Here is a 46,008-nt window from a genome sequence, read left to right on the forward strand (position 1 = left end):
CACCGGCACCGCCGCCGCCTCCGCGAACGACCACCCCTCGGGGATGGGCGCGAGCAGGCGCTGGTCGGTGACGCCGGAGGGGCCGAACGCGCCGTCCATCAGGCCCAGCACCCGATCGCCCACGGCCAGGCCCGCCACGCCGGGACCCACCTCGCTCACCACGCCTGCGCCCTCGCCGCCCATCGGCGTGCCGCGTTCCGGGACCATGCCCAGGGCCACGACGAGGTCGCGGAAGTTCAGTCCCGCGGCCCGTACGGCGACCCGGACCTCGCCCTCCTCCAGGGGGCGAGATTGGACGGGAACCAGGGACAGGGCGGAGAGGCTGCCCTTGGCGGGGGCGTCCAGGCGCCAGTCGCCGGTGGGCGGGATGAGGGTGGGCGTGGTGGCGGCGCGGGCCAGCCTGGGCGCGCGCAGCGTGCCCGTGGCGGCCGTGGGGTCGGGCGCGGGGCGTACGGCGAGCTGCGGTTCACCGCCGGCCAGCGCGGCCAGCACCGCCTGGGCGGGCACGCCGCTGCCGTCGGGGTCGAGGTCGAGCAGCGCGAACCGGCCGGGGTGCTCGGACTGGGCCGACCTGATCAGGCCCCACACGGGCGCGGCGGCCAGGTCGGGAACGTCACCGTCCGTCCCGGCGGGCACGGCGCCTCGCGTGACGATGACGAGCCGCGTGTCGGCCAGCCGCTCCTCGGCCAGCCATGCTTGTACGAGCGCCAGCGCCTCCTCGGCGACCTCACCACCGAGCCGCGCGACGTTCCCACCCGGGTACGCCACCGTGGAGGGCGCCGGGGATTCGGCGGCACCCTCGACGGAGTGCCCGGCAGGGGGTTCAGGCGGGAGGGCGGCCGTGGACGGGTGGTTGTCGGTTGCGGGGTCGCGCAAGGTGACGAAGACCGTGCCGGGGAGTTGGTCGGCGGCGATCAGGTCGGTCAGGCCCGTGTAGGCGTGCGCGGCCAGGCCGTACCGCACGAGGGTGTCGGCACCCGTGCCCAGGGCGGCGGCGGGGCGGCCGGCTGGGGCGGGGAGGTCCGGCAGGGCGCTCCACTCGACCCGGTACAGGGAGTCGTGGCGGGCAAGTGCGAGCGCGCTCGCCGAGGTCGGCCGCGAGACGAGGGATTCGACCGCGATCAGCGGCGCCCCGGCCGGGTCGGCGGCGACCAACTGGATGGTGTCGCGGCCGGTGCGGCGGAGGCGGACGCGGGCCGCCGCCGCGCCGGTGGCGTGCAGGGTGACGTCGGTCCAGGCGAACGGCAGGGTGACGCCCTGCTCGTCCTGGCCGAGCAGGGCGTCGGCGTGCAGGGCGGCGTCCAGCAGCGCGGGGTGCAGGCCGTAGCGGTCGGCGCCGGCGCCTTCGGGGAGCGCCACCTCGGCGAAGACCTCGCCGTCGCGCAGCCAGGCGGCCTTCACCCCCTGGAACGTCGGGCCGTACCCGTAGCCGGCCGCGGCGAGCCGCTCGTACAGGCCGTCCACCGGCACGGGGACGGCACCGGGAGGCGGCCACGCCGTGAGACCGATGCCAGAGGAGTTGATACTCACGGAGTCGGCATCTGCGGGGGCGCCGTGCGGTGTGAGGAGGCCGCTGGCGTGGCGGGTCCAGGGGCCTTCGCCGATTCTGGAGTGCACGGTGATCGTACGGGCGCCGTCCGTCTCGGGGCCGACGGCGATCTGCACCTGCACGGCGCCGCGCTCAGGCAGCGGCAGCGGGGCCTCCAGGGTCAGCTCGGCCAGGTGACCGCAGCCGACGTGGTCGCCGGCCGCGATGGCCAGCTCCACGAACGCGGTGCCGGGCAGCAGCACCGTGCCCGAGGCGGCGTGGTCGGCCAGCCACGCCTGCGTGTGCAGGGCCAGGCGGCCGGTCAGCACGATCCCGCCGGACTCGGCGAGCACCACGGCCGCGCCCAGCAGCGGGTGTCCCGCCGCCGACAGCCCGGCGGCGGTGACGTCCTCGCCTCCCGCCGAGGCGTCGAGCCAGAAGCGGCGCCGCTGGAACGCGTACGTGGGCAGCTCCACCCTGGTCGGCGAAGCGACGCCTCCGACGGCGGTGGTCAGGTCGGCGGGGACGCCGTTCGCGTACGCCTCGGCCGCCGAGGTGAGGAAGCGCGCGGGCCCGCCCTCGTCGCGGCGCAGCGTGCCGGTGGCGTAGGCGTCCGCGCCCGCGGCCTCGATGGTGTCGCGGACGCTCATGACGAGCACCGGGTGCGCGCTGCACTCGATGAACGCCCCGCGCCCGTCCCGCAGCAGCGCGGTGACGACGTCGTGGAAGGCGACGGGACGGCGGGCGTTGCCGAACCAGTACTCGGGGGTGAGCTCGGCCGTGTCCAGCGCGTCGCCGGTGACCGTCGAGTAGAAGGGCACGTGGCCGGTGCGCGGGCGGATCGGCGCCAGCAGGTCGAGCAGGCGGTCGTGCAGCGGGTCCACCTGCTCGCTGTGGGAGGCGACGGTGCTGGCCAGGTGCCGGGCCCTGATCCCCTCCGCCTCGCACTGCGCCACCAGCTCCGCCAGCGCCGCCTCGTCGCCGACGACGGTGGAGTGGGAGGGGCCGTTCCGCGCGCCCACCGACAGACGGCCGTCCCACTGGGTCAGGCGCCGCTCCAGGTCGGACGCGGGCAGCGCGATGGCGGCGATGGCGCCCTTGCCGACCAGCGTCTCGGCGAACAGCCGGCTGCGCAGCACGATCACGCGTACGGCGTCCTCCAGCGACAGGCCGCCGGCCACGTACGCGGCGGCCACCTCGCCCTGGGAGTGGCCCACGACGGCGGACGGGCGCACGCCCATCGACTCCCACAGGGCGGCCAGCGACACCATCACCGCGAACAGCACCGGCTGCACGACCTCCAGCCGGTCCAGCGCGGCGGGGTCGTGCAGGGCTTCGAGTACGTGCCAGTCCACGTGCCGGTCGATCTCGGCGGCCACTTCGGCCATGCTTGCGGCGAAGACGGGGCTGGTCCGCAGGAGTTCGGCGGCCATGCCGGGCCACTGGGAGCCCTGGCCGGGGAAGATGAACACGGCCTGTGCGCGGGCTTCGGCGCTGCCATGGGTGGTGCCGAGGACGAGGTTGGGCGCGGGTTCGCCGTCGGCCAGCGCCGTGAGCGCGGACGTCAGGGCGTCCGGATCGCCTCCGCCTGCGATGACGACGGCGCGGTGCTCCCATGGGGTGCGGGTGGTGAGCAGCGATCGGGCCACATCAGGCAGGGCTACGGCGGGTTGCCCGGCGAGACGTTCGGAAAGATGATCCGCCAGGGCCGCCGCCTGTGCGCGCAGTGCTGCCTCGCTTCTGCCCGACACGGCGAACGGCAGCACGTCAGGCGTGCCGTCGCCGTGGAGCACCGACGCGTCGCGCCCGCCGGCCGCTTCGTGAACGGTGGCCGCCTCGAGCCCGTCCCCCGGCACCGAGCCCGGTGGGGACGCGAGCCCCGGCCCGGTCGCGGGGGGTTCCTCGATGACGACGTGGGCGTTCGTGCCCGAGACGCCGAAGGACGACACCCCGGCCCGCCTGGGCAGCCCGTTCGCGGGCCACGGCGTGTCGTTCAGCAGCAGCTCCACCCCGCCCGACGACCAGTCCACGTACGGCGAGGGCTCGTCCACGTGCAGGGTGCGCGGCAGCATCGAGTGCCGCATGGCCATCACCATCTTGATCACCCCGGCGACGCCGGCGGCGGCCTGGGTGTGGCCGAGGTTGGACTTGACGGAGCCGAGGCGGAGCGGGCCGCGGCCGTTGCGGTCGCGGCCGTACGTGGCGAGCAGGGCGTGCGCCTCGATCGGGTCGCCCAGTTTGGTGCCCGTGCCGTGTGCCTCGACCGCGTCCACCTGGTCGGGCGTGATGCCGGCGTTGGCCAGGGCCTGGCGGATCACCCGTTCCTGCGACGGCCCGTTGGGCGCGGTGAGGCCGCTGCTGGCGCCGTCCTGATTGATGGCCGAGCCGCGGATCACGGCGAGCACGGGGTGGCCGTGGCGCAGCGCGTCGGAGAGGCGTTCGACGGCGAGGATGCCGGCGCCCTCGGAGAAGGCGGCCCCGTCGGCGGAGGCGGCGAACGCCTTGCACCGGCCGTCGCGCGACATCACCCGCTGGCGGCTGAACGCGGTGAACGTGCCGGGGGTGGACATGACGGTGACGCCGCCGGCCAGGGCGAGGTCGGTCTCACCCGCACGCAGCGACCGGCAGGCCAGGTGGAGGGCGACGAGGGAGGCCGAGCAGGCGGTGTCGACGGTGAAGGTGGGGCCCTCGAAGCCGAAGGTGTAGGCGACGCGGCCGGAGACGACACTGGTGGCGTTGCCGGTGACGAGGTAGCCCTCGACGTCGGCGGGCGCCTTGTCCAGGCGAGGTCCGTAGTCCTGGGGTTCGGCGCCGATGAAGACGCCGGTGCCGCTGCCCCGGAGGGTGGCGGGGTCGATGCCGGCGTGTTCGAGCGCCTCCCAGGCGGTCTCCAGGACGATCCGCTGCTGCGGGTCCATGGCCAGGGCCTCGCGCGGGTTGATGCCGAAGAAGGCGGGGTCGAACGCGTCGGCGTCGTGCAGGAAGTGCGCCTGGCGCAGGTAGGAGGTGTTGGGTGTCTCGGGGTTGTCGTCGAACAGCCGTTCCAGGTCCCAGCCGCGGTTGGTGGGGAAGCCGGTGACGCTCTCGCGGCCCTCGGCCACGAACCGCCACAGCTCGTCGGGCGTGGTGACGCCGCCGGGGTAGCGGCAGCCGATGCCGATGATCGCCAGTGGATCGTCGGAGGCGGTGGCGGAGGCGGTGGCGGCCCTGACCTCGTCGCGGCCGGCGGTGTCGCCGTACAGGTGGGCGTGCAGGAAGTCGGCCACGGCCTGCGGCGTGGGGTGGTCGAACGCGAGCGTCATGGGCAGGTCGGCGCCGACGGCCTCGGCGAGCCGGTCGTGCAGCTCCACCGCGCCGAGCGAGTCCAGGCCGAGCTCGCGGAAGCCGCGGGCGGGGTCCACCGTGTCCGGCGGGTCGGGGTGCGTGGTCCGCAGGATGCCGGCGGTGATGTCTCGTACCAGCTTGACCAGGAAGCTACGCTGCTCGCTCACTTTTCCGTACTCCGTCGCTCGCTCATGCGTACGTGCGCGTGGGGTCTGGCGGGTGGTCCTGCGGGGTGGTCCGGTGGGGCCTACTCGTACTTGCGGTGGAACTCGACGCGGGAGATCGACACGACCTCGCCGCCGTGGACGACGACCTCGGCGGGGGCGGGCCGGCCGAGGAACATGACGAGGCTGGCGGTCATCCCGTAGGCGCCGGCGTTCGGGATCGTCACGACGTCGCCGGGGCGCAGGCGGGGGACGTCCACGTTCCTGCCGAGGATGTCGCCGGGGGTGCAGAGGGGGCCGGCGAGCGTGGCGGGCTCCATCGGCTCGCCAGGTTCGCCCGGATCGGTGTCGACCTCGACGGTGATGGGCAGCAGGCGGCCGAGCCCGGACATGCCGCCGAGCACGTTGATGCCGGCGTCGAGGATGACGAACCGCCGGCCGCGGCTCTCCTTGACGTTCACCACGGTGCAGACGAGCTCGCCGCAGTCGCCGACCAGGTAGCGGCCGGACTCGACGGCCACCCGTGGCTCCCCGTCGCGCCAGCCGGGGAAGTGCTCGTCGAGCACCTCCTCCAGCGCGGCCCGCAGCCCGGAGTAGACGGTGCGCTCCCCGTGGGCGAGGTACGGCGCCGCGAAGCCGCCGCCCAGGTCCAGCAGGCCGATGGGCATGCCGGTCTCCTTCCGCAGCCGGGCGGCGGTGGCGGCGGTGTGGCGGAACTCGGCGATGAGGCTGTCCTCGTCCTTGGCGTTGCTGAGCGAGAACAGGTGCACCCCGGCCAGCCGGGTGCCGGGCACGGTGCTCAGCTCGGGCATGAGCGCGGGCAGCGTCTCGCTGTCGATGCCGAACTGGGACGGCGCGCCGGTCATCCTGATGCTGGTGGTGCCGCCTGACTCGACGCTGTTGATGCGCAGCAGGCAGTCGGCGACGACACCGCGCACGGTGGCGGCGGCGCCGACGTGGCGCAGGTCCGACGGCGACTCGACGGAGAACGTGCGCACCCCGGCGTCGAGGGCGACGGCGAGCTCGTCATGCGTCTTGCCGGGACCCGTGTAGAGGATCTCCGCGGCGTCGAACCCGGCCGCGAACGCCGCGTCGAGCTCCCCGGCCGAGCTGATCTCGGCGCGCGCGCCGCGCTCGCGCAGGGTGCGGCCGATCTCGGGGTGGGGGTTGGCCTTGAGCGAGAAGTAGCGGGTGACCCCGTCGGGCAGCGCGGCCATGAGGTCGTCATGGGCGGCGGCGACCCGGTCCAGGTCGTAGACGTAGAGAGGGCTTCCGAAGCGGGCCGCGAGGTCGTCGCGGCTGATCGAACGGCTCATCCGAGGGTTTCCTTCAGCAGCTGGGCCAGGCGCCGGCGCTCGTTCTTGCCGTTGAGCGTCAGCGGGAAGGCGGGCAGGACGTGACAGGCGGCGGGGGTCTTGGCGGGTTCGAGGCGTTCGCGCAGGCCCCGCAGCACGTCCTGCGGCCGCAGGTCGCTCTCGACGAAGATCACCAGGTCGTGGCCGTCGCCGGGCGTCAGAGCGGCGGCGGCGCGCACGCCGGGCACGTCCATGGCGGCGGCCTCGATCTCGACGGTGCTCATGCGGGCGCCGCGGCGCTTGAACATGTCGTCGCGGCGGCCTTCGAAGTAGAGGAAGCCGTCCTCGTCGAGGTGGCCGTGGTCGCCGGTGTGCAGGCGGGTCTCGCCCGTCTCGGGGTCGGGGCGGTAGACGGCGGCGGTGAGCTCGGGGGCGCGCCAGTAGCCGGCCATGACGTTCGGTCCGGCGACGACGATCTCGCCGCTGACGCCGGGGGGCACGGGGCGGCCGTCGGCGCCGAGGACGACGACGGTGGTGCCGGGCAGCGGTCTGCCTGACGAGCCCGGGCGCTCGTCGCCGAGCTCCGGGTCCATGATGGTGACGCGCTTGCACTCGGTGATGCCGTACATGCGCACCACCGCGGCGCCGGGAAAGCCGGCGCGCAGGGCCTGGATGGTGGTCTCGGGCAGGGCGGCGCCGGTGTTGGTGAACATGCGCACGCGGCCGGGGTCGTGCCCGCCGCGTCCGGCCAGGGAGGCGATCATGCTGCCGAGCGAGGGCACGATGGGCACCACGGTGGCGCCGCACTCCTCGATGGCTCTGAGCAGGCCGAGGTCGGGTTCGTCGTCGGCGAGCACCAGCTCCGCGCCGCCGAGCGCGGCCAGCATGATCTGGTAGAGACCGTAGTCGAAGGAGAGCGGCAGCCGGCAGTAGACGACGTCGTCGGCGCGGTAGCCGAGCACCGCGTTGATCGCGGAGGCCGCGAACGACACCCGCGCGTGCGGGCACACCACGCCTTTCGGGGCGGCGGTGCTGCCGGAGGTGTAGATGAGCAGCGCCACGTCGTCGGGCCCGACTTTCACCGGGTCGGGCCTGGCGGCCAGTCCGGCCAGGACCTCGATGTCCGGCCAGAGCTCGTCGAGCGACACGACGGGGACGGCGCTCCCGTCGAGCGGGTCCCCGCTCCCGTCGGGTGCCGGGCCCGAGCGGGCGGTCCCGTCGGGGGTGGCCGCGCGGGCGGTGCCCGGGGCGGCCGGGCCGCCGCCGTCGTCGGTGATCAGCAGCGCGGGTTCGGCGTCCGCCAGGACCGAGCGCAGGTGGAACGGCTTCATGCCGGGGTTGATCGGCACCGCGGCCGCGCCGGCGCGCCAGATGCCGTACAGGAGAGGGACGATCTCGCGCCGGTTGCGGGTCCTGACGAGGACCCGGTCACCCGGCCGCACCCCGCCGGCGGCCAGCCATCCGGCGACGGCGTCGCTGAGCCGCGTCACCTGCTGGTACGTCAGCGCGCCCCGGGCGTCACGCACCGCCCGGCCCAGCGGGTGGCGGGCCGCGGCCTCGTCCAGCAGGTCGTGGACGAGGCCCGAGCGGAGGGACGGCGTCGTGGCCATGGTCGTTCCTCCATCCATGTCTGGCTTCCATGTCCGGGCCCCACGTCCGGCCTGCGGACCTCGCGCGTGGCTTTCCTTATCCCCTGGAGAAAGTAGTCCCGGCGCTTCCGAAGCCACACCCCTAACGGCCCCCTAAGCCTTATGCCTCGCCCCTTAGCACCGCTCCGGCCAGATTCCGCAGATAAGCCCGGTCCGTTTTCCTGTTGCCGTTCATCGGCAATGCGGCAAAATGCCGATAATGCCGTGGCACGATCCCGTCAGGAAGCGTCTCGCGCAATCCACGTGCCATTTCGGCCGGGGCCTGTTGAAGACCGGTGTAGAAGACGACGAGTTCGGCGGTGTCGCCGTTGTCGACGCCGACGGTGACCGCGTCCTCGACGCCGCGCAGGCCGCGTACGGCGTGGTCGATCTCGGCCGTCTCCACGCGCCAGCCGCGCACCTGCACCTGGGCGTCGGCCCGGCCGAGGTAGACCAGCTCACCGCTCGCCGTCCTGCGGGCCCTGTCCCCGGTGTTGTACCAGAGGCGGCCGTCGCGTTCGACGAAGCGGCCGTGGCCGTGGGCCGGGTCGAGGTAGCCGGGGGTGAGCTGGGGGCCGGTGATCCACAGCTCGCCCTCGGCGCCGGCGGGCCGGCCGTGCTCGTCGAGGAGCAGGTGGTCGTGGCCGTCGTTGACGGCGCCGATGGGGGCCAGGCCGTTCACACCGAGCGCGGGCGAGCCGGGGGTCCAGCGGTGCGCGCTGATCGTGATGGTCAGCTCGGTCGGGCCGTAGAGGTTCTCCAGCGTGGCGGCGGGCGCGGCGGCCTGCCAGGCGGCGGCGTCGGCGCACTTCAGCGCCTCCCCGGCGAACAGGCTCCAGCGCAGGCCCGGCATCGAGCCGGGGATCAGGCCGCCGGCCCTGCGGACGGCGCCGATCGCTCCGGGCGTGGAGAACCAGACGGTGACGCCGTGCGCGGCGAGGTAGCCGGGCAGGTCGCGGTAGGCGTGCGGGGGCACGTCGCGCACGTGCGCGCCCGCGCCCCAGGCGCAGAACAGGTCGAACATGGCGCAGTCGAAGGTCAGGTCGAACGTCTGCGAGAAGACGTCGTCCTGGGCGAAGCCGAAGCGCCGCTCCGCCCACGAGAAGTAGGAGCTCAGGTTGCCGTGGGTGATCGGCACCCCCTTGGGCGTGCCGGTTGAGCCCGAGGTGAACAGCACGTACAGCACGTCCCCCGCCCGTACGGGCAGCCGCTCGGCCAGCGGCGGGCCTCCGCCGGCGGCGGGCAGGCCCAGCTCGTCCGCGGGCCCGTCGGCGACCAGCACGGACACGCCGGCCGCGCGCGCCATCGCCAGCGTGCGCGCCCGGGGGAAGCCGGGGTTGAGCGGCACGACGGTCAGCCCCGCGTACAGCCCGGCCAGGATGCCCACGTACGCGGTCCGGCCGCGCGGGGCCAGCACGCCCACGGCGGTGTGCCCGCGCCCGGCCAGGCCGCCCGCCAGCCGCAGGGCCGCCGCGTCCGTCTCGGCGTACGTGGCGCTGTCGCCGCCGATCGTGAACGCGCGCCCGCCGGGATTCCTGGCGAGCCCCTTCCTGAATATCGAATAAAGAGGCTGATTGATTTTCGTGATGGACATCTCCGGGCTCCACCTATACCGTCGATTACGTGAGTCCTACCGAAAGCGAGGAAATCATGACTTCCCCCTGGGACGACAAGTTCGAGACGCTCGTCCGCGGCGCGCTTCCTTTTCTCGGGCCCGGCGAAGAACTGCGCGCCGACACCGATCTGACCGACGCCGGGCTCGACTCGATGGCCATTGTCGAGCTGCTGACGTCCCTGGAGCAGGCGTACGGCGTGCGCCTGGCCGCCGAGGCGCTGACGCGGGAGACGTTCGGGACGCCCGCCACGCTGTGGCGGGCGCTGTCCCTGGCGAGCTGAGCGCGGGCGGGGCCGCCACGGCTCCGCCGCCGTCCCTTGAGCCGCCGTCCCTTCAGCACCGCGTCTCCCAGAACCGGCCCCCTCAGAACCGGCCCTTCAGCGCTTGTCCTTCAGCGCCTGCCCTTCAGCGCCTGCCCTTCAGCGCCTGCCCTTCAGGGCCGACCTCGGGTTCACGGCGACCACGGTGAAGTTCCGCGTCGTGACCGGCACCCGGCCGAACAGGCTGTCCTGGCCCGTCACGCAGAGCCGGGTCATCCCGCGCCGCAGCATCGACTCGACCACGGACGGCCAGGACGGCGCCCGGACGAAGGCGTCGAGCAGCAGCGTGCGCACCTGCTCCCCCGTCGTGAGCGCCGCGCCGCCGGCGTCGTCCAGCACCGGCAGCTTGGGGTCGGCGAACTCCAGCCCCGCCAGCACCTCCCGCTCGACCGTGCGGCGCAGCGGCGCGAACGCGGCGGCGTGCATGGGCGGGCGCATCGTGTAGAGCGACAGGCCGCCGGCCTTCCTGATCCGCCCGTCCAGCCAGTCCAGCTCGGCGCCGGGTAGCGACAGCATGACGAAGTCGTGGTCCACGCGGCACGACAGCTCGTGCCAGATCCCGCGCCGCTCCAGGTCGTGCATGATCTCCGCCTGCGCGGGGCCGGGCACGCGGACGAAGGAGTGGGTGACGACGCCGGGGTGGGCCGTGGCGAAGTAGTCCCGCGTGTGGCGGGCGATCTCGGCCGTCATGCGCACGGCCGGCTCGAAGCCGAGCGCCTGCGCGTACGCGGCGGCGGCCTTCCCGCCGAAGCTGGGCCCCACGCACAGCTCGGGGGTGAGGCCGAGCTCGCGCTCGGCCCAGGAGGCCAGCGCCAGGCAGTTCACCAGGAACGCCACCTGCGCGGCCTCGCTGTAGTCGTCGTCCGCCTCGGCGTACCGTTCGGCCACGGGGTAGCCGACGGTGTCGGAGGCGCGGCCGAACAGCTCGCGGGCCACGGGGTCGCGTTCGAGGAAGGCGGCCGCCTCCCCCGCGTCCGTGGGCCCCATGCCGGGGAAGACGAAAGCGGTGCCGCCGCTCATCCGCACTCCTTCAGGTGGTCGAGCAGGACCTGCGTGAACCGCTCCGGCTCCTCCAGGTGGGGGGTGTGGCTGGAGTTCTCGAAGATCTCCCACCGCACGTCGGGGATGAGCTCGAAGTACGGCCGCACGGTCTCCGGGGTGGCCTCGTCGTGCCGCCCCGAGATGAGCAGGGTGGGCACCTCGATGTCGGCGACCCGGTCCTCCACGCCCCAGTCGCGCAAGGACCCGATCACGTGGAACTCACTGGGCCCGTTCATCGCGTAGTAGACGGTCGGATCGTTGTAGATCTCCATGAAGGTGGCCTGAAACTCCTGAGGCCAAGGGGACAGCCGGCAGACGTGGCGGTTGTAGAAGACCATCATCGCCTCGAAGTACTCCCGCGAGTCGGTCGTACCAGCCTCCTCATGAGCCCGCAGCACGTCGTCCACACCGGGTGGCAGCCGGCCGCGCAACACCGCCATCTCCTTGAGCCACAGCGGGTACGACGCGGGGGCGTTCGCGATCACCAGCCCGCGCAGCCCCGGCGGCCGGGCGGCGGCGTGGGCGGCGCCCAGCATCCCGCCCCACGACTGCCCGACCAGCACGTAGCCGTCACGCAGCCCGAGCCGGTCGAGCAGGTTGTCCAGCTCGTCCAGGAACAGGCGCGGCGTCCAGAAGCCGGGAGGCGCGTCGGGCAGGTGGGTGGAGCCGCCGTTGCCGAGCTGGTCGTAGTGGATGACGGGGTAGCCGTGATCGGCCAGGGCGGCCAGGCCGACGAGGTAGTCGTGGGTGCTGCCGGGGCCGCCGTGCAGCGCGACGACGGCGGGCCCGGCGCCGGGCAGCTCGCCGGTGCGGCGGTACCAGGTCCGGTACGGCCCGAACGGCAGGTGACCCTTCACGGTGGCGGTGCGGGACATCGTTCACCAGCCCCGCTTGATCGTGTCGGCGATGTGCCGGCGCTGCTCGTCGCTCACCCACCACCCCACCGGCACGCACACGACGCGCGGGGCGACGGCGTCGAGGCCGGGCAGGTCGGCGGCGAATCCGCGCACCACGGAGTGCTTGTCGTTGCGTTCGTGCACGTTGCTCGCCATGATCCCGGCCTCGTTCATGCGCTTGACGAACCCGGCCCGGTCCTCGACCTTCATCGGGTAGATCCAGAACGAGTGCGTGCGATCGGCCGCCCGCTCGGTGAGCTCGACCCCGGCCACGCCCGCCAGCTCGGCGTCGTAGAAGGCGGCGTTCTCCCGCTGCCTGGCCAGCGCCCGCTCGGCCGTGTCCAGGTTGGCCAGGCCGACGGCGGCGTTGATGTCGTTCATGTGGAACTTGTAGCCCCACTCGGCGACGTCGGGCGGGTTGCTCAGCCGGTCGGCGGAGCGTTCGATGCCGAACCAGCGCAGCAGCCGGGCCCGCTGGTGCAGCTCCGGCGTCGGCAGGGCCATCGCGCCGCCGTCGCCGCAGGTCAGGTGCTTGATGGCCTGGAAGCTGAAGACGGAGACGTTGCCGTGCGCGCCGATCGGCGTGCCGTCGTAGGTGGCGCCCCAGGCGTGGGCGCAGTCCTCGACGACCGGCGGCCGGAACCCGTGCAGCGCCTCGGCCCGGTCGAGCACGGCCTCCAGCCTGGCCAGGTCCACGGGGTAGCCGGCGAAGTGCACGACCACGATGGCGCGCGTGCTGGGGGTGATCTTCCTGGCCAGGTCGTCGAGGTCCATATTGAGCGTGGCCGGGTCGACGTCCACCCACTTGATGCGCAGGCCGTTGGCCAGGATCGCCCAGTTGGTGGCCTCCATGGTGAGCGGCGTGGACAGCACCTCGCCGCCGCTCGCCGGCCGGTGGCCGGTGACCAGGCGCAGGGCCAGGGTCAGGCCGGAGGTGCCGCTGTTGACGGTGACGACGCGCGGGTTGCCGACGCGGGCGGCCAGTGCCCGTTCGAACGCCTCTACCTTGGGGCCCTGGCCGACCATGCCGCTGCCGAGCACCTCGGCGGCGGCCGCCGGGGCCTCGGCCGACATGGCGACCTTGAACAGCGGGATCATCGCCGGTCACCGCCCACGGCCAGGCCGTCGAGGCGGGCGTACAGCTCCTGGCAGTCGCGGTAGTCGGGCAGCAGGCCGCGCTCGGCGGCCTCCCGCAGTGTGGGGGCGGCGCGGTCCTTCTCCGACATCAGCGGCTCGGGGGTGACGGGCCAGGGCAGGTTCAGCTCGGGGTCGAGCGCGTTGATCTGCACTTCGCGGCCCGGCGCCCAGGTGCTGGAGCACAGGTAGACGACGGTCGCCTCGTCGGTGAGCGGGGCGAAGCCGTGGGCGAGGCCCTCGGCCAGATAGAGTGCCCGCCGGTTGGTCTCGGTCAGCTCGGCGGCGACGTACTCCCCGTACGTGGGCGAGCCCAGCCGGATGTCCACGACGATGTCGATGATGCCGCCCTGCGGGCAGGTGACGTAGCGGGCCTGGCTGGGCAGCGCCACCGCGTGCAGGCCCCGGATCGTGCCCCGCCGCGACAGCGAGCAGTTGACCTGGGCCACGTTCAGCTCGTGGCCGACGTCCCGTTGGAAGGCGGGCTGGCTGAACAGCTCCAGGAAGTGGCCTCGGTCGTCGGGGTAGATCACCGGATCCGCCAGGAAGGCGCCGTCCACGTCCAGTCGGTGCAACTGCATTGGTGTGACCTTTCGAAGGGCCTGGCTGACGTTTCATGGTCGGCCGCCCGCGAGCCGCCGAACAACCCCCTACCAACCCTTATCGTGCGGCCACTCCCCTAAACGGGGGTAATGCCGTTGACCGGCTTCCCCGGCGCCCGTTTGATGCGTGTCATGGGAAGGATTCTGCTGGCCGTCATTATGCTGGCCGTACCGCTGCACGTCATTCCGGAGAAACGATTCCAGGTGCCTGGATTACGCGCGCCCGCGGAGATAATCGTGGACCGCTGGGGAGTTCCGCACATTTACGCGGAAAATGATCAGGACCTTTTCCTGGCGCAGGGTTTCAACGCCGCGCGGGACCGGCTGTTCCAGCTCGACCTGTGGCGGCGGCGCGGGCTCGGGCTGCTGTCGGAGGTGTTCGGGCCCGAGCACGCCGAGCGCGACCGCGCCGCCCGGCTGTTCCTCTACCGGGGCGACATGGACCGCGAGTGGGCGGCCTACGGTCCCGGCGCCCGGCAGGCCGCGACCGCCTTCACCGCGGGGATCAACGCCTATGTCGCGCACCTGGAGGAGCACCCGGAGGCGATGCCGCCCGAGTTCACCCGGCTCGGCTACCGCCCGTCCCGATGGCGGCCCGAGGACGTGGTGCGCGTCCGCAGCCACGGCCTGGCGATGAACCTGTCCACCGAGGTGCTGCGCGCCGCCGTCGTGTGCAAGGCGGGCATCGAGGCCGACCGCAAGTTGTGGCGGCTCCAGCCCGCGCACGAGACGCGGGTGCCGCGCGGGCTCGACCCGTGCGCGATCCCCGCCGACGTGCTGCGCGTCTACCAGCTCGGTACCCAGGGCGTCAGGGTCACGGGGAACACGCTGGTCACCGAGCCGCGGGCGGTGTCGGAGGGCAGCAACGCGTGGGCGGTCTCGCCCGGCCGCACCGCGACGGGCCGGCCGGTGCTGGCCTCCGACCCGCACCGGTCGCTGACCGCGCCGGCGCTGCGTTATCTCACCCACCTGTCGGCGCCGGGGCTCGACGTCATCGGCGCGGGCGAGCCGGCCCTGCCCGGCGTCTCGATCGGGCACAACGGCACGATCGCGTTCGGCCTGACCGTCTTCGCGATGGACCAGGAGGATCTGTACGTCTACCGGACCAAGGGCGATTCGTACGCGTACAAGGGCGGGTGGGAGCCGTTCCGCGAGGTCACCGAGCAGATCGCCGGGCGGCCGGCGAAGCTGACGTTCACCCGGCACGGCCCGGTGATCGCGACCGACCCTGAGCGCGGCCTGGCGTACGCGCTGCGCACCACGTGGCTGGAGCCCGGCACCGCGCCCTACTTCGGCTCGATGCGTTACCTGCGCGCCCGCGACTTCGGCGGCTTCACCGAGGCCATGCGCACCTGGGGCGGCCCGCCGGAGAACCAGATCTACGCCGACTCCCGCGGTCACGTCGGCTGGGTGCCCGGCGGCCTGGCCCCGAAGCGGACCGGCTACGACGGGCTGCTGCCCGTGCCCGGCGACGGCCGCTACGAGTGGGCCGGCTTCCGCGACGGCCGCGAGCTGCCCCGCCTGCTCGATCCGCCGGCCGGGTTCGTGGCCTCGGCGAACGAGTACAACCTGCCGCCCGGCGCGCCGGTCGTCGGGTACGAGTGGGATCAGCCGTTCCGGCGCCAGCGGATCGACGAGGTGCTCTCCGCCGACCAGCGCGCCGACGTGCGGAGCTCGGCCCGGCTGCAGAACGACGTGGTGTCCCTGCCGGCCAGGTCGCTGGTGCCGCTGCTGCGTGACCTGACGACGCAGGACCCGTCGGCGGTGCGGGCGCTGGCGGTGCTCAAGGGGTTCGACGGGGTGTGCGCGGTGGACTCCGGGCCCGCCGCCCTGTTCGAGACGTGGCTGACCCGCCATCTCGGCCCCGGGTTCGTCGCGGAGTCGGGGCTGCCGCCCGAGGTGCCCTTCTTCGACCTGCGCACGATCCTGGAGGAGCTGGCGCGCGGCGGCCACGAGGCGCTGATCGTGCGCACGCTGGCCGCCGCCTACGACGACGTGGCGGCCCGGCTCGGCCCCGACCCGGCCGCCTGGCGGTGGGGCGACCTGCAGCGCACGACCTTCACCTCCGCCGCCGGCGACGACGTGGGCCCGTTCCCGCGTGGCGGGTCGGCGTACACGGTGAACGCCTCGACCTATCTTCCGACCGATTTCCGGCACGTTTCAGGGGCGTCGTTCAGAATGGTGCTCGACGTGGGCGCCTGGGACAATTCGCTCGCGATCAACGCCCCCGGGCAGTCCGGTGACCCGCGCGATCCGCATTATCGCGACCTGGCCGCGTCGTGGCAGCGCGGCGAATATTTCCCGCTCGTTTACGGCCGGGCCGCCGTGGAGTCCGCCGCGGCCGGCCGGATAACGCTGACACCGGTGTCGGGATAGGGGTGCTAAGGGGTTGGTCCGGTCGCCGCCCCGCGGTTAGCGTGCATTTGCCTTTACCTCTCCGCGACGAACGGATGACGGCGTTGACGGTCATTGCAGAAAATTCCCGGCTGGATGGCCGCGCTCCCGCCGTCCGCCTGTCCCGCCTGCTCGACCCGGGTTCGGTGACGTACCTGACCGAGAGCGACGCCACGGGTGTGGCGACCGCGCGGGGCAGGATCGGCGGCCGGTCCGTGCTCGCCTTCTGCACCGACGCGGCCGTCATGGGCGGCGCGCTCGGCGCCGGCGGCTGCGAGCGGATCGTGGCGGCCATCGACCGGGCGGCCCGCGAGGGCAGCCCGGTGATCGGGCTCTGGCACTCGGGCGGCGCGCGGCTGGCCGACGGCGTGGAGTCGATGGACGGCGTGGGGCGGGTGTTCGCCGCCATCACGCGGGCGTCGGGCCGGGTGCCGCAGATCAGCGTCATCCTGGGCCCGGCCGCCGGGGCCGCCGCCTACGGCCCGGCGCTCACCGACGTGGTGATCATGGCGGAGCCCGCGCGGATGTTCGTGACGGGGCCCGACGTGGTCCGCAAAGTCACCGGCGAGGAGATCGACATGGAGGCGCTCGGCGGCCCCGCCGCCCACGGCGTCAAGTCCGGGGTCGCCCACGTGGTCACCGCGACCGAGGAGGCCGCCTACGCCACCGCGCGCCAGCTCACCGGCCTGCTGGCCGGCCCCTCCCTGTTCTCCCCGCGCACCGCGGGCGACTGCGACGGGATGGCCGGGCTGCTGCCGGACAACCCCCGCCGCGCCTACGACGTGCGGCCGCTGGTCAAGGCGATCCTCGATCCCGGGCAGCCGTTCGTCGAGCTGCAGCCGCGCTGGGCGCCGAACATCGTGATCGGCCTCGGCCGGCTCACCGGCGGCGCGGTCGGGGTCGTCGCCAACAACCCGCTGCGCAAGGGCGGCTGCCTCGACTCGCTCAGCGCCGAGAAGGCCGCCCGCTTCGTCCGGATGTGCGATGCGCTGGGCGTGCCGCTCGTCGTCCTGGCCGACGTGCCCGGCTACCTGCCGGGCGTGCGGCAGGAGTGGGACGGCGTGATCAGGCGGGGCGCCAAGCTGCTGCACGCCTTCGCCGCCGCCGAGGTGCCGCGCGTGACGCTGGTGACGCGCAAGGCGTACGGCGGGGCGTACATCGCGATGAACTCCCGCTCGCTCGGCGCCACCCGCGTCTTCGCCTGGCCCGGCACCAGCATCGCGGTGATGAGCGCCGAGGCCGCGGCCGGCATCGTGCACCGCAAGGAGCTGGCCAGGGCGCCAGAGGCGGAGCGGGCGACGCTGCAGCGCAGCCTGGCCGAGCGGCTCGACCGCGAGAGCGGCGGCGTGGACAGGGCGCGGTCCCTGGGCGTCGTGGACGAGATCATCGAGCGCAGCGCGACCCGGCGCAAACTGTCCGCGGCGCTGGCCGCCGCGCCCTCCAGGCGGGGCCCGCACGCCAACATCCCGTTGTGAACCGGACCGGAAGCGGGACGCGAACGGACCGGAAGCGGACCGGACAAGACCGGCCGGAAGTGAACCGGAAGGACGAAGCGTCATGGATGCCCTGACCGAAGCCGTGCTGAGCGGTGCGAGCCCGGAGGAACTGGCCGCGGCCCCGGTGCCCGGCGACTATCTCGCCGCCCACCTGCGGGTGGAGGACGTGCACATGTTCGACGGTATGAACGACGGCGACGACAAGGACGTGCGCAAGTCGCTGCGCGTGGGCACCGTGCCGATGCCGGAGCTGGCCCCCGACGAGGTGCTGGTCGCGGTGATGGCCAGCTCGATCAACTACAACACGGTGTGGTCGGCGATGTTCGAGCCGCTGCCGACCTTCGGCTTCCTCGAACGCTTCGCCGCCACCGGCGGGTACGCCCGCCGCCACGACCTGCCGTACCACGTGCTCGGCTCCGACGGCGCGGGCGTGATCGTCCGGGTCGGCGACGGCGTGCGCCGCTGGCGGCCGGGTGACCACGTGGTCATCAGCCCGTCGTACGTGGACGACCAGGAGCCCGCCACGCACGGCGACGGGATGATGGGCGCCGAGCAGCGGGTGTGGGGGTTCGAGACGAACTTCGGCGGGCTCGCCCACTACACGGTCGCGCGGGCCAGCCAGCTCGCGCCCAAGCCGGCCCACCTGACCTGGGAGGAGGCCGCGTCCATCCCGTTGTGCGCGGTCACCGCCTACCGGATGCTGATCAGCCAGCGCGGCACCCCGATCAAGCTGGGCGACCTGGTGCTGATCTGGGGCGCGGCGGGCGGGCTCGGCGCGTACGCGGTGCAGATGGTCAAGGCGGCGGGCGGCGTCCCGATCGGCGTGGTCGGCTCGGAGCGCAAGGCCGATCTGCTGCGCCGGCTCGGCTGCGACGTCGTCATCGACCGCAACGAGATCGGGCTGGGCGGCCGGCCGCCGGCCACGCCGGGCGAGACGATCGCCGCGGGCAAACGGCTGGGCCGGGCGATCAGAGCCGCGACGGGCGAGGATCCGCACGTGGTCTTCGACTACGTGGGCCGCGACACGTTCGGCATCTCCACCTTCGTGGTCCGCCGCGGCGGCGCGGTCGTCACGTGCGGATCGAGCACGGGCTTCGCGCACGAGTACGACAACCGCTACCTGTGGATGAACCTCAAGCGGATCGTCGGCAGCCACGCGGCCAACCTCCAGGAGACGTGGGAGTGCCTGCGGCTGTTCGCCAGGGGCGTGCTGGTGCCGACGCTGGCCACGCAGTACCCGCTGGAGGACGTCGCCGAGGCGGCCAGGCTCGTCCAGCTGAACGAGCATCAGGGCAAGGTCGGCGTGCTCTGCCTGGCTCCCGAGCCGGGCATGGGCGTGACGGATCCCGGCTTCCGCGCCCGCGTCGGCGAGGATCGTCTGCACGCCCTGCGCGGCTGAGGCGGGAGCGACAACGTGCGTGCCGTGGGAATCGTCGCCACCGGCTCCTACCTGCCGAAGGAAGAGGTGGGCAACGAGGAGCTGGCCGCGGCGGCGGGTGTCACACCCGAGTGGATCGTGGCCAGGACGCGCATCTCGTCACGGCGCTTCGCGGCGGCCGGCGAGAGCACCGCCGACCTGGCCGTGCGCGCCGCGCAGCGGGCCCTGGAGCGGATCGACCCGGCGGAGCTGGGCTACGTCATCGTCTCCACCTCCACGGCCGACACGCCGCAGCCGCCGGTCTCGGTCACCGTGCAGCACGCGGTGGGCGCGACCGGCGCGGCCTGCTTCGACGTCAACGCCGTGTGCAGCGGCTTCGTCTACGGCCTGGCGCTGGCCAGGGACCTGGTGGCCGAGAGCGGACGGCCGGTGCTGGTGGTGGCCGCGGACGTGTACTCGCGCATCCTGGACTTCTCCGACCGGCGCACGGCGGTGCTGTTCGGCGACGGGGCGGGCGCCGCGGTGGTGGGACCGGCCCCTGGACCGGCCCCTGGACCGGCCCCTCGACCGGCGCCTTCCGGATTTCTCGGCTTCGAGCTGGCCTCCGACGGGTCCCGTCAGGGGCTGATCAGGGTGGAGGACGGCTTCTTCCGGATGGAGGGCCGTCAGGTCAAGGAATTCGTCCTGGAACGGGTGCCGCCGGCGCTGGCGGCACTGGCCGCCCGGCACGGGCACAGCCTCTCCGAGGTGGACGTGTTCATCCCGCACCAGGCCAACGGCGTCCTGGTGACGGAGCTGGCCGAGCGTGCGGGGCTGGGAGGCGCGCTCATGCCCCGCACGGTCGACCGGTACGGGAACGTGGGCAGCGCCTCGGTGGCGGTGACGCTGGACGAGGCGAACAGGGCCGGCATGTTGCGGCACGGGGACCTGGTGCTGCTGGCCGGGTTCGGCGGCGGGATGGCGATCGGGGCGGGCCTGCTGCGGTGGGCGGCGCAGGAGGAGGAACGATGAACCAGCCGGAGAAGATCGGCGTGGTCGGCTGCGGGCTCATGGGAGCCGGCATCGCCGACGTGTGCGCCCGCGCGGGCCTCGACGTCCGCGTGGCCGTCCAGTCCCCCGCCGCGGGCGCGCGCGGGCTTGAGCGGGTGACCCGCTCGCTCGGCCAGGGCGTGCGCAAGGGGGCCATCACCATGGAGCAGCGGGACGCGGCGCTGGCGCGCGTCTCGTTCACCACGGACCTGCACCAGCTGGCCGACAGGGAGTTCGTGATCGAGGCGGTCCCCGAGGACGAGGCGCTGAAGCTGCACGTGTTCGGCGAACTCGACAAGATCATCGAGGATCCGCAGGCTGTTCTGGCCTCCAACACCTCCTCCATCCCGATCATCCGCATGGCCCGCGCCACCAGCCGGCCCGAGCGGGTGATCGGGGTGCACTTCTTCAGCCCGGTCCCGCTGCTGCCGCTGGTCGAGCTGGTCGCCTCGCTGCTGACGGCCGAACGGACCCGCGAGCGGGCCGCCGCGTTCGTCTCCGGGGTGCTGGGCAAGGAGGTCATCGAGTCGCAGGACCGGGCCGGCTTCCTGATCAACACTTTGCTGATCCCGTACCTGCTGTCGGCGATGCGGCTGGTCGAGTCGGGCTTCGCCGACGCCGAGATGGTCGACAAGGGCATGACGCTGGGCTGCGGCCATCCGGTGGGGCCGCTGCGGCTGGCCGACCTGATCGGGCTCGACACCGTCACCTCCATCGCCTCGGCCCTGTACCAGGAGCTCAAGCAGCCGCAGCTCGCGCCGCCGCCGATCCTGCTGCGCATGGTCGAGGGCGGCCTGCTCGGCAGGAAGACGGGCCGCGGGTTCCACGCCTACACCTGAACGAGGAGAGATTCTTGCCGTACGCCTTCGATCCGGAGCTGGTCCCCTACGCCGAGCTGATCCCGTCCGTGCCGTTGAGCGAGGTGATCCGGCGGGACGGCCCGCCGCCCGACCCGGCCCTGCTGGCCGAGATCGAGCGGCGGCTGCCGTCGTACACGCCACGGCGCGAGGTGACGGTCGAGGACCGGCGGGTGCCCAGTGATGCGACCGGTGGTGAGGCCGGCGGGGTACCCGGTGGGGTGCCGGTGCGGGTCTTCCGGCCTCGGGCGGAGGGGCCGCTGCCCGCGATCATCTATCTGCACGGCGGCGGCTTCGTGTCGGGAGAGCTCGACTACTTCAGCGTACGCTGCCTGCGGCTGGCCGACCTGGTACCGGCGGTCGTGGTGGCCGTGGACTACCGGCTGGCGCCCGAGCATCCGTACCCGGCGGCGCTCGACGACACGTACGCCACCCTGGAGTGGCTGGCGGGCGCGGCCGGGGGGCTGGGTGTGGACCCGGACCGGATCGCGGCCGCCGGTGACAGCGCGGGCGGCAACCTGGCCACCGCGCTGGCGCTGCTCACCCGCGACCGTGGCGGGCCGCCGCTGCGGTTCCAGTTCCTGGACGTGCCGGTGACCGACGACCGGCTGGCCACGCCCTCGATGCGGGCCTTCACCGACACACCGATGTGGAACCGGCCCGACGCCGTGCTGAGCTGGCGCTACTACCTGGGTCGTGACGGGATCGCGCCGCCGTACGCGGCGCCCATCAGGGCCGCGGACCTGAGCGGGCTGCCGCCCGCGTTCGTGGCGGTGTGCGAGTTCGACCCGCTGCGCGACGAGGGCATCGCGTACGCGCAGCGGCTCGTGCAGGACGGTGTGCCGACCGAACTGCACCTGTATCCCGGCGCGTTCCACGGGGCCGCGATCATCGCGGACGTGGCGCTGACACGGCGGATGAACGCCGACATGGTCGGCGCCCTCCGCCGCGCCCTGCACGATACGGACGGCTGACCGGACGACCGGCCTGGCAGTCGGCGGACCGGCCATCTGATCGGACATCAGACCGGGCGGCCGACGTGGCGAGCGGGTGCCCGGGCGGCCGAGCGGCCGGACGGCCGGCCCGGCGGACGGTCAGGGAGACGGGACGGTCGCGGCGGCGTGCTCGCGGATCAGGGAGACGATCCGCGGCAGGTGCTCGGTCAGGTAGAAGTGGCCGCCGGGGAAGGTGTGCATGCGGAACGCCCCGGTGGTGTGCGCGCGCCAGGCCGCCACGTCCTCGGCCGGTGCCCTGGGGTCGTCCTCGCCCGTCAGCGCGATCACCGGGCAGCCCAGCGCCGGCCCCTCGGCGTGCCGGTAGGTCTCGATGGCCCGGTAGTCGGCCCTGATCGCGGGCAGCGCCGCGCGCATGAACTCCTCGTCCTGCAGCAGCACGGAGGCTGTGCCGCCGAGCGCGCGCACCTCGGCCAGCAGGTCGGCGTCGGGCTTGCGGTGCAGGCCGCGGTCGCGCACGAACGAGGGCGCCGGCCGCCCGGACACGAACAGCCCGGCCGGCGTGATCCCGGACCGCTCCAGGCGCCGCGCCAGCTCGTACGCCACCACGGCGCCCATGCTGTGCCCGAACAGGATCAGCGGCCGGCGCGTCCACGGGCGCACCTCGGCGGCGATCCGGTCGGCCATGTCGGTCACACTGTCCACGCACGGTTCGAGGCGCCGGTCCTGCCGCCCCGGATACTGCACGGACAGCACCTCGGCCCACTCGCCGGCCAGGCGCGCGACGGGCATGAAGGAGCCGGCCGAGCCGCCCGCGTGCGGCAGGCAGAGCAGCACGGCTCCGTCTCCTGGCCGCCGCGCGAAGTGCCGGATCCAGTCGCCGGGTGTCGTGTTGTCGTCCATGAGGCCAATAACATCCTTACTTCGATAGAGCGATAATTTAATATTCGAGGACGCGGACGGGCGTCGCAAACCCCTAGTTCGTGCGGTTCCGATAGGGGGTCGCAGCGCGTCTGGTAAAACTCACGAGCCGGCCTCGTACGGCGTGATGAAATGATGAATTACAGCCATCGCGTGATGAATAACTAAGGCATTGCTTAGTTACCGCGAATAGGTACAGAATGTTGAGGGTCTAGACGGATTTGCGACTGTAACTGTGTGCGGGACAGGGTGGATCAGCGCTGCACCTGAGCCACGCACAGGCAACCGGGGAGCCTGATGTTACTGATCGACCGTACCAGCGAATTGTCCCTGCTGAATAGCCAGCTGCACCTGACGGCGCAGGCCGGCGGGCGGGTCGTCGCCATCACCGGGCCGACCGCCGCGGGAAAAACTGAGCTCGTTTACGCCTTCGGCCAGGATGCGGTCAAAGCGGGGGCCACGTGGCTGAGCGCGACCTGTTCACGTACCGATCGTAATTTATCACTGGGGGTGATCAGCCAGCTATTCCACAGCGCCGCGCTGCCGATTGAGCTGGCCTCGCAGGCGGCCGAGCTGATCGAGAGCATGACGTTCGACCGGGCGTGCGAGGAGCCGCCCGCCACCGACGACCGGGCCTGGCTGCACATGACGCAGCGGCTGTGGTCGGCGGTGCTGGAGCTCTCGGACGGCGCGCCGCTGCTGATCACCGTGGACGACGTGGAGCACGCCGACCCGCCGTCGTGGCACCTGCTGCTCCACTTCGTCCAGCGGCTGAAGAGCAGCAACGTGTTCCTGGTGGTGACCACGACCGAGGACATCCACGGGATGGAGCCGATGGTGGAGGTCGCGCTCACCCGGCACCCGCACTACCAGCGCGTCCGGGTCGGGATGCTGCCGCCCGACGGGGTGCGGCGGATGTGGGAGCAGCTGGCGGGCGGTCCGGCCGCGCACGTGCTCGGCCCGCCGAGTCACGCGGTCACCGGCGGCAACCCGCTTCTGGTCAAAGCATTGATCGAGGACTACGTGACCGCCGGCCAGAACGCGGGCGAGCTGGTGGTGGGCTACGCGTTCGCCCGCTCCGTCCGCGCGGTGCTGCACCGGGGCGACCCGACCGTGCTCCAGACGGCCAGGGGGCTGGCACTGCTGGGACAGGCGGCCGCCCACCTGCTGCCCGAGCTGCTCGGGCTCAGCCCCGTCGCGGTGCGGCAGGCCATGTGCGCGCTGGGCGGGATCGGGCTGCTGGAGTCGGGAGACTTCCGGCACGCCGCCGTACGCACGGCCGTGCTCGACGGAATGAGCGAGGAGGAGCGCACCGCGATGCACGCGGGCGCCGCGCGGCTGCTGCACGCCGAGGGCGCCGTGCCGTCCGCCGTGGCCAGGCACCTGCTGGAGTCCGGCTGGGCCGGCGAGCCGTGGGCGCTGGCCGAGCTGCGGCTGGCCGCCGACGACGGCTTGCCCGGCGACCAGCCGGAATTCGCGGTACGGTGCCTGAAGCTCGCGATCGAGGTGTGCGCCGACGACGATGAGCGCACCAGGCTCGTGGCCGCGCTCGCGCGGGCGGAGTGGCGGTTCAACCCCGCCGTGGTCAGGCAGCATCTCGGCCCGCTGGCCAAGGCGGCGCGGGAGGGGCGGCTGTCCTTCGACGACACCACGACCCTGCTGCGTTACCAGCTCTGGCACGGCGCGCTGGAGGCCGCAGGTGACACGCTGCGCGGGCTGCCCGATCCGGGCGACGACGAGGCGGCGCAGCGGCTCACGGCCACCGAGGACTGGCTGGCCACCACCTTTCCCGAGGTCCGGGCCGGGTTCTCGCGAGAGGCTTCGGGCGACGTTCCTGGCGGCGCCGGCGTCGAGACCCATGCCGGGCCCCGCACCGGGCGCTGGAGCGCGGCTGGCGGTGAGGGGCCCGGCGAGAGGCCCGGCGAACGGCGGGGTGAGGGGCGGAGTGAGGGGCGGAGTGGCGGGCTGCTCGGTGGAGGCGGGCGGCACGGCGCGCGCCGGCCGGGCTCGTGGGGCGTCTGGCCCGCGCAGGGACCCAGCCTGCTGGCCGCCGTGCTGCGTGACGGGCCGGAGGAGGCCACCCTGGACGGCGCCGTACGGGCGCTGCAGGCGGTCACGCTCGACGACGCGAACCTCGACACGATGGAGACGGCGCTGTCGGCGCTGATCTACTCCGACCAGGCCGACCGCGCCGAGCCCTGGTGCGACCGCCTGTACGAGGAGGCGGTGCACCGCCGCTCCCCCACCTGGAGCACGCTGCTGGCCGCCGTGAGATCCGCCATCGCGATCCGCCAGGGTGACCTGATCGCCGCCGAGAAGTACGCCCACGCCTCGCTGGCCCCGCTGCCGCCACGCGGCCTCGGTGTCTTCGTCGGCCTGTCGCTGGCGGCGCAGATCAGGGCCTCCACGGAGATGGGCCGTTTCGACGAGGCGGAGCAGTACCTGCGCCGTCCCCTGCCGGAGGGGCTGCTGCAGACCCGGTTCGGGCTGCACTATCTCCAGGCCAGGGCGCACCACTACCTGGCCACCGGGCAGGCCCAGGCCGCCCTGCGCGACTTCACGACGTGCGGGTCCCTGATGCGGTCGTGGGGGCTGGACACGCCGGGGCTGGTGCCGTGGCGGCACGGCGTGGCGACGGCGCTGCTGCGGCTGGGCCAGCGCGGCAAGGCCCGTGCGGTGCTCGGGCACTCGTACGCGCTGCCGGGCGAGGAGTCGCCGCGCATCAGGGGCATGTCGCGCCGGGTGCAGGCCGCGGCCAGCGACCTGCCGCAGCGGCCCGCGCTGTTGCGGGAGGCGGTGGACCTGCTCCAGACCGGCGGGGACAGGCTGGAGCTGACGTACGCGCTGGTGGACCTGACCCACGCGCTGAACGAGCTGGGCGAGTCGAACAAGGCGCGGCTGGTGGGCCGGCAGGCGGGCAAGATCGCCGACGAGGTCCAGGCGGAGCCGCTGCGCAAGGCGGTCGGCCCGGTGGAGGAGCCGGCCGGGAACGGGGAGGAGGAGTCGATGAGCCTGCTGAGCGACGCCGAGCAGCGGGTGGCGTCACTGGCGGCCCTGGGGTACACGAACAGGGAGATCTCCAAGAAGATTTACATCACCGTCAGCACGGTCGAGCAGCACCTCACCCGCATCTACCGGAAATTGGACGTGAAGGGCCGCAGAGACCTGCCCGACCAGTTCCGCCGCCTGCAGATGCGATAACGCCTCCTGCCTCTCCACAAGGGTGTCCTGGCGCCACCGGCCCGGATTTCCGCTCTGAAGTGTGTGGAATTGTCCCCCGCGCATTTCCGCGCGGCGACGAGCGGAAATCCGGCCGGGTTCCGGGTCGCAGGTTCCGGGTCACGGGTCATGGGTGAGTTCCAGGTCGCGCGTTCCGGGTCACGGGTCATGGGTGCACGCGCCCGCCGTCCTCGCCGGACACCACGCCGGCCTCCAGCCGCCGCAGGGTCACCGCGGTCAGCAGCGCGGCCAATCCGAGCATGCCCGCGGCCACCACCGCCGAGAGCTGCATGCCCTCGGTGAAGGCGGCGCGGGCGGAGCCGAGCACGGCGTCGGCCAGGTGCCCGGGCAGGTTCACGGCCACCCCCGCCGCCCCGCCGAGCGTCTCCCCCGCGACCCGCGCCACCTCGGGCGCCAGCCCTTCGGGCGCGACGAACGCCGAGCGGTAGACCGCCAGCCCCATGCTGCCCAGCACCGCCACCCCCAGGGCGCCGCCCAGCTCGGTGGCCGCCTCCAGCACGGCCGAGGCGGAGCCGGCCCGCTCGGGTGGGGCCACGGCCACCACCAGGTCGGAGGCGAGCGCCTGGACGACGCCGATGCCGCCGCCGAGCAGCGCCAGCCCGGTGATGAGGATCGCGTCGCCGCTGCCGGGGCCGACCTGGGAGAGCGCGACGAAGCCGGCGCAGGCGACGAGCATGCCCGCGGCGATGGTCGGCCCCGGACGGAACTTGGACACCAGCGCCGCCCCCACCAGCGCGCCCACCAGCGCCATGCCGGCGGCGGGCAGGGTGAGCAGACCGGCCACGAAGGGCCGCAGCCCGAGCACCATCTGCAGGTACTGGGAGACGAAGTAGAACACGCCGACCAGGGCGAAGATCGCCAGGGTGTCGGTCAGCAGGGAGACGCCGAAACCGCGGTCGCGGAAGAGGCTCAGGTCCAGCATCGGGCTGACCAGCCGGCGCTGACGCCGGACGAACGCGAACCCGAAGATCAGGCCGAGGGCCATGGCCCCGGTGACCTCCAGCACCGCGCCGCCTCCGGCCAGTTGCTTGATCGCGTACACGACGGGGAGCACGGCCGCCAGCGACATCACCGCGCTCCACAGGTCGAACCGGCCGGGCCGGGGGTCGCGGTACTCCGGCAGCAGGAGCGGGCCGAGCGCGAGGAGCAGCAGCATGATCGGCACGTTCATCAGGAAGACGACGCCCCACCACGCCTGTTCGAGCAGCCAGCCGCCGACGATCGGACCGAGCACGCTCCCGCCCGCGAAGCTCGCCGCCCAGAGCGCGACGGCGGTGCGCCGCTGGGCCGGGTCGTGGAACATGTTGCGGATCAGCGCCAGCGTGGGCGGCATGAGCGTGGCGGCGGCGGCTCCTTGCAGGGCGCGGGCGACGATGAGCAGCTCGGCGCTGGGCGCGTAGGCGGCCGCGGCCGAGGTCAGCCCGAACGCCGCCGCGCCCCACAGAAGGAGCTTCCTGCGGCCGATCCGGTCGCCGAGGGACCCCATGGCGATGAGCAGGCCGGCCAGCAGGAAGGCGTAGATGTCCACGATCCACAGCAGCTCCGTGCCGGTCGGACGCAGGTCGAGGCTGAGGAAGGGCACGGCGAAGTAGAGGACGGTCACGGTGATGGAGACGAGGAGCACGGGCAGGACCAGGACGGCCAGCCCGAGCCATTCCCTGCGCCCGGCCTTGGGTGGGGCTCCGTTCACGTTGGCGCTCCTATGTACGGCGTACATCACTAGCGGTATACAGCGTACCCGCTCCTGGCGGCCACTCGGCCGGTACAACCTTGAGTGGACCTTGACACCACGGTAGATTGCGATTCTGTAGTCGTACAGAGGCACCGCGTCACATTATTACGTCACGGGGCCGGAACGTTTTCGTCACACACCTCCTGTGTTAGAATTCATGACCGGAGGACGCCATGCTGACCTGCGCGCAATGTAGTAAGCCCATCGACGCCCCACCCCGGGGGCGGCGGCCCCGATATTGCTCCCGCTCGTGTCAGGCTCGCGCTTACCGGGCGCGGGCGGCCGTCAGGAAGGGCTCTCCCCCGAGGCCCGCCGTCAACGGGGAGATGCCGCCGCGCACCCCGCCCGCCCGGCCGCCCGAGGGCATGAGCGTGCAGCAGATCGTGCAGGCCGCCATCGAGATCGCCGACCGCGAGGGCCTCGACGCCGTCTCCATGCGCCGGATCGCGACCCAGCTCGGGCTCGCCACGATGTCGCTCTACCGGTTCGTCTCCGGCAAGGACGCGCTGATCGACCTGATGGTGGACGCCGTGCACGCGGTGCACGGGGAGAACGGCGGCGCCGCGCCCGTGGAGGCGGGCTGGCGCACCCGTCTGGAGTTCGCCGCCCGCCGCGAGTGGGGGATCTACTCCCGGCATCCGTGGGTCCTGCGGATCGTGGCCACGCCGCAGCCGCCGGTCGGTCCTAACGTGCTGGCCGACGTCGAGCGGCTGATGCGGGCGATGGACGGGCTCGGGCTCGACGCGGTGACCATGCACTGGGTGGCCATCGCGGTCGGCGCCCAGGTGCAGGGCGCCGCGCTGCTGCTGGTCAACGAGCTGGAGACGAAACGGCGCACCGGCCGCACGACCCAGCAGTGGCGCAGCGACAAGTCGCCCGCCATCAGGGAGCTGCTCGACTCGGGCCAGTTCCCGATGCTGACGCGGCTGTTCGAGGAGCAGGAGGACGTCGCCGACATCAACGCCTGGTTCGAGTTCAGCCTGGGGCGGCTCCTCGACGGCCTGGAGGTCTTCGTGGACGGCCGGGCCGGTGTGACCGGACGGGCCGGAGCGGCCGGGAAAGCCGGCCTGGCCGGGCGGGCGGGCGCCGACGCCACCGTCTGAACGGGACTCAGCCGGGGCGGTGTCCGAGCTCCTCCGCCACCGCGCAGACGTACTTGCCGTAGTCGGAGGGGGCCAGCTTCTCCCCCAGCCGGTGGCACGCGGCCGGGTCGATGAAGCCCATCCGCAGGGCGACCTCCTCCACGCAGGCGATCCGCACCCCCTGCCGCTTCTCCAGCGTCTGCACGTACTGGCTGGCCTGCAGCATCGACTCGGGTGTTCCTGCGTCCATCCACGCGAATCCCCGCCCCAGGTCCACCAACCGTGCCTTGCCTCGTTCCATGTAGACGCGGTTGACGTCGGTGATCTCCAGCTCGCCCCTGGCCGAGGGGCTGAGGTTCTTGGCGATGTCGACGACGTCCTTGTCGTAGAGGTAGAGGCCCACGACCGCGCGGTCGGAGCGGGGGCGGGCGGGCTTCTCCTCCAGGGAGACGAGCCGGCCCTGCGCGTCGGTCTCGGCGACGCCGTACCGGTGCGGGTCGGAGACGGGATAGCCGAACAGCACGCAGCCGTCCACGTTCTGGACGTTGCGCTGGAGCAGGTCGTAGAAGGCGTTGCCGTGAAAGACGTTGTCGCCCAGCACCAGGGCGACGGAGTCGTCCCCGACGTGGTCGGCGCCGATGATGAACGCGTCGGCCAGCCCGACCGGCTCGTCCTGCCGGGCGTAGCCGATGTCGAGGCCGAGATGCCCGCCGTCGCCCAGCAGGCGCTGCAGGTTGGGCAGATCGGCCGGCGTGGAGATCACCAGGATCTCCCTGATGCCCGCCAGCATCAGCACCGACAGCGGATAGTAAATCAGCGGCTTGTCATTGATCGGCAGCAGTTGTTTGGATATGCCGAGCGTCACCGGATACAGGCGCGTGCCGTGCCCACCGGCCAGAACAATGCCTTTCACCGGAAAATCCTTTCGCGTGTGAACACATTATCGGCAAGCCTGACCCCGTCCATGTCCGGCGGCAACCCCGCCTCCCCCCTATCCTCGCGGCCCATTCTCGGGCCGCCCCCTATTTCATTCGCCGCGTCTTCCGCCACGGCCGCGCGCCCCGGAAAATCGAGCGAAAGGAGGCAGCCATGAGAGTGCTCGTGACCGGTGGCGCCGGGTTCATCGGCTCCCACTACGCCCGCACGCTGCTGACCGCCGGCGGGGCGGAGCAGGTGACGGTGCTCGACTCGCTCACCTACGCCGGCAACCTGGCCAACCTCGACGAGGTGAGCGACCATCCGCGCTTCGCCTTCGTCAAGGGCGACATCTGCGACCCCGGCCTGGTCGACGACCTCGCCGCCGAGCACGACCAGATCGTGCACTTCGCCGCCGAGTCGCACGTCGACCGGTCGATCGCGGCCGCGGGCGAATTCGTCCGCACCAATGTCACCGGAACGTTCACCCTTCTGGACGCCGCCGTGCGGCAGGGCATCCGCACGTTTGTGCATATCTCCACGGACGAGGTGTACGGCTCCATCGCCGAAGGGTCATGGGGGGAGTCGGAGCCGCTGCGGCCGAATTCGCCTTACTCGGCCACCAAGGCCGCCGCCGATCTGCTGGCGCTGTCCTTCCACCGTACGCACGGGCTGGACGTGCGGATCACCCGCTGTTCCAACAACTACGGGCACCATCATTACCCGGAGAAATTGATCCCGCTTTTCATCACGAATCTGCTGGACGGGATTCCGGTGCCGCTGTACGGGACGGGCGGGAACGTACGCGACTGGCTGCACATCGACGACCACGTGGCGGGCATCGAGCTGGTGCGGCTCGGCGGGCGGCCGGGCGAGGTCTACCACATCGGCGGCGGCCGGGAGCTGACCAACGCGGAGCTGACCGGGCTGCTGCTGGAGGCGTGCGGGCACGACTGGGACATGGTCACGTACGTGGAGGACCGCAAGGGGCACGACCTCCGGTACTCCCTGGACCACGGCAAGATCACTGCCGAGCTGGGTTACCGGCCGGCCAAGGACTTCATCACGGGCCTGGCGGAGACGGTGGCGTGGTACCGCGACAACCGCGCCTGGTGGGAACCCCTGGCGGCCCGTCACCGCTGACCACCCAGGCGCCTGCATGGGCGTCGGACCCCTTCGGGCGGGGTGACATCGTAGGGGCGCGGCAGGCAGACTACTGTCATGCGGACCCCTGCCGTGGCGGTGTTGTCGGCTCTGACCCTGGTGGCGCTCGCCGCGTGCGCGCCCCCCGCCGCGCCGCCACCGGCGTCCTCCTCCCCCTCGGCGTCACCTCCCGGGCTGCTGAAGCAGACGGAGGACCAGATCGCCCGCACGTCGGCGAGCCTGCGCCGGCTGGACGACATGCCGCTGTACGAGATGACCTACCACGGCGCCTACAACGCCGAGGCGCCGCTCACGGACGAGGAGCTGGCCAGGCGCGGCGACGGCTGGGCGTGCTCGCTGTTCCACCGCCCCGGCGAGTTCGGCAGGAACTTCGACTGGGATCCCAACCCGGCCATGGTCATCCATTCCGACCCGCCCGACGGCTACGCCTCGCTCTCCGTGGCCGACGTCTCCTACCTGTTCCCGCCGGGGGCCAAGCCCGATCTGAACGCCGCCCAGGACCGGCGGCGGCTGGCGCACGCGGTGCTGACCCCGTTCGACGGCATGAACGAGAAGGGGCTGGCCGTCGGCCTGGCCCAGGCGCCCGACGCTGAGCTGCCCGCGCGCACGCCGGGCCGCGCCGTGGTGAGCGGCGTGCGGATCATCCGGCTGATGCTCGACCGGGCCGCGACCGTGCCCGAGGCGATCGAGCTGATGCGCCGCTACGACCTCGACTTCACCGGCGGCCCGCAGCTCCACTATCTGATCGCCGACCGCGAGGGCAGGTCCGCGGTCGTCGAGTACGCCGACGGGCGCATGAACGTCATCGACGACCGCTACCTCACCAACATCACGATGACCGGCGCCGACCGGGCCACCAAGCTGACCGACCGTCGCTACCGGCTGCTCGCCGAGGGCGCGGGCACGGACGCGATGAAGCTGCTCGAACGGGTCGCCCAGTACCACACCCGGTGGTCGATCGTGTACGACCAGGAGAGCCTGACCGCCGAGATCGTGACGGCGCAGCGGTGGAAGCGCGTGCGCGACTTACGCCTTTCCACGGGCGGCTGATCCGGCTCCACGGGCGAGTGATCCGGCACGGCCGTCCAGGCCGATCAACGGGTACGCCGCATTACCCGTACCATGATCCGCCACCCGTTAATTTCCATTCCGCGCATCACGCCGGAACGGCCATCAGGAAATGAATTAATGAATTCTTTTCCGGGTGAATAAGCGGACGATGCCTTGGCGGGCGCCCGAGCAGGCCCGCACACACCCCCAACCTCGCACGTCGAGCCGGAGTTTCGGGGCGACCCGAGCGTGGGTTAGGGAGACTCGACAATCGGTCCGTCCGATATGTGAAAGGCCTCACCGCAACTTGACAGGCGATCCGACAAAGTCATGTAGAGCCGAGTGGACGACCGTGCGCGGCGGGCCGGCCGGGGAAGGCTCTAACTCCACTGCTCCGAGCCTGTTTCGAGTCGTTGTCAAGGAACGACAGCAGGCGGCGCCGCACTTCGGCAGCGACTGCCCTACCCCTCGGGCCCTTGCCGACGATCGTACAAACCTGGACAAACCCCGCTAAACGACGAGTCGAACCACTATGGGCTGGTTTCGGAGGCCCGAATCCTGGTTACGGCCACCCTGCGGATCGCCCATCTATCATCGGGCGTCCGGCACTGCAAGAGGTCATCAGGGTTCAATTTCCTTGACCTCCGTCAGACACCCAGAACCGCTTATCGCGCCGTTGACTCCTTCCGGCAACATCGATATAAGAGTTAATGTCGTGCAACGGCGTGAGATCACACGCTATGTCAGGACTGTTGGTAATCTCCCTATTTCGATGTTGTTTCGAGGCATTGTCCAGGAGCGCCGTAACATGGCGGTTGACGACCTCTGTATTCAGCGACGAATCGTCCCTTCGACCTCCTCATCCGGCCCGCGCGCGTCGCGGACGGTCGCTCCCCTCAGGGGAGGTGCTGGGCGATCAGCGGCCAGCTAGCCGCGGCGGCGCAGGATCCGCACCCCATGGATCCCGGCACCGTCCGCACCCTGTTCTGTCTGCCGTACGCGGGAGGAGGAGCCGGCGCCTACACCGGGCTCCTGCGCGCGCTCTCCGCGGTCCCCGGACTCACCGTGGTCCCCGTTCAGCTTCCCGGCCGGGAGAGCCGCATCGCCGAGCCGCCCGCTTTCACGATCGCCGAGGTCGCCGACGAGGTGGCGCCCGCCACGCGCGAGCCGTACGCCCTGTACGGCCACAGCATGGGCGCCCGGCTGGCCTTCGAGGTGGTCAGGGAGCTGCGCCGGCGCGGCCTGCGCGGCCCGTCGCGGCTCTACGTCGGCGGGGCGCATCCGCCGGATCGCCGGGTGCCGCTGGCCGCCGCCGTGGACCTGCCCGACGACGCCTTCGTCGACCAGCTCATCCGCAGGTCGGGCGCGCTGCCGGAGCTCAAGCACCTGCCGGAGCTGCGGGAGCTGATGATGCCCGTGCTGCGCTCGGACTTCACCTGGATCAAGAACTACTCGTTCGTCCCCGAGCCCGCGATCGACTGCCCCGTCGTGGCCTTCACCGGGCTGGACGACGGAGAGGTCGGCGCGGCCGACATGCTCGGCTGGGCCCGCCACACCACCGCCGGCTTCCGCCTGCGCACCCTGCGCGGCGGCCACCTGTTCGTCAAGGACCGCCCGGCCGAACTGGCCGAGCTCATCACCGCCGATCTCACGGACGAGCACGCCCGGTCCACATCGAACGGGCACGCTCTGCCCGAGCCGGACGAGATCCGCCTCTGGCTGGGGCCGGCCGCCGGGCATGCCGAGGTCCTGCGCCGTTACGCCGGCCGGGCCGCGACCGGTCTGAGTCACGCCGACGGCCTGACCCTGGTGGGCGCCGTGGACGGGGCCGGGATCGGGGTGTCGCTGCTGCGCACGCTGGACGCCGGCGGCCCGGACAGCGTTCCGGACCAGGCGAGCCCGTACCAGGCGAGCGCGGACAAGGTGAGCGGGGATGAGCTGAGCGAGGACGAGCGCGAGCAGATCGAGGACGCCGCCGAGGAGGACCGGGGGTGGCTGGCGCTGCGCGCCGTCACGGCGAAGCGGGCGCTGATGGCCGCCGACGGCCGCGGAGCCGATCCCACCCGCGTCGGCTTCCCCGACCTGGCCGATCCCGGTCCCTGGCAGGCCCAGTCTGATCCGGGGCTGGACCGGCTGGCCCGGTGGCAGGTCGTACACCTGCCACTGCACACCTCACGGGGAGAGGCGCTGGGAGCGGTCGCCGTACCGCACGACAGGGTGCGGCTGAGATTCGACATGCCGGCAGCGGAGCAGGCAGGGTAACGGGGGGACACAGGGTGACCAAGAGGGCGCTTCTTCATGACCTCGTCCTGGCGCAGGCCGGCCGCACGCCCGACGCGACGGCCGTGCGGCAGGGGGATCGCGATCTGACCTACCGCGAGCTGGTCACGGCGGCGGCGGAGCTGGCCCACCGGCTGCGCGCTCTCGGGGCCGGGCCCGAGGTCAGGATCGGCATCTGCCATCGCCGTACGCCCGACCTGCTGGTGTGCGTGCTCGGCGTGCTCATGTCCGGCGGCGCGTACGTGCCGCTGGACCCCTCGCACCCGCGCCGGCGGCTCGCCGGGATCATCGAGGACGCCGGCATCACCACGGTCATAGCGGACGAGACGGGCACCGGCCTCCTCACCGAACTCCCCGTCCGGCTCGAAACCCCGCCCGGCCCGACCGCCGAACCACCCATGGACATCGCAGCGCCCGAGCCGGGACCGCCGCCCGGTGCGGCGGCCTATGTGCTCTACACCTCCGGTTCGACCGGGCGCCCCAAGGGGGTGGTGGTGAGTCACGCCTCGGTGGTGGCGTTCGTGACGATGGCGGGCGAGGTGTTCGGGCTCGACGCCGGGTGCCGGTCCATCGGGTTCGCCGCGCTCGGGTTCGACGTGTCGGTGCTGGACGTGTTCGCGCCGCTGGCCCGTGGCGGGTCCGTGATGCTCATCCCCGACGAGGCCCGGGTCGATCCCGTGCTGCTCCAGCGGTTCCTGGAACAGCACCGGGTGACCTGGGGGACGATCCCGCCCGCCCTGCTCCCCCTGCTGGAGCCGGAGCGGCTGCCGTGGCTGCGCGATCTGCTCACGGCGGGCGAGCCGGCCGGGCCCGAGCAGGTGGCGCGCTGGGCGACGGGCGGGCGGCGCTTCCACAACTGGTACGGCCCCACCGAGACCACGGTGTGCGTCGTCGGCACCGAGCTGGAGGGCGCCTGGGACCGGCCGCTGCCGATCGGGTTCGCGCTGCCCGGCTGCCGGGCGTACATCCTGGACGACCTGCTCCGCCCCTGCCCGCCCGGCACGCCGGGAGAGCTGTGCATCGGCGGCCCGCAACTCGCGCGCGGTTACCTGGACCGGCCGGGGTTGTCAGCGGAGCGGTTCGTGCCCGACCCGTACGGCGAGCCGGGAGCGCGCATGTACCGCACGGGTGACCAGGTCGTGCTGGAGGACGACGGCCGCATCGGCTTCATCGGGCGGCTGGACCGGCAGGTCAAGGTGCAGGGTCAGCGGGTCGAGATCGGCGAGGTGGAGGCGGTGCTGCGCGCGCTGCCCGGGGTGCGGCAGGCGGTGGCGGACGTGGCGGACGGCCCGGCCGGGCTGAAGGAGCTGACCGCCTACCTGACGCCGGAGGACGCGCCGGGCATCGACGGCGTGCGGGCCCACTGCCTGGAGAGCATGCCCGCGTACATGGTGCCCACCCGGGTGGTCCGGCTGCCCGTGCTGCCGCTGACGGCGGCCGGCAAGGTCGACGTGGCCACCCTGCGCGCCCGCCGCGCCGCGCCGCCGCGGGAGCGCTCACGACAATGGGCCGCGAACGAGACCGAACGCGGCGTCGCGGCGGCCTGGGCCGAGGCGTTCGGCACCGGCGAGCCGGGACCGGAGGACGACTTCCTGGCCTGCGGCGGCCACTCCCTGGTCGCCATGCGTCTGAGCGCGCTGCTGCGCACCGGGCTGGGCAAGGAGATCGGGGTCGGCGAGGTGCTCGCGGGCCGTACCGTGGCCGGCATCGCCCGCCTGGCCGAGCTCGCCCCGCCGGTGCGGGACGAGCCGCCGGCGGGCGCGGCCCCGACAGCGCTGTCGGCGGTGCAGCGGCGGATGTGGTTCGTGGAACGGCTGGCGCCCGGCACGCCCGCGCACAACATCGCGATGGCGCAGCGCCTGTCCGGGCCGCTGGACGTCGAAGCCCTGCGCGCCGCGCTCGCGGAGGTGGCCGAGCGGCACGAGGTGCTGCGCTGGCGGGTCCCGCAGTCGGACGGGGTGCCGTCCGTCGCCGTGTCGCCGCCGGGCCCGGTGCCGCTGCCGATGGAGGACGTGCGCGAGGAGCAGGTGGGCGAGCGGCTGGAGGCCGAGGCCCGGCTGCCCTTCGACCTGGCGGCGGGGCCGCTGTGGCGGGCCCGGCTCCTGCGGATCGCCGACGGGGAGCACGTGCTCGCCATCACGGCGCACCACCTCGTCTTCGACGGCTGGTCGCAGCGGGTGCTCTACGACGACCTCGGGCGCGCCTACCGCCGGGCGGCGCTGCCGCCGCTGCGCACGTCGTTCGGCGGGTACGTGGCCTTCCTCGACGGGCGGGACAAGGAGGCGAGCCTGGAGTGGTGGCGGGACCACCTAGAGGGCGCGCCCAGCGTGCTCGACCTGCCCCGCGACCATCCGCGCCCGGCCGTGCAGACGTTCGAGGGGGCCGGCGCCTCCGCCGAGGCCGACGCCTCCGTCAGCGACGGGGTCCGCGCGCTGGCCGCGCGCCTGGGCGGGACGCCGTACGCGGTGATGCTGGCGGCCTTCGGGCAGGTGCTGCGGCGGCTGACCGGGCAGCACGACCTGATCGTCGGGGCGCCGGTCGCCGACCGGCGTGACCCGTCCTTCCACCCGCTGACCGGCTGCCTGGTGCAGGTGCTGCCGGTACGGCTGCGCGTCGACGACGCCGGGAGCTTCGCGGCGCACGTGACCCGCTGCCAGGAGACGTTGTCCGGCGCGCTCGCGCATCTGGACGTGCACCTGGAACGGCTGGTCGACCGGCTCGGCCCCGGCCGAGACCTGTCCAGGAACCCGCTGGTGCAGGTGCTGTTCAACATGTACGACTTCGCCGAGCCGCGCCTGGACCTGCCCGGCGTCACGGCCGTCCCGCTGCCGCCGGGGCTGCCGGGCGCGCTGTTCGACCTGACCCTGTACGTCGGGGAACGGGACGGCCGGTACGTGCTGCAGGCCGTCTACAACCCGCGGCTGTTCCGGGCGGAGCGGATCGAGGAACTGCTGGCCGGCTACCTCCAGATCCTCGGCGACCTGGTCACCGCGCCTGAACGGCCGGTCGTGAAGGCGTCCCTGCGGCCGCGCGGTCCGCGCCGATCGAACCTGCCCGACGGCACCGCCCCACTGCCCGCCTGGGACGGACCCGGCGTGGTGGAACGCGTCCTCGCCCAGACCGTTCCCACGCGGCCCGGCGAAGAGCGGGTGGCCGTGGCCGACGGTGAGCGCGTGGCGGTGGCCGGCAGTGAGCGGGTGGCCGTGGCCGGGGAGGACGGCGCGCTGAGCTATGCCGAGCTGGTGCGGCTCGCGGAGGCGACCGGTGCCGCCGTGTCCGCGGCGGTGCGTCCGGGCGACGCGGTGGCGATCCTGGCCGCCCGGACGTGCGAGCTGCCTGCCCTGATGCTCGGCGTCCTGGGCGCCGGGGCCCGCTGGGCCGTGCTCGACTCCGCGTTACCGCCCGCCCGCCTGGCCGCCCAGGCCCGCTCGGCCGGCGCCCGTGCGCTCATCGCCTGCCCTGGCGTACCCGTTCCCGCCGAGCTGTCCTGGCTCCCCCAGCCGACCCCGCTCCCCGAACCGGCCGCACACACCCAGCCGGCCGCACACACCCAGCCGGCCGCACACACCCAGCCGGCCGCGCACACCGAACCAGTCGCGCACCCCGGACCGACCGCACAGTCGGCCCCGGCCGATCCTGCTGGGGACACCAAGTTCCCGGTGGAGCGGCGCGGGTATCTGTCGTTCACCTCCGGCACCACCGGTGAGCCGAAGCCGGTGCGGGCCGCCGAGCGGCCGCTGGCCCGCTTCCTCACCTGGTACGCCGCCGAGTTCGGGCTGAGCGCTGACGACCGGTTCGCGCTGCTGGCGGGGCTGGCGCACGACCCCCTGCTCAGAGACGTGTTCACCCCGCTGACCCTGGGCGCGACGCTGCACGTGCCGGACCAGGAGCGGGTGCGGGACCCGGCGCGGCTGGCGGCGTGGCTGCGTGAGCGGGCCGTCACGGTCGCGCACCTGACACCGCAGCTGGCCACGCTGATCGCCGCCGCCGGGGTGGAGCTGCCTGATCTGCGGCTGGTGCTGTTCGGCGGGGACCGGCTGACCTACGCCGAGGCGGCCAGGTTCGCGGCGGTGGCGCCGAAGGCCAGGCTGGTCAACACGTACGGCACCACCGAGACCCCGCAGGCGCAGGCTGTCTGCGAGATCTCCAGCCCGGTGCCGGGCACCGGCGACCCGGTCCCGCTCGGCCGCGGCGTGGACGGGGCGGAGCTGCTGGTGCTCGACGCGAACGGCTCCCCCGCTGCGGTGGGGGAACTGGGCGAGGTGGTGATCAGGAGCCGGCGGCTGGCGGAGGCGTACCTGGACGTCGAGCACACCCGCCGGCGCTTCACCCGCGACCCGGACGGCGAGCCGAGCGGCGCGACAGACAACGAGCCGGGCGGCGAGGCGAGCGAGACGCGCCTCTACCGCACCGGCGACCTGGGCCGTCACGACCCGGACGGCCGGGGGGTGCCGGGCGGCCGGGGGGGCGGGCAGGGGGAGGTCCCGGGCCAACCGGGCGGGGGCGGTAAGGACCCGGGCCCACGGGGCCGAGCCCGGCGAGGTCGAGGCGGCCCTGGCCGCGCACCCCGGTGTCGTGGCAGCCGCCGTCCGCGCGGCCGAGCAGCCAGGGGGCCGGGTGCTGCACGCGTACGCGGTGCCGGAGAGCGCGGCCGTCCAGGCGGGTGAGCTGCGCCGCCATCTCGCGGCCCGCCTGCCCGAATACGCCGTCCCCGCCGAGCTGGTGCTCCTCCCGGCACTGCCGCTGACGCCGAACGGCAAGGTGGACCGGGCCGCGCTGCCGCCACCGCCCCAGCGGGCCGCGGCCGGGCCGGGACAGGAGCCGTCCACCGCGACCGAGCGTCTGGTCGCGGGCGTGTGGCGGGAGGTGCTCGGCCTGCCGCGGGTCTCCGCCGACGCGAACTTCTTCGAGATCGGCGGGCATTCGCTCGCCACCGCTCAGGTCCAGGCCCGCCTCGCCGCCGTGCTCGGGCGCGAGGTGCCGATCGTGGACCTGTTCCGCTTCCCCACCGTACGCACGCTCGCGGCGCACCTCGACGGCGAGCGGCGCACCGCCGGATCGGAGCGCGCCGCCCGGCGGGTCGCGGCGCGCCGGGCACGACCCTCAACTCGGCCTCACCGGGCCAGACGGGAGAGTAAGGAATGACCGCTGCGCTGAACCACGAGGAAGAGGGGTCCGGGGTCGAGCCGATCGCGGTCGTCGGCCTGGCCTGCCGTCTGCCCGGCGCCGAGGACGTGCCGGCCTTCTGGCGCAACCTGGTCGGGGGCGTGGAGTCGGTGCGCTTCTACACGCGGGAGGAGCAGGAGGCGCTCGGCGTGCCGGACTACCTGCTGGACGATCCGACGTTCGTGCCCGCGTGCTCGATCGCGGAGGGCTACGGCGCTCTCGACGCGGCCTTCTTCGGCATGTCGCCGCGTGAGGCGGAGCTGCGTGACCCGCAGCAGCGGATGTTCCTGGAGCTGGCCAGCACCGCGCTGGACGACGCCGGGTACGATCCCGCGCGCTACGCCGGGGAGATCGGGGTCTACGGGGCGATCGGCTCGGACGAGTACCAATGGCTGTATATCCGGCCGAACAAGAAGGTGTTCGCGTCGGTGGGGAACCTCGCCGTCTACACCGGCAACCACCCCGACTACCTGGCCACGATGGTGTCGTACAAGCTGGACCTGCGCGGCCCCAGCCTGACCCTGCACACCGCCTGCTCCTCCTCGCTCGTCGCCCTGCACGTGGCGTGCGAGGCGCTGCGCACCGGCGAGTGCGACATGGCGCTGACCGGCGGCGCCTCGCTGGAGCTGCCCGCCGAGTGGGGGTATCAGTACCACCAGGACGGCATCTACTCCCCCGACGGGCACTGCCGCGCGTTCGACGCCTCGGCGGCCGGCACGATCTGGGGCGGGGGCGGCGGCATGGCCGTGCTGAAGCGGCTGTCGGACGCCGTCGCCGACGGCGACCACATCCGCGCGGTGGTGATCGGCAACGCGATCAACAACGACGGCGCCACCAAGATGGGCTTCTCCGCGCCGAGCGCCGAGGGCCAGGCGGCGGCGGTCTCGCAGGCGCTGGGCGTCGCCCAGATCGACCCGCGCACGGTCACGTACGTCGAGGCCCACGGCACGGGCACCTCGCTGGGCGATCCGATCGAGGTGGCGGCGCTGTCCAGCGTGCTGGGCGCCGGCACGGACGAGGCGGGCTGGTGCGGCCTCGGCTCGGTCAAGACCAACATCGGCCACCTGGGCCCGGCGGCCGGCATCGCGGGGTTCATCAAGACGGTGCTCGCGGTGGAGCACGGCATGATCCCGCCGAGCCTCAACTACGAGTCGCCGAACCCGCGCATCGACTTCGGCACGAACCCTTTCAAAGTCGTCTCGTCGCTGACCAAGTGGGAGACGAACGGCTTCCCGCGCCGCGCGGGCGTCAGCTCCTTCGGCATCGGCGGCACGAACGCGCACGTGCTGGTCGAGCAGGCGCCGCCCGCGCCGCTGCCGACCGCCCAGCCGCGTGACGCGCACCTGCTGCTGCTGTCGGCCCGTACGTCGACGGCGCTGGACACCGCCGTGTCCCGGCTGGCCGGGCACCTGGAGGGCGGGGAGGCCGATCTCGCGGACGTGGCCCACACGCTGCGGGCGGGGCGGCGTGCGTACGCGCACCGGGCCGCCGTGGTGGCCACCGACGTGGCCGACGCGGTCGCGGCGCTGACCACCTCCCGCCGGCTGGTCAAGGGCAAGGCGGGCACGCCCAAGGTGGCCTGGCTGTTCTCCGGCCAGGGCGCGCAGTACGCGGGCATGGGCGCGCAGCTCTACCGGACGGAGCCGGTCTTCGCCGCCGCGGTCGACGAGTGCGCCGCGATCCTGCACGAGGAGCTGGGCCTGGACCTGCGCACCCTGCTCTTTCCCCCCGATGACGGACGCGACGACGAGCGCGAGGCGGCCGACGAACGGCTGCGGCAGACGGCGCTCACCCAGCCGGCCCTGTTCACGGTGGAGTGGGCGCTGGCCCGCCTGTGGCGCTCGTGGGGCGTGGAACCGGCCGCGATGATCGGGCACAGCATCGGCGAGTACGTGGCCGCGACCGTCGCGGGCGTCTTCTCCCTGCCCGACGCGCTGCGCCTGGTGGCCGCGAGAGGCCGGCTCATGCAGAGCATGCCGCCCGGCGCGATGCTGGCCCTGCGCCGCGACCACGAGGAGGTGCGCGCGGACCTGCCGGAGGGGCTGTCGATCGCGACCGTGAACGGCCCCGGCACCTGCGTGGTCGCCGGCCCGGGCGAGCTGATCGCCGCCTACGCGGCCCGGCTGAGCGAGAGCGGGATCCAGGCCACCGCGCTGCGCACCTCGCACGCCTTCCACTCGGCGATGATGGACCCGATCCTGGGCGACTTCCACGCGGCCGTCGCGGCGGCGGCCAGGCACGCGCCGAGCCTGCCGTTCCTGTCGAACGTCACCGGCGGCTGGATCACCGCCGAGCAGGCCGTGGACCCCGCCTACTGGACGCGCCACCTGCGTGAGGCGGTCAGGTTCGGCGACTGTGTGGCGACGCTGGCCGCCGAAGGCGAGTGGCGGCTGGTGGAGTGCGGCCCGGGCCGCCAGCTCGCCGGCCTGGCCAGGACCCAGCTGCCCAGGACCGCGCCGCGCCCGCTGGCCAGCCTGCCAGGACCCGCCGACGGCAAGACCGACCTGGAGGTCCTGTACGCGACGGCCGGCGCCCTGTGGACGGCGGGCGTGCCGCTGGACACCGACGCGCTGGCCGAGCCCGGCCGCCGGGTGCCGCTGCCGGCCTACCCGTACGAGCGGGCCGAGCACTGGGTGCACACCGACTTCGATCCCGAGCTGGTCTTCACCCGGCCGCCGCGCGCGGGCGCGCTGCCGCTGGAGGAGTGGTTCTCGGTGCCGGCCTGGCGGCAGGCGCCGGTCACCCCGACCGGCCGGGGCACGCTGGCCGGCGTGCGCTGCCTGGTGTTCGCCGGGCCCGACGCCGAACCCCTGCTGTACGGGCTGCGCGAGGCGGGGGCCGACGCCGTCAGGGTGGTTCCCGGCAGCGCGTACGGCACCGCTCCCGACGGCACGATCACCGTCCGCCCGGCCACCCGCGACGACTACGAGGCGCTGCTGGCCGCGACCGGCGTGCCGGAGCGCGTCATCCACGCCTGGGCGCTGGACGGCGACCCGGCGAGCACGCCCGGGGAGGCCGTCGCGGCCCAGGAGCTCGGCTTCCACAGCCTGCTGGCCCTGGTGCAGGCGCTGGCCGGGGCCGAGCGGGAGGCCGGGGTGCGGCTCGACGTCGTGACCGCCGGCACGCAGGGTGTGACCGGCCAGGACGTGCACAGGCCCGAGCACGCCACGGTCGCCGGGTTCACCGGCGTGGTCCCGCTGGAGGCGCGCTGGCTGACGGCCCGCCATCTCGACCTGGAGCCGGGCCCGTACCGGCCGGGTCCCTACCTGGACGGGGTGCTGGCCGAGCTGGCCGCGGAACCGGACGAGCCGGACGAGGGCGTTCCGCCGTCGCCCGTCGCGCTGCGCGCCGGCCGCCGCTGGGTGCGCGGCTTCGAGCCGGTGCCGCTGCCGCCGCAGGGCGATCCGCTGCGCCGGCACGGCGTGTACGTGATCACCGGCGGGCTCGGCGGCATCGGGCTCACCCTGGCCGAGGACCTGGCCCAGCGCGCCCAGGCCAGGCTGGTCCTGCTCGGGCGTACAGGGCTGCCCCCGAGGGACGAATGGGACGCGCTCGACGGGGCGCCGGAGCGGGTGCGGCGGGCCGTGGCGGCCGTGCGCCGGATGGAGCGGGCGGGCGCCGAGGTGATCGTGCGGTCCGCCGACGTGACCGATCCCGGGTCGCTGCGCCGGGTCAGGGAGGAGGCGCTGACCAGGTTCGGCCGGGTGGACGGCGTCCTGCACGCGGCCGGGGTCCCCGGCGGCGGCATGGCCGAGGTCAAGGAGCGCCGCGCGGCCGACGACGTCATGGCCCCGAAGATCGCCGGCACGCTGGCGCTGCGCGAGGCGTTCGGCGACCTGCCGCTCGACTTCGTGCTGCTCTGCTCCTCGGTGACCGCCGTCGCGGGCGGGTTCGGCCAGGTCGACTACTGCGGGGCCAACGCCTTCATGGACGCGTACGCGCACGTCTGGCCGGGCCGGGTCCTGTCGGTGAACTGGGGGGCGTGGCTGGAGGTCGGCATGGCCGCCGAGGTCGCCGCACCGGTGGCGTTCCGCGCCCTGCAGCGCGGCGACCGGGTGACCCGGCTGGAGCACCCCGTGCTCAGCCACCGGCACGAGAGCGCCGGCCGCCGCCCCTGGTACGCCGCGACGCTGTCGCCCGCGACGCACTGGGTCCTGGACGAGCACCGGGTGGCCGGGGTGCCGGTGCTGCCCGGCACCGGCTACCTGGAGACGGCACGGGCCGCGTTCGAGGCGGCGGTGCCGCGCCCGGGTCCCGAGCACGTGATCGAGCTGCGTGACGTCGCCTTCGTCGCACCGCTGCCGGTCGCCGAGGGGGCGAGTGCCGAGCTGCGGGTGCTGCTCACCCCGGCGGGCGACGGCGTGGACTTCGAGGTGGTCAGCGTCACCGGCGGTGAGCCGGCCCAGCACGCGCGCGGCTCGGCGGCCTGGGTGCTCGCGGAGACCGGCGCGGGCGAGCCCGCCGGCGGCCGGGCCGACCTGTTCGCCTCGGCGTCCGGGCTGGTCACGTTCGGGCCGCGGTGGAGCAGCCTGCGCGACGTGCGGCTCGGCCAGGACGAGCAGCTGGCCCAGCTGGAGGCGGGGCCGCCGGTGGCCGCCGAGCTGGGCGCGCTGCCGCTGCATCCGGCGCTGCTGGACGAGGCGACCGCGTTCATCGCCGTCTCGGGCGAGCACAGCTTCCTGCCACTCGGCTACGGCCGCGTCACCGTGCGCGGCCCGCTGCCCGCCACGCTGTGGAGCCACGCCCGCCTGCGCGACACCGGCGGCGGCGAGGTGCTGGCGGCCGACCTCGTCCTGTACGACGACGCCGGCGAGCCGGTGGTGAGCATCACCGACTTCGTGCTGCGGCGCGTCGACCGGGACGCGATGACCCGCACCGTCGGCGAGGAGGCCAGGCAGGGCGCCGAGGAGGTGGCGGTGAAGGAGGAGTCCGCGACCGCGGGCGTCGCCCTCGACCTCGACGGGGCCAAACGCGGCATCGCGCCGGCCGACGGCGCCGAGGCGTTCCGCCGCCTGCTCGCCGCCGACCTGGGCGTCCAGGTCGTGGTGAACGCCACCGCGCTGCCCGAGTTCGTGGCCGGGGTGCGCGAGCTGACCCAGGACACGGTGGCCGGCGACCTGGCCGCCGCCTCGGCCGCCGGGCAGGCCGATACGGACGACGAGGATCACGTCGCCCCGCGCACCGAACTGGAGGGCGTGCTCGCCGGTCTGTGGGGCGAGGTGCTCGGCGCCCGCCGGGTCAGCGTCGAGCAGGACTTCTTCGAGCTGGGCGGCAACTCGCTGGTCGCGGTCCAGCTGATCGCCCTGATCAGGAAGAAGGTCGGCGTCCGGCTGCCCATGCGCAGCCTCTTCCAGGTGCCCACCGTGGCCGGGATGGCCGCGCTGGTGGAGGAGCTGCGCGGCCAGGACGCGCAGTCGCAGTCGCAGTCCCAACCACAGGCACAGGCACAGGCAACGACGATCACCCGGCTGCCCCGGGAGGAAAGGCGCTGACATGCGGGACGGTCAGTACAAGGTCGTGGTCAACGACGAGGAGCAGTACTCCATCTGGTTCGCCGACCGGCCCGTGCCCGCGGGCTGGCGGGAGGCCGGGTTCGAAGGGGCCAAGCAAAGCTGCCTCGATCACATCGAGCAGGTCTGGACCGACATGCGCCCGCGCAGCCTGCGCGAGGCCATGTCCCGGCAGTAGAGGAGCGGCTCGGTGACCGGCACGTACGTCTTTCCCGCCTCGTTCGCCCAGGAACGGCTGTGGTTCCTGGCGCGGCTCGACCCCGGCGCGCCCGCGTACCACGTCAACGCCGTCCTCGACCTGCCAGAGAGCGGCGACGAGAGCGGTGACGAGAGCGGTGACGGGGGCCGGTGCGAGCGGATGCTGGGCGAGCTGGTCCGGCGGCACGAGACGCTGCGCACCGCGCTGGCGATCGAGGACGGGCGGCTCGTCCAGATCGTCCAGGTCGAGCTGCCGGTCACCCTGCCTGTGACGGACCTGCGCGCGCTGCCGCCGCAACAGGCCGAGCGGGAGTTCCGCGAGCTGGCCCAGGCGACGGCGCGGCAGCCGTTCACGCTGGACCGGGCCCCGCTGTGGCGGGCGCATCTGGTGCGGATGCCTGGCGGGGAGAAGGGCCGGCCGGTGCAGCGGCTGGTGTTCGTGGTGCACCACGCCGTGTTCGACGCCCGCTCGGGCGTCAACTTCGCCGAGGAGCTGCGGGAGCTGAACGCGGCGCTCGACGAGGGCCGCCCGCCCCGGCTGCCGGGCCTGCCCGTCCAGTACGGCGACTACGCGGCCTGGCAGCGCGAGCACCTGGGCGGCGGGGTGCTCGACGCCCAGCTCGGCCACTGGCGGGAGCGGCTGGACGGCCTGCCGTCCGACCTCGGGCTGCCCACCGACCGGCCGAGGCCGGCCGTGCGCGGGCACGCGGGGGCCGAGCACCATCTCGCGCTGCCCGCCGGCCTGGTCGGCGAGCTCGAAGCGCTGGGCCGGCGGCGCGGGGTGACGCCGTTCATGGTGCTGCTGGCCGGGCTGAAGGCGCTGCTGTCCCGGTACGCGGGCCGGGAGGACGTGGCGGTGGGCACGCCGGTGGCCGGGCGCGATCTGCCCGAGTTCGAGCCGCTGCTCGGCGTGTTCATCAACACCCTGGTGCTCCGTACGGACCTGGGCGGCGACCCGGCGTTCTGCGAGCTGGTGGAGCGGGTGCGGGAGAGCGTGCTCGACGCGCTCGACCACGCCGAGGTGCCCTTCGACCGGCTGGTCGAGGCGCTGCAGCCGGTGCGCGACACCAGCAGGACGCCGCTCTTCCAGGTGGGC

General features: G+C 73.3%; 28 protein-coding genes. 17 read left to right on the forward strand and 11 right to left on the reverse strand.

Features of this window, described 5'->3' with window-relative positions; all coding sequences use genetic code 11:
• The 4 genes from ABFX54_RS39075 to ABFX54_RS39090 all read right to left on the reverse strand — a co-directional run.
• Positions 1-5,019: beta-ketoacyl synthase N-terminal-like domain-containing protein (locus tag ABFX54_RS39075; RefSeq protein WP_346111840.1), on the reverse strand; the 5,019-nt coding region annotated here is incomplete at its 3' end.
• Between the two features lie 80 nt (positions 5,020-5,099).
• Entirely contained in the window at positions 5,100-6,332 is a 1,233-nt protein-coding gene (locus ABFX54_RS39080; protein WP_346111841.1) for a type III PLP-dependent enzyme domain-containing protein, read from the reverse strand.
• Positions 6,329-7,921 (reverse strand): AMP-binding protein, encoded by a 1,593-nt coding sequence (locus ABFX54_RS39085; protein ID WP_346111842.1) that lies wholly within the window; start codon positions 7,919-7,921, stop codon positions 6,329-6,331. The genes ABFX54_RS39080 and ABFX54_RS39085 overlap by 4 nt, the downstream gene beginning before the upstream one ends.
• 139 nt (positions 7,922-8,060) lie before the next feature.
• On the reverse strand, positions 8,061-9,533 hold the full coding sequence (locus ABFX54_RS39090; protein ID WP_346111844.1) for an AMP-binding protein: 1,473 nt from the start codon (positions 9,531-9,533) through the stop codon (positions 8,061-8,063).
• A 56-nt stretch (positions 9,534-9,589) separates the two neighbouring features.
• Here ABFX54_RS39090 and ABFX54_RS39095 point away from each other — a divergent pair, with 56 nt between their 5' ends.
• The gene (locus tag ABFX54_RS39095) at positions 9,590-9,835 is read left to right on the forward strand and encodes an acyl carrier protein (RefSeq protein ID WP_346111845.1); all 246 of its coding nucleotides are present in this window, start codon (positions 9,590-9,592) and stop codon (positions 9,833-9,835) included.
• Between the two features lie 138 nt (positions 9,836-9,973).
• Here ABFX54_RS39095 and ABFX54_RS39100 read toward each other — a convergent pair whose 3' ends face one another.
• From ABFX54_RS39100 to rfbC, 4 genes are read right to left on the reverse strand one after another with little or no spacing between them, the layout of a single operon-like run.
• Positions 9,974-10,894 carry an ACP S-malonyltransferase gene (locus ABFX54_RS39100; protein ID WP_346111847.1) on the reverse strand — a complete coding sequence of 307 codons (921 nt, stop codon included), beginning with the start codon at positions 10,892-10,894 and terminating at the stop codon, positions 9,974-9,976.
• Complete coding sequence (locus ABFX54_RS39105; protein ID WP_346111848.1) at positions 10,891-11,790, reverse strand: proline iminopeptidase-family hydrolase; 900 nt, start codon at positions 11,788-11,790, stop codon at positions 10,891-10,893. Before ABFX54_RS39105 ends, ABFX54_RS39100 begins: the two co-directional genes overlap by 4 nt.
• Positions 11,791-11,793: 3 nt before the next feature.
• Positions 11,794-12,909 (reverse strand): DegT/DnrJ/EryC1/StrS family aminotransferase, encoded by a 1,116-nt coding sequence (locus ABFX54_RS39110; RefSeq protein WP_346111849.1) that lies wholly within the window; start codon positions 12,907-12,909, stop codon positions 11,794-11,796.
• Complete coding sequence (gene rfbC, locus ABFX54_RS39115) at positions 12,906-13,526, reverse strand: dTDP-4-dehydrorhamnose 3,5-epimerase (RefSeq protein WP_346111850.1); 621 nt, start codon at positions 13,524-13,526, stop codon at positions 12,906-12,908. The genes ABFX54_RS39110 and rfbC overlap by 4 nt, the downstream gene beginning before the upstream one ends.
• A gap of 153 nt (positions 13,527-13,679) precedes the next feature.
• Between rfbC and ABFX54_RS39120 the strand changes: the two genes are divergently transcribed.
• From ABFX54_RS39120 to ABFX54_RS39145, 6 genes are all read left to right on the forward strand, one after another.
• Positions 13,680-15,923 (forward strand): penicillin acylase family protein, encoded by a 2,244-nt coding sequence (locus ABFX54_RS39120; protein WP_346111851.1) that lies wholly within the window; start codon positions 13,680-13,682, stop codon positions 15,921-15,923.
• 74 nt (positions 15,924-15,997) lie between these two features.
• Positions 15,998-17,416: an acyl-CoA carboxylase subunit beta gene (locus ABFX54_RS39125; RefSeq protein ID WP_428834622.1), complete on the forward strand. Its 1,419-nt coding sequence runs from the start codon at positions 15,998-16,000 to the stop codon at positions 17,414-17,416.
• An 82-nt stretch (positions 17,417-17,498) separates the two neighbouring features.
• Positions 17,499-18,836, forward strand: coding sequence for a crotonyl-CoA carboxylase/reductase (ccrA, locus tag ABFX54_RS39130; RefSeq protein ID WP_346111853.1), 1,338 nt, complete (start codon positions 17,499-17,501; stop codon positions 18,834-18,836).
• A gap of 15 nt (positions 18,837-18,851) precedes the next feature.
• Complete coding sequence (locus ABFX54_RS39135; protein ID WP_346111854.1) at positions 18,852-19,826, forward strand: 3-oxoacyl-ACP synthase III family protein; 975 nt, start codon at positions 18,852-18,854, stop codon at positions 19,824-19,826.
• Positions 19,823-20,683, forward strand: a complete 861-nt coding sequence (locus ABFX54_RS39140) for a 3-hydroxybutyryl-CoA dehydrogenase (protein WP_346111856.1) — start codon at positions 19,823-19,825, stop codon at positions 20,681-20,683. Before ABFX54_RS39135 ends, ABFX54_RS39140 begins: the two co-directional genes overlap by 4 nt.
• 14 nt (positions 20,684-20,697) lie before the next feature.
• Positions 20,698-21,675, forward strand: coding sequence for an alpha/beta hydrolase (locus ABFX54_RS39145; RefSeq protein WP_346111857.1), 978 nt, complete (start codon positions 20,698-20,700; stop codon positions 21,673-21,675).
• 120 nt (positions 21,676-21,795) lie between these two features.
• On the opposite strand, the gene ABFX54_RS39150 is transcribed toward ABFX54_RS39145, so the two are convergent.
• Positions 21,796-22,557 carry a thioesterase II family protein gene (locus ABFX54_RS39150; RefSeq protein WP_346111858.1) on the reverse strand — a complete coding sequence of 254 codons (762 nt, stop codon included), beginning with the start codon at positions 22,555-22,557 and terminating at the stop codon, positions 21,796-21,798.
• A gap of 315 nt (positions 22,558-22,872) precedes the next feature.
• On the opposite strand from ABFX54_RS39150, the gene ABFX54_RS39155 reads away from it, so the two are divergent.
• Positions 22,873-25,776 carry a helix-turn-helix transcriptional regulator gene (locus tag ABFX54_RS39155; RefSeq protein ID WP_346111860.1) on the forward strand — a complete coding sequence of 968 codons (2,904 nt, stop codon included), beginning with the start codon at positions 22,873-22,875 and terminating at the stop codon, positions 25,774-25,776.
• 184 nt (positions 25,777-25,960) lie between these two features.
• Here ABFX54_RS39155 and ABFX54_RS39160 read toward each other — a convergent pair whose 3' ends face one another.
• On the reverse strand, positions 25,961-27,505 hold the full coding sequence (locus ABFX54_RS39160; RefSeq protein ID WP_346111862.1) for an MFS transporter: 1,545 nt from the start codon (positions 27,503-27,505) through the stop codon (positions 25,961-25,963).
• A gap of 368 nt (positions 27,506-27,873) precedes the next feature.
• Here ABFX54_RS39160 and ABFX54_RS39165 point away from each other — a divergent pair, with 368 nt between their 5' ends.
• The gene (locus tag ABFX54_RS39165; RefSeq protein WP_346111863.1) at positions 27,874-28,650 is read left to right on the forward strand and encodes a TetR/AcrR family transcriptional regulator; all 777 of its coding nucleotides are present in this window, start codon (positions 27,874-27,876) and stop codon (positions 28,648-28,650) included.
• 7 nt (positions 28,651-28,657) lie between these two features.
• On the opposite strand, the gene rfbA is transcribed toward ABFX54_RS39165, so the two are convergent.
• Positions 28,658-29,542 (reverse strand): glucose-1-phosphate thymidylyltransferase RfbA, encoded by an 885-nt coding sequence (gene rfbA, locus ABFX54_RS39170; protein ID WP_346111865.1) that lies wholly within the window; start codon positions 29,540-29,542, stop codon positions 28,658-28,660.
• Between the two features lie 176 nt (positions 29,543-29,718).
• Here rfbA and rfbB point away from each other — a divergent pair, with 176 nt between their 5' ends.
• From rfbB to ABFX54_RS39210, 8 genes are all read left to right on the forward strand, one after another.
• Positions 29,719-30,687: a dTDP-glucose 4,6-dehydratase gene (gene rfbB, locus ABFX54_RS39175; RefSeq protein WP_346111866.1), complete on the forward strand. Its 969-nt coding sequence runs from the start codon at positions 29,719-29,721 to the stop codon at positions 30,685-30,687.
• Positions 30,688-30,765: 78 nt separating this feature from the next.
• Entirely contained in the window at positions 30,766-31,758 is a 993-nt protein-coding gene (locus ABFX54_RS39180; RefSeq protein ID WP_346111867.1) for a linear amide C-N hydrolase, read from the forward strand.
• A 957-nt stretch (positions 31,759-32,715) separates the two neighbouring features.
• Complete coding sequence (locus ABFX54_RS39185) at positions 32,716-34,020, forward strand: thioesterase II family protein (RefSeq protein ID WP_346111868.1); 1,305 nt, start codon at positions 32,716-32,718, stop codon at positions 34,018-34,020.
• 14 nt (positions 34,021-34,034) lie between these two features.
• Complete coding sequence (locus ABFX54_RS39190; protein ID WP_346111869.1) at positions 34,035-38,705, forward strand: amino acid adenylation domain-containing protein; 4,671 nt, start codon at positions 34,035-34,037, stop codon at positions 38,703-38,705.
• Positions 38,614-39,183: a phosphopantetheine-binding protein gene (locus ABFX54_RS39195; protein ID WP_346111870.1), complete on the forward strand. Its 570-nt coding sequence runs from the start codon at positions 38,614-38,616 to the stop codon at positions 39,181-39,183. The genes ABFX54_RS39190 and ABFX54_RS39195 overlap by 92 nt, the downstream gene beginning before the upstream one ends.
• Positions 39,180-44,696 (forward strand): type I polyketide synthase, encoded by a 5,517-nt coding sequence (locus ABFX54_RS39200; RefSeq protein ID WP_346111872.1) that lies wholly within the window; start codon positions 39,180-39,182, stop codon positions 44,694-44,696. The genes ABFX54_RS39195 and ABFX54_RS39200 overlap by 4 nt, the downstream gene beginning before the upstream one ends.
• Position 44,697: 1 nt before the next feature.
• Positions 44,698-44,892, forward strand: a complete 195-nt coding sequence (locus ABFX54_RS39205) for an MbtH family protein (RefSeq protein ID WP_346111874.1) — start codon at positions 44,698-44,700, stop codon at positions 44,890-44,892.
• 12 nt (positions 44,893-44,904) lie between these two features.
• On the forward strand, positions 44,905-46,008 hold a 1,104-nt coding region (locus ABFX54_RS39210; RefSeq protein WP_346111875.1), incomplete at its 3' end, for a condensation domain-containing protein.

The sequence above is a fragment of the Nonomuraea maheshkhaliensis genome, assembly GCF_039529435.1.
GTDB classification, from domain to species: domain Bacteria; phylum Actinomycetota; class Actinomycetes; order Streptosporangiales; family Streptosporangiaceae; genus Nonomuraea; species Nonomuraea maheshkhaliensis.

Coding starts and splice junctions, on each gene's coding strand:
- ABFX54_RS39080 (WP_346111841.1), bottom strand. CDS start 6,332: ATGAGCCGTTCGATCAGCCGCGACGACCTCGCGGCCCGCTTCGGAAGC.
- ABFX54_RS39085 (WP_346111842.1), bottom strand. CDS start 7,921: ATGGCCACGACGCCGTCCCTCCGCTCGGGCCTCGTCCACGACCTGCTG.
- ABFX54_RS39090 (WP_346111844.1), bottom strand. CDS start 9,533: ATGTCCATCACGAAAATCAATCAGCCTCTTTATTCGATATTCAGGAAG.
- ABFX54_RS39095 (WP_346111845.1), top strand. CDS start 9,590: ATGACTTCCCCCTGGGACGACAAGTTCGAGACGCTCGTCCGCGGCGCG.
- ABFX54_RS39100 (WP_346111847.1), bottom strand. CDS start 10,894: ATGAGCGGCGGCACCGCTTTCGTCTTCCCCGGCATGGGGCCCACGGAC.
- ABFX54_RS39105 (WP_346111848.1), bottom strand. CDS start 11,790: ATGTCCCGCACCGCCACCGTGAAGGGTCACCTGCCGTTCGGGCCGTAC.
- ABFX54_RS39110 (WP_346111849.1), bottom strand. CDS start 12,909: ATGATCCCGCTGTTCAAGGTCGCCATGTCGGCCGAGGCCCCGGCGGCC.
- rfbC (WP_346111850.1), bottom strand. CDS start 13,526: ATGCAGTTGCACCGACTGGACGTGGACGGCGCCTTCCTGGCGGATCCG.
- ABFX54_RS39120 (WP_346111851.1), top strand. CDS start 13,680: ATGGGAAGGATTCTGCTGGCCGTCATTATGCTGGCCGTACCGCTGCAC.
- ABFX54_RS39125 (WP_428834622.1), top strand. CDS start 15,998: ATGACGGCGTTGACGGTCATTGCAGAAAATTCCCGGCTGGATGGCCGC.
- ccrA (WP_346111853.1), top strand. CDS start 17,499: ATGGATGCCCTGACCGAAGCCGTGCTGAGCGGTGCGAGCCCGGAGGAA.
- ABFX54_RS39140 (WP_346111856.1), top strand. CDS start 19,823: ATGAACCAGCCGGAGAAGATCGGCGTGGTCGGCTGCGGGCTCATGGGA.
- ABFX54_RS39150 (WP_346111858.1), bottom strand. CDS start 22,557: ATGGACGACAACACGACACCCGGCGACTGGATCCGGCACTTCGCGCGG.
- ABFX54_RS39155 (WP_346111860.1), top strand. CDS start 22,873: ATGTTACTGATCGACCGTACCAGCGAATTGTCCCTGCTGAATAGCCAG.
- ABFX54_RS39165 (WP_346111863.1), top strand. CDS start 27,874: ATGCCGCCGCGCACCCCGCCCGCCCGGCCGCCCGAGGGCATGAGCGTG.
- rfbB (WP_346111866.1), top strand. CDS start 29,719: ATGAGAGTGCTCGTGACCGGTGGCGCCGGGTTCATCGGCTCCCACTAC.
- ABFX54_RS39180 (WP_346111867.1), top strand. CDS start 30,766: ATGCGGACCCCTGCCGTGGCGGTGTTGTCGGCTCTGACCCTGGTGGCG.
- ABFX54_RS39185 (WP_346111868.1), top strand. CDS start 32,716: ATGGATCCCGGCACCGTCCGCACCCTGTTCTGTCTGCCGTACGCGGGA.
- ABFX54_RS39200 (WP_346111872.1), top strand. CDS start 39,180: ATGACCGCTGCGCTGAACCACGAGGAAGAGGGGTCCGGGGTCGAGCCG.
- ABFX54_RS39205 (WP_346111874.1), top strand. CDS start 44,698: ATGCGGGACGGTCAGTACAAGGTCGTGGTCAACGACGAGGAGCAGTAC.